Source organism: Arthrobacter sp. UKPF54-2, from assembly GCF_007858535.1.
GTDB lineage: Bacteria > Actinomycetota > Actinomycetes > Actinomycetales > Micrococcaceae > Arthrobacter.
The window spans coordinates 2,152,672-2,207,584 of sequence record NZ_CP040174.1; the positions used below are offsets into that span (position 1 = coordinate 2,152,672).

The 54,913-nt window shown below is 66.8% G+C and carries 55 protein-coding genes (1 of these 55 cut by a window edge); 32 read left to right on the plus strand and 23 right to left on the minus strand.

Annotation, left to right across the window (positions count from 1 at the left end):
- The 6 genes from E7Y32_RS09915 to E7Y32_RS09940 all read left to right on the plus strand — a co-directional run.
- A protein-coding gene (locus tag E7Y32_RS09915; RefSeq protein WP_146336966.1) for an ABC transporter ATP-binding protein crosses the window boundary here: on the plus strand, positions 1-673 show its 3' portion. It extends 425 nt beyond the left edge of the window; 673 of the gene's 1,098 nt are visible here — the last part of the coding sequence; its start codon lies off the left edge, out of view; it ends in the stop codon at positions 671-673.
- Positions 673-1,383: an ABC transporter permease gene (locus E7Y32_RS09920; protein WP_146336967.1), complete on the plus strand. Its 711-nt coding sequence runs from the start codon at positions 673-675 to the stop codon at positions 1,381-1,383. Before E7Y32_RS09915 ends, E7Y32_RS09920 begins: the two co-directional genes overlap by 1 nt.
- A complete protein-coding gene (locus tag E7Y32_RS09925; protein WP_146336968.1) occupies positions 1,380-2,126 on the plus strand; it encodes an ABC transporter permease in 747 nt (248 codons plus the stop codon). The genes E7Y32_RS09920 and E7Y32_RS09925 overlap by 4 nt, the downstream gene beginning before the upstream one ends.
- The gene (locus E7Y32_RS09930) at positions 2,123-3,085 is read left to right on the plus strand and encodes an ABC transporter substrate-binding protein (protein ID WP_146336969.1); all 963 of its coding nucleotides are present in this window, start codon (positions 2,123-2,125) and stop codon (positions 3,083-3,085) included. Before E7Y32_RS09925 ends, E7Y32_RS09930 begins: the two co-directional genes overlap by 4 nt.
- 165 nt (positions 3,086-3,250) lie before the next feature.
- The gene (locus tag E7Y32_RS09935) at positions 3,251-4,471 is read left to right on the plus strand and encodes a pyridoxal phosphate-dependent aminotransferase (RefSeq protein ID WP_146336970.1); all 1,221 of its coding nucleotides are present in this window, start codon (positions 3,251-3,253) and stop codon (positions 4,469-4,471) included.
- Between the two features lie 69 nt (positions 4,472-4,540).
- Positions 4,541-5,395, plus strand: coding sequence for a polyphosphate kinase 2 family protein (locus E7Y32_RS09940; RefSeq protein ID WP_146336971.1), 855 nt, complete (start codon positions 4,541-4,543; stop codon positions 5,393-5,395).
- A 12-nt stretch (positions 5,396-5,407) separates the two neighbouring features.
- Here E7Y32_RS09940 and E7Y32_RS09945 read toward each other — a convergent pair whose 3' ends face one another.
- Together E7Y32_RS09945 and xseA are read right to left on the minus strand one after the other, a co-directional pair.
- A complete protein-coding gene (locus tag E7Y32_RS09945) occupies positions 5,408-5,644 on the minus strand; it encodes an exodeoxyribonuclease VII small subunit (RefSeq protein ID WP_146336972.1) in 237 nt (78 codons plus the stop codon).
- An 85-nt stretch (positions 5,645-5,729) separates the two neighbouring features.
- Entirely contained in the window at positions 5,730-7,016 is a 1,287-nt protein-coding gene (gene xseA, locus E7Y32_RS09950; protein ID WP_146336973.1) for an exodeoxyribonuclease VII large subunit, read from the minus strand.
- Between the two features lie 207 nt (positions 7,017-7,223).
- Between xseA and E7Y32_RS09955 the strand changes: the two genes are divergently transcribed.
- Both E7Y32_RS09955 and E7Y32_RS09960 read left to right on the plus strand, forming a co-directional pair.
- Complete coding sequence (locus E7Y32_RS09955; RefSeq protein ID WP_146336974.1) at positions 7,224-8,087, plus strand: hypothetical protein; 864 nt, start codon at positions 7,224-7,226, stop codon at positions 8,085-8,087.
- 22 nt (positions 8,088-8,109) lie between these two features.
- Positions 8,110-9,201 carry a 4-hydroxy-3-methylbut-2-enyl diphosphate reductase gene (locus E7Y32_RS09960; protein ID WP_146336975.1) on the plus strand — a complete coding sequence of 364 codons (1,092 nt, stop codon included), beginning with the start codon at positions 8,110-8,112 and terminating at the stop codon, positions 9,199-9,201.
- Here the strand turns inward: E7Y32_RS09960 and E7Y32_RS09965 are convergent.
- Positions 9,198-10,487 carry a DNA recombination protein RmuC gene (locus E7Y32_RS09965; RefSeq protein ID WP_146336976.1) on the minus strand — a complete coding sequence of 430 codons (1,290 nt, stop codon included), beginning with the start codon at positions 10,485-10,487 and terminating at the stop codon, positions 9,198-9,200. The genes E7Y32_RS09960 and E7Y32_RS09965 overlap by 4 nt on opposite strands.
- Positions 10,488-10,620: 133 nt before the next feature.
- Between E7Y32_RS09965 and ychF the strand changes: the two genes are divergently transcribed.
- Positions 10,621-11,706 carry a redox-regulated ATPase YchF gene (gene ychF, locus E7Y32_RS09970; RefSeq protein ID WP_146336977.1) on the plus strand — a complete coding sequence of 362 codons (1,086 nt, stop codon included), beginning with the start codon at positions 10,621-10,623 and terminating at the stop codon, positions 11,704-11,706.
- A 114-nt stretch (positions 11,707-11,820) separates the two neighbouring features.
- Here ychF and E7Y32_RS09975 read toward each other — a convergent pair whose 3' ends face one another.
- The 4 genes from E7Y32_RS09975 to E7Y32_RS09990 form a co-directional block, all read right to left on the minus strand.
- Complete coding sequence (locus tag E7Y32_RS09975) at positions 11,821-12,264, minus strand: YdeI/OmpD-associated family protein (RefSeq protein ID WP_146336978.1); 444 nt, start codon at positions 12,262-12,264, stop codon at positions 11,821-11,823.
- Between the two features lie 291 nt (positions 12,265-12,555).
- Entirely contained in the window at positions 12,556-12,732 is a 177-nt protein-coding gene (locus E7Y32_RS09980; RefSeq protein WP_146336979.1) for a CsbD family protein, read from the minus strand.
- A 423-nt stretch (positions 12,733-13,155) separates the two neighbouring features.
- Positions 13,156-14,070, minus strand: coding sequence for a DMT family transporter (locus tag E7Y32_RS09985; RefSeq protein WP_146336980.1), 915 nt, complete (start codon positions 14,068-14,070; stop codon positions 13,156-13,158).
- Between the two features lie 125 nt (positions 14,071-14,195).
- Entirely contained in the window at positions 14,196-14,633 is a 438-nt protein-coding gene (locus tag E7Y32_RS09990; RefSeq protein ID WP_146336981.1) for a DUF1003 domain-containing protein, read from the minus strand.
- A 225-nt stretch (positions 14,634-14,858) separates the two neighbouring features.
- Here E7Y32_RS09990 and E7Y32_RS09995 point away from each other — a divergent pair, with 225 nt between their 5' ends.
- A complete protein-coding gene (locus E7Y32_RS09995) occupies positions 14,859-15,434 on the plus strand; it encodes a dihydrofolate reductase family protein (RefSeq protein ID WP_146336982.1) in 576 nt (191 codons plus the stop codon).
- Positions 15,431-16,084 carry an SDR family oxidoreductase gene (locus E7Y32_RS10000; protein WP_146336983.1) on the plus strand — a complete coding sequence of 218 codons (654 nt, stop codon included), beginning with the start codon at positions 15,431-15,433 and terminating at the stop codon, positions 16,082-16,084. Before E7Y32_RS09995 ends, E7Y32_RS10000 begins: the two co-directional genes overlap by 4 nt.
- An 80-nt stretch (positions 16,085-16,164) precedes the next feature.
- Here E7Y32_RS10000 and E7Y32_RS10005 read toward each other — a convergent pair whose 3' ends face one another.
- The 6 genes from E7Y32_RS10005 to E7Y32_RS10030 all read right to left on the minus strand — a co-directional run bounded on the left by E7Y32_RS10005 (position 16,165) and on the right by E7Y32_RS10030 (position 20,818).
- Positions 16,165-16,932 (minus strand): SCO1664 family protein, encoded by a 768-nt coding sequence (locus E7Y32_RS10005; protein WP_146336984.1) that lies wholly within the window; start codon positions 16,930-16,932, stop codon positions 16,165-16,167.
- Complete coding sequence (locus tag E7Y32_RS10010) at positions 16,932-17,486, minus strand: DUF3090 domain-containing protein (RefSeq protein WP_146336985.1); 555 nt, start codon at positions 17,484-17,486, stop codon at positions 16,932-16,934. Before E7Y32_RS10010 ends, E7Y32_RS10005 begins: the two co-directional genes overlap by 1 nt.
- A gap of 24 nt (positions 17,487-17,510) precedes the next feature.
- Positions 17,511-18,203, minus strand: coding sequence for a histidine phosphatase family protein (locus E7Y32_RS10015; protein ID WP_146336986.1), 693 nt, complete (start codon positions 18,201-18,203; stop codon positions 17,511-17,513).
- A 43-nt stretch (positions 18,204-18,246) separates the two neighbouring features.
- Complete coding sequence (locus tag E7Y32_RS10020) at positions 18,247-18,846, minus strand: TetR/AcrR family transcriptional regulator (RefSeq protein WP_146336987.1); 600 nt, start codon at positions 18,844-18,846, stop codon at positions 18,247-18,249.
- Between the two features lie 101 nt (positions 18,847-18,947).
- Complete coding sequence (locus tag E7Y32_RS10025) at positions 18,948-19,679, minus strand: ABC transporter ATP-binding protein (RefSeq protein ID WP_146336988.1); 732 nt, start codon at positions 19,677-19,679, stop codon at positions 18,948-18,950.
- Positions 19,676-20,818 carry an ABC transporter permease gene (locus E7Y32_RS10030; RefSeq protein WP_146336989.1) on the minus strand — a complete coding sequence of 381 codons (1,143 nt, stop codon included), beginning with the start codon at positions 20,816-20,818 and terminating at the stop codon, positions 19,676-19,678. The genes E7Y32_RS10025 and E7Y32_RS10030 overlap by 4 nt, the downstream gene beginning before the upstream one ends.
- Positions 20,819-21,283: 465 nt before the next feature.
- Between E7Y32_RS10030 and E7Y32_RS10035 the strand changes: the two genes are divergently transcribed.
- From E7Y32_RS10035 to E7Y32_RS10045, 3 genes are all read left to right on the plus strand, one after another.
- Complete coding sequence (locus tag E7Y32_RS10035) at positions 21,284-23,065, plus strand: ABC transporter family substrate-binding protein (RefSeq protein ID WP_146336990.1); 1,782 nt, start codon at positions 21,284-21,286, stop codon at positions 23,063-23,065.
- A 176-nt stretch (positions 23,066-23,241) separates the two neighbouring features.
- Positions 23,242-24,783 (plus strand): ABC transporter permease, encoded by a 1,542-nt coding sequence (locus tag E7Y32_RS10040; RefSeq protein WP_146336991.1) that lies wholly within the window; start codon positions 23,242-23,244, stop codon positions 24,781-24,783.
- Positions 24,780-25,901, plus strand: a complete 1,122-nt coding sequence (locus E7Y32_RS10045; protein WP_395940414.1) for an ABC transporter permease — start codon at positions 24,780-24,782, stop codon at positions 25,899-25,901. The genes E7Y32_RS10040 and E7Y32_RS10045 overlap by 4 nt, the downstream gene beginning before the upstream one ends.
- A 63-nt stretch (positions 25,902-25,964) precedes the next feature.
- Here the strand turns inward: E7Y32_RS10045 and E7Y32_RS10050 are convergent, their stop codons facing one another.
- Positions 25,965-26,594: a PH domain-containing protein gene (locus tag E7Y32_RS10050; RefSeq protein WP_146336992.1), complete on the minus strand. Its 630-nt coding sequence runs from the start codon at positions 26,592-26,594 to the stop codon at positions 25,965-25,967.
- A gap of 79 nt (positions 26,595-26,673) precedes the next feature.
- Here E7Y32_RS10050 and E7Y32_RS10055 point away from each other — a divergent pair, with 79 nt between their 5' ends.
- The 5 genes from E7Y32_RS10055 (at position 26,674) to E7Y32_RS10075 (ending at position 34,277) form a co-directional block, all read left to right on the plus strand.
- The gene (locus E7Y32_RS10055; RefSeq protein ID WP_146336993.1) at positions 26,674-28,497 is read left to right on the plus strand and encodes an ABC transporter ATP-binding protein; all 1,824 of its coding nucleotides are present in this window, start codon (positions 26,674-26,676) and stop codon (positions 28,495-28,497) included.
- Between the two features lie 279 nt (positions 28,498-28,776).
- Entirely contained in the window at positions 28,777-30,417 is a 1,641-nt protein-coding gene (locus tag E7Y32_RS10060) for an ABC transporter substrate-binding protein (protein ID WP_146336994.1), read from the plus strand.
- A 221-nt stretch (positions 30,418-30,638) separates the two neighbouring features.
- A complete protein-coding gene (locus E7Y32_RS10065) occupies positions 30,639-31,568 on the plus strand; it encodes an ABC transporter permease (protein WP_146336995.1) in 930 nt (309 codons plus the stop codon).
- Positions 31,558-32,550, plus strand: coding sequence for an ABC transporter permease (locus tag E7Y32_RS10070; protein WP_146336996.1), 993 nt, complete (start codon positions 31,558-31,560; stop codon positions 32,548-32,550). Before E7Y32_RS10065 ends, E7Y32_RS10070 begins: the two co-directional genes overlap by 11 nt.
- Positions 32,547-34,277 (plus strand): ABC transporter ATP-binding protein, encoded by a 1,731-nt coding sequence (locus E7Y32_RS10075; protein ID WP_146336997.1) that lies wholly within the window; start codon positions 32,547-32,549, stop codon positions 34,275-34,277. Before E7Y32_RS10070 ends, E7Y32_RS10075 begins: the two co-directional genes overlap by 4 nt.
- Before the next feature lie 124 nt (positions 34,278-34,401).
- Here the strand turns inward: E7Y32_RS10075 and E7Y32_RS10080 are convergent, their stop codons facing one another.
- A complete protein-coding gene (locus tag E7Y32_RS10080) occupies positions 34,402-35,289 on the minus strand; it encodes an SGNH/GDSL hydrolase family protein (protein WP_146336998.1) in 888 nt (295 codons plus the stop codon).
- A 271-nt stretch (positions 35,290-35,560) separates the two neighbouring features.
- On the opposite strand from E7Y32_RS10080, the gene typA reads away from it, so the two are divergent.
- The 3 genes from typA to E7Y32_RS10095 all read left to right on the plus strand — a co-directional run bounded on the left by typA (position 35,561) and on the right by E7Y32_RS10095 (position 38,983).
- Positions 35,561-37,489 carry a translational GTPase TypA gene (typA, locus tag E7Y32_RS10085; RefSeq protein WP_146336999.1) on the plus strand — a complete coding sequence of 643 codons (1,929 nt, stop codon included), beginning with the start codon at positions 35,561-35,563 and terminating at the stop codon, positions 37,487-37,489.
- Between the two features lie 34 nt (positions 37,490-37,523).
- The gene (locus E7Y32_RS10090) at positions 37,524-37,901 is read left to right on the plus strand and encodes a hypothetical protein (RefSeq protein WP_261382401.1); all 378 of its coding nucleotides are present in this window, start codon (positions 37,524-37,526) and stop codon (positions 37,899-37,901) included.
- A 272-nt stretch (positions 37,902-38,173) separates the two neighbouring features.
- Positions 38,174-38,983 (plus strand): type IV toxin-antitoxin system AbiEi family antitoxin domain-containing protein, encoded by an 810-nt coding sequence (locus E7Y32_RS10095; protein ID WP_146337000.1) that lies wholly within the window; start codon positions 38,174-38,176, stop codon positions 38,981-38,983.
- A gap of 353 nt (positions 38,984-39,336) precedes the next feature.
- Here the strand turns inward: E7Y32_RS10095 and E7Y32_RS10100 are convergent, their stop codons facing one another.
- The gene (locus E7Y32_RS10100; RefSeq protein ID WP_186466971.1) at positions 39,337-39,579 is read right to left on the minus strand and encodes a hypothetical protein; all 243 of its coding nucleotides are present in this window, start codon (positions 39,577-39,579) and stop codon (positions 39,337-39,339) included.
- 152 nt (positions 39,580-39,731) lie between these two features.
- Here E7Y32_RS10100 and fdxA point away from each other — a divergent pair, with 152 nt between their 5' ends.
- The 5 genes from fdxA to E7Y32_RS10125 all read left to right on the plus strand — a co-directional run bounded on the left by fdxA (position 39,732) and on the right by E7Y32_RS10125 (position 44,194).
- Complete coding sequence (gene fdxA, locus E7Y32_RS10105; RefSeq protein ID WP_056737938.1) at positions 39,732-40,058, plus strand: ferredoxin; 327 nt, start codon at positions 39,732-39,734, stop codon at positions 40,056-40,058.
- Positions 40,059-40,070: 12 nt separating this feature from the next.
- Positions 40,071-41,219, plus strand: coding sequence for a succinyldiaminopimelate transaminase (gene dapC, locus E7Y32_RS10110; RefSeq protein ID WP_146337001.1), 1,149 nt, complete (start codon positions 40,071-40,073; stop codon positions 41,217-41,219).
- A 231-nt stretch (positions 41,220-41,450) separates the two neighbouring features.
- Entirely contained in the window at positions 41,451-42,734 is a 1,284-nt protein-coding gene (locus E7Y32_RS10115) for a citrate synthase (RefSeq protein ID WP_146337002.1), read from the plus strand.
- Between the two features lie 148 nt (positions 42,735-42,882).
- The gene (locus tag E7Y32_RS10120) at positions 42,883-43,524 is read left to right on the plus strand and encodes a TetR/AcrR family transcriptional regulator (RefSeq protein WP_146337003.1); all 642 of its coding nucleotides are present in this window, start codon (positions 42,883-42,885) and stop codon (positions 43,522-43,524) included.
- 58 nt (positions 43,525-43,582) lie between these two features.
- Complete coding sequence (locus E7Y32_RS10125; protein ID WP_146337004.1) at positions 43,583-44,194, plus strand: hypothetical protein; 612 nt, start codon at positions 43,583-43,585, stop codon at positions 44,192-44,194.
- A 16-nt stretch (positions 44,195-44,210) separates the two neighbouring features.
- Here the strand turns inward: E7Y32_RS10125 and E7Y32_RS10130 are convergent, their stop codons facing one another.
- Together E7Y32_RS10130 and dapD are read right to left on the minus strand one after the other, a co-directional pair.
- Entirely contained in the window at positions 44,211-45,062 is an 852-nt protein-coding gene (locus tag E7Y32_RS10130) for a hypothetical protein (protein WP_395940415.1), read from the minus strand.
- Between the two features lie 66 nt (positions 45,063-45,128).
- Positions 45,129-46,139 (minus strand): 2,3,4,5-tetrahydropyridine-2,6-dicarboxylate N-succinyltransferase, encoded by a 1,011-nt coding sequence (gene dapD, locus E7Y32_RS10135; protein ID WP_146337005.1) that lies wholly within the window; start codon positions 46,137-46,139, stop codon positions 45,129-45,131.
- A gap of 85 nt (positions 46,140-46,224) precedes the next feature.
- Here dapD and dapE point away from each other — a divergent pair, with 85 nt between their 5' ends.
- The gene (dapE, locus tag E7Y32_RS10140) at positions 46,225-47,349 is read left to right on the plus strand and encodes a succinyl-diaminopimelate desuccinylase (protein ID WP_146337006.1); all 1,125 of its coding nucleotides are present in this window, start codon (positions 46,225-46,227) and stop codon (positions 47,347-47,349) included.
- Between the two features lie 203 nt (positions 47,350-47,552).
- Here dapE and E7Y32_RS10150 read toward each other — a convergent pair whose 3' ends face one another.
- The 4 genes from E7Y32_RS10150 to E7Y32_RS10165 form a co-directional block, all read right to left on the minus strand.
- Positions 47,553-48,389: an amino acid ABC transporter permease gene (locus E7Y32_RS10150; RefSeq protein WP_146337007.1), complete on the minus strand. Its 837-nt coding sequence runs from the start codon at positions 48,387-48,389 to the stop codon at positions 47,553-47,555.
- A complete protein-coding gene (locus tag E7Y32_RS10155; protein WP_146337008.1) occupies positions 48,386-49,036 on the minus strand; it encodes an amino acid ABC transporter permease in 651 nt (216 codons plus the stop codon). The genes E7Y32_RS10150 and E7Y32_RS10155 overlap by 4 nt, the downstream gene beginning before the upstream one ends.
- 100 nt (positions 49,037-49,136) lie before the next feature.
- Positions 49,137-50,018 (minus strand): glutamate ABC transporter substrate-binding protein, encoded by an 882-nt coding sequence (locus E7Y32_RS10160; protein WP_146337009.1) that lies wholly within the window; start codon positions 50,016-50,018, stop codon positions 49,137-49,139.
- 87 nt (positions 50,019-50,105) lie between these two features.
- Entirely contained in the window at positions 50,106-50,861 is a 756-nt protein-coding gene (locus tag E7Y32_RS10165) for an amino acid ABC transporter ATP-binding protein (protein WP_146337010.1), read from the minus strand.
- Between the two features lie 156 nt (positions 50,862-51,017).
- Between E7Y32_RS10165 and E7Y32_RS10170 the strand changes: the two genes are divergently transcribed.
- The 4 genes from E7Y32_RS10170 (at position 51,018) to E7Y32_RS10185 (ending at position 54,065) form a co-directional block, all read left to right on the plus strand.
- Positions 51,018-51,926, plus strand: coding sequence for a TIGR00730 family Rossman fold protein (locus E7Y32_RS10170; protein WP_261382402.1), 909 nt, complete (start codon positions 51,018-51,020; stop codon positions 51,924-51,926).
- Between the two features lie 48 nt (positions 51,927-51,974).
- A complete protein-coding gene (locus E7Y32_RS10175) occupies positions 51,975-52,373 on the plus strand; it encodes a DivIVA domain-containing protein (protein ID WP_146337011.1) in 399 nt (132 codons plus the stop codon).
- Between the two features lie 20 nt (positions 52,374-52,393).
- Positions 52,394-53,674 carry a hypothetical protein gene (locus tag E7Y32_RS10180; protein WP_186467106.1) on the plus strand — a complete coding sequence of 427 codons (1,281 nt, stop codon included), beginning with the start codon at positions 52,394-52,396 and terminating at the stop codon, positions 53,672-53,674.
- Between the two features lie 223 nt (positions 53,675-53,897).
- Positions 53,898-54,065, plus strand: coding sequence for a DUF3117 domain-containing protein (locus tag E7Y32_RS10185; protein WP_079550332.1), 168 nt, complete (start codon positions 53,898-53,900; stop codon positions 54,063-54,065).
- A gap of 79 nt (positions 54,066-54,144) precedes the next feature.
- On the opposite strand, the gene E7Y32_RS10190 is transcribed toward E7Y32_RS10185, so the two are convergent.
- A complete protein-coding gene (locus tag E7Y32_RS10190; RefSeq protein ID WP_146337013.1) occupies positions 54,145-54,777 on the minus strand; it encodes an O-methyltransferase in 633 nt (210 codons plus the stop codon).
- Positions 54,778-54,913: the final 136 nt, after the last annotated feature.

Consider the following 54,913-nt stretch of genomic DNA (forward strand, 5'->3'; position numbering starts at 1 on the left):
CGGCCAGCAGCAGCGCGTCGGGGTGGCCCGTGCGCTCGCCGCCGACCCTCCCGTGCTGCTGATGGATGAACCGTTCAGCGCGGTTGACCCCGTGGTGCGCGATGAACTGCAGAAAGAGCTGCTCCGGCTGCAGCGCGACCTGGCCAAGACCATTGTGTTCGTCACCCACGACATCGACGAAGCGACCGTGCTGGGGGACAAGGTGGCCGTCTTCGCGTCCGGCGGGAAGCTGGCGCAGTACGCCACCCCGGAAGAGATCCTGCGGGCCCCGGCCAACGACTTCGTCGCGTCCTTTGTGGGCCGCGACCGGGGGTTCCGGCACCTCGCGTTCAGCCCGTCCGACGGCGTCGCGGTCCACCCGGTCCACACCGTCCGCGCGGGCGAACTCGCCCGCGGCGGCGGCCCGGACACGGACGAATGGCAGCTTGTGGTCGACGACGAGCGCCGGCCGCTCGGCTGGAGCGCGCCCGGCGCCGGCCCGGCCACCGTCCCGGGAGGATCGCTCTTCCATAAGGGGGAGACGCTCCGCCGGGCACTCGATGCGGCCCTGTCCTCGCCGTCCGGACTCGGCGTCGCCGTGGACGCGGACGGCAGGGTGGCCGGGGTGATCACGGCCGCCGAAGTGCTCGCCCTGATCGAAGCGGACCGCCGGGTCCGGCAGGGCGCGCACTGATGGAATGGTTCCTGGCCAACAGCGGGCAGGTCTTCAGCCTCGCCGGCCAGCACCTCGTCCTGGCCGTCCTGCCGATGATCTTCGGCCTGCTGATTTCCATCCCGCTGGCCCAGCTGGCCCGGCAGAACCGCACCCTGCGCACCGTGGTCCTCACCGCCTCCTCGCTGCTTTACACCATTCCCTCGCTGGCGCTCTTCATCATCCTGCCGACCGTTCTGGGAACCAGGATCCTGGACCCGGTCAACGTCGTTGTGGCCCTGACCATCTACGCCGTCGCGCTCCTGGTCCGGGCCGCCCTGGACGCCTTTGACTCGGTGGACGAGGACCTGCAGCAGGCCGCCGTCGCGATGGGCTTCAAACCCCTGGCCCGGTTCCTGCAGATCGACCTGCCGTTGTCGCTGCCCGTGCTCTTCGCCGGCCTCCGCGTGGTCTCGGTCAGCAACATCTCCCTGGTCAGCGTCGCCGCCCTGCTCGGCATCGGGAACCTCGGCATGCTCTTCACATCCGGGCTGCAGCGCGACTTCGTGACCGAGGTGCTCGTGGGGATTGTCGCCATCCTCTTGCTGGCGCTGCTGATGGACGCCGTGCTGGTGCTGCTGGAACGGCTCCTGACGCCCTGGACCCGGGCCGGCGCGGGCTCGCCGGGTCAGCCCGGTGAGCCCGCCGCGGCCCGGCGTCTTTCCGAATCTGCCGCGGGGGCATCCGCATGAGCGACGTCTTCACCGACACCTTCGCCTGGCTTGCCGACCCGAAGCACTGGGCCGGCAGCAACGGCATCCCCGTGCGCCTGGCCGAGCACCTGCAGTACACCGGGCTGGTGATGCTGATCGCGTCCGCCATTGCGGTGCCGATCGGACTCTACGTGGGCCACACCGGCCGGGGACGGGTGGCCGTGGTGGCCCTCGCCGGTGCCCTCCGCGCGCTGCCGACCCTGGGACTGCTGACGCTCTTTGTCCTGCTGGCGGGGATCGGGCTGATGCCCCCGGTCTGGGCGCTCGTGATCCTGACCGTGCCGCCGCTGCTGGCCGGGACCTACGCGGGAATCTCCAGCGTGGACCGGAACGTGGTGGACGCCGCCCGGGCCATGGGGATGACCGAACTGCAGGTGCTGTTCCGCGCCGAGTTCCCCAACGCGCTGCCGGTCATGTTCGGCGGGTTCCGCACCGGAGTCCTGCAGGTGATCGCCACGGTGTCCGTGGTCGCCTACATCAACCTGGGCGGCCTGGGCCGCTACCTCTTTGACGGCCTCGTCCTCTCCGACTTCCCGCAGATGCTCGGCGGCTCGCTGCTCATCGCCGGGCTCGCGATCGCCGTCGACCTGGTGCTTGTCCTGTTCCAGCGGCTCTTCCTCACCCGCGGGGCCGCCCGCAAACCGAACCGCAGCCAGCAGGCCGCGGTACATCTCACAGACCCCGCGACCGCGGAGGCTGTTGTTCAAGGAGGTACGTCATGAAGGAAAACCGCCCACCTGCACTCCGCAGGCGCGCATTCGGCGGCCTGGCCGCCGGCGTCGGCCTGGCCCTGGCCCTGTCCGCGTGCGGAGGCTCGTCCAACCCGCTGTCCTCGGCACCTGCCAGCGGCGGTTCCTACGGCGGGGCCGGCGGCACCCTCGTGGTCGGCTCCGCCGACTTCACCGAGAGCCAGATCATCGCCGAGCTCTACGCCGGGGCGCTCAACGCCGCCGGCGTCACCGCCAGCACCAAGCCGAACATCGGCTCCCGTGAGGTCTACTTCAAGGCCGTGCAGGACGGCTCCGTGGACGTGATCCCCGACTACAGTGGCAACCTGCTGCTGCACGTCAACAAGGACGCCACCGAGATCTCCGCCGACGACATTGCCAAGGCGCTGCCGGGCAAGCTCCCCGACGGGCTGGCCGTGCTCGATGCGGCCAAGGCCGAGGACAAGGACGCCATGGTGGTCACCAAAGCCACCGCGGAGAAGTACAAACTGAAGTCCATCGAGGACCTGGCCAAGGTTTGCAGCGAGATCGTGGTTGGCGCACCGGCCACCTTCGCCGAACGCGCTTACGGGCTGCCGGGCCTGAAGAAGAACTACAACTGCGAGCCCAAGAAGCTCGAACCCTTCAGCGACGGCGGCGGCCCGGTCACCGTCAAGGCCCTGCTCTCGGACCAGGTCCAGGTGGCCGACATCTACACCACCACCCCAGCCATCGCGGACAACGACCTGGTGGTGCTGGAGGACCCGAAGAACAACTTCATCGCGCAGCAGGTCCTGCCGCTGTACAACAAGGCCAAGATGACGGACAAGGCCAAAGAGGCCCTCAACGCCGTCTCGAAGCTGCTCACCACAGAGGACCTGATCAACCTCAACCGTGCCGTGGGCGGCAGCCAGAAGCAGAACCCCAAGGACGCCGCGGCGGCGTGGCTCAAGGACAAGGGCCTGGTCAAGTAGACCGGAGCCTGTGACAGTCCGACGGCGGCTGCCGGCCCGGTTCCGCCGGCCGGCAGCCGCCGTCGTTGTGTCCCCGTCCCGCCGGACGGGCGGCCGTATGACGCGGGCTTCTGCTGTGAGACAAGTCTCAACGGAAGTACATCCGCCATATGGCATATTTGATGAATGGCAGAATTCAAGCAGTCCACCAAGCTTCACAATGTCCTCTACGACATCCGTGGACCGATTCTTCAGGCCGCCCAGCAGATGGAGGCCGAGGGCCACCGCATCCTCAAACTGAACATCGGAAACCCGGCCCCGTTCGGGTTCGAAGCGCCGGACGCGATCCTGGTGGACATGATCCGCCACCTGCCGCATGCCCAGGGCTACAGCGACTCCCGCGGCATCTTCTCCGCCCGCACCGCCGTCTCGCAGTACTACCAGACGCGCGGGATCCAGAACATCCACGTCGATGACATCTACCTCGGCAACGGTGTCAGCGAGCTCATCACGATGTCGCTGATGGCCCTGCTGGACGACGGCGACGAGGTCCTCATTCCCACCCCGGACTACCCGCTCTGGACCGCTTCCGTGGCCCTGGCCGGCGGCAAACCCGTGCACTACCTCTGCGACGAGGAATCCGGCTGGCAGCCGGACCTCGAGGACCTCGAAGCGAAGATCACGCCGCGCACCAAGGGCATCGTGGTGATCAACCCCAACAACCCCACCGGGGCCGTCTACCCGGAGGAAACGCTCAAGAAGATCGTGGCGCTGGCCGAAAAGCACGGCCTCGTCCTGTTCGCCGACGAGATCTACGAGAAGATCCTCTACGAGGACGCCGTGCACGTGAACATGGCCGGCCTCACCGGCGACGACGTGCTCTGCCTGACCTTCAGCGGGCTGTCCAAGGCGTACCGGGTCTGCGGCTACCGGGCCGGCTGGATGGCCATCTCCGGTCCCAAGAAGGAAGCCGCCGACTACCTCGAGGGCATCAACCTGCTCGCGAACATGCGGCTGTGCGCCAACGTGCCGGCACAGCACGCCATCCAGACGGCCCTGGGCGGCTACCAGAGCATCAACGACCTGATCCTGCCGGGCGGCCGGCTGTTGGAGCAGCGGAACAAGGCCTACGACATGCTGAACGCGATCCCTGGGGTCAGCACCCAGCAGGCCCGCGGCGCGATGTACCTGTTCCCGAAGCTGGACCCCGAGGTCTACCACATCCGCGACGACGAGAAGTTCGTCCTGGACCTCTTGCGCCAGCAGAAGATCCTGGTCTCCCACGGCCGCGCCTTCAACTGGGTCCGGCCGGACCACTTCCGGATGGTGACCCTGCCGAACGTCAAGGACCTGGAAGAAGCGATCAACCGCATGGCGGACTTCCTGAGCCGGTACCAGGGCAACTAGGATTCGGGACAGCAGCGCTGCAGGACGGCCGTCCGGCGGGCAGGCTGCCCGAACCGGAAAGAGGCTTTGATGGCAGATGTCGTGAACTTCGACGAACACCCGGCTGACACCCTGAAGGCAGGGAAGAAGTTCAAGCTCGGCGACGTCGATCCCGGCTCCACGCCGGGCTACTCCGGTGACAAGGCGGAGGGTGAGAAGTTGCTCAGCGAGCTCGACGGCAAGCTCACCAACCTCCAGGAGCAGCTTTTCGCGGAGTCCCGGATCGGCGGAAAGAAGCGCGTGCTGCTGGTCCTGCAGGCCATGGACACCGCCGGCAAGGGCGGGATTGTCAACCACGTGATGGGCCAGATGAACCCGCAGGGCGTGCAGTTGAAGTCGTTCAAGGCGCCCACGCCCGAGGAGCAGTCCTACGACTTCCTCTGGCGGATCGAAAAGGAAGTTCCCGCGGCCGGCATGGTGGGGGTCTTTGACCGCTCCCACTACGAGGACGTGCTGATCCACCGGGTGCACCGCTGGGCGGACGCCGAGGAACTGGAGCGACGCTACCGGGCGATCAATGAATTCGAAGCCCGGCAAACGGCCGCCGGAACGAAGATCGTCAAGGTCATGCTGCACATCAGCCGCGACGAGCAGCAGGAACGCCTGCTGGCCCGGCTCGAGGACCCCGCGAAACGGTGGAAGTACAGCGGGAACGACCTCAAGGAACGGGCCTTCTGGGACGACTACATGGACGCGTACCAGGCCGCGTTCGAGCAGACCAGCTCGGAGCTTGCGCCCTGGCATGTGGTTCCGGCGAACAAGAAGTGGTTCGCCCGGATCGCCGTCCAGCAGCTGCTCCTGGACGCGCTCGAAGGGCTGGGCCTTGAGTGGCCCGTCCCGGAACTCGACATCGAGATGGAGCAGGAGCTGGTGCGGCGCTCCTAGCCGGCGCTCCGCTCAGTTGTCCTGGGCGGCCTGGTCCCGGGCCGCCGCGAGCCGCTTGCGGGCACCCTCGAGCCACTGCTCGCAGCGCTTGGCGAGGGCTTCCCCGCGTTCCCAGAGGGCGAGGGATTCTTCAAGGCTGGCGCCGCCGGCCTCCAGCTTGCCCACCACACCCACAAGCTGCTCGCGGGCTTCTTCGTAGCTCAGCGCGTCAAGGTCGGCGTCCGGGGTTGCTGCGTTCTCTGTTGCCATGTGGTGCTCCTTTTCTGGTTCCCGCGCGGGCCCGTGCGGGGCCGGGACGGGGGACGTCGGGTTTGTCTGGATTGGGAGGGCCCGGTCAGTCTCCGGCGGGCTGCTGGCCGCCGGTGGACTGGGCCGTGAACCTGCCGCCGGCCACCCGGACGGCCAACGCCGTGCCCGCCGGTGCCTGGTCGGGGTGCCGTACCACCTCGTGGCGGGTTCCCGGGGTGGTGGTGCCGTCGTCGAGCTGGACGACGGCGTAGCCGCGGTCCAGCGTCTTTTGCGGCGAGAGGGCGCGGATCTGGGCCTTGAGGTGGACCAGCTGGTCGGCCGCCCGTACGACGGCGGTGTTGATCGCCGCGTGCGCCCGGCCCTTGAGCCGTTCGACGTCGTCATGCCGGGCGGTGACCATGCCTTCGGGGGCCGCCAGCACCGGCCGCGAGCGAAGCGACGCGAGGCGGTCCGTTTCCCGCTCCACCAGGCGGGTGACCCCGCGGCGCAGCTGGTCGCGGGCCTGCCGGACCCGGGCCAGTTCCTCCGTCACGTCGGGGACGATCCGCTTCGCGGCGTCGGTGGGCGTCGAGGCGCGCAGGTCCGCGACGTCGTCGAGGATAGGCCGGTCCGCTTCGTGGCCGATCGCGCTAACCACCGGCGTGGCCGCGTCCGCCACGGCCCGGATGAGTTCCTCGCTGCTGAAGGGGAGCAGGTCTTCCAGGGCGCCGCCGCCGCGGGCGATGACAATGACATCGACCTCGGGGAGGGCATCCAGTTCCCGCAGGGCACCGATGACCTGGGCCACGGCGGTATTGCCCTGTACGGCCACCTCGCGGATTTCGAATTCGACGGCGGGCCAGCGGAGCGCCGCGTTGCGGAGGACGTCTTTCTTGGCATCGGAGTCGCGGCCGGTAATCAGGCCGATCCGGTGGGGGAGCAGGGGCAGGCGCTTCTTGCGGGAGTCGGCGAAGAGTCCCTCCGCCGCGAGGGCCTGTCGCAGCCGTTCAACCCGGGCCAGCAGATCGCCGAGCCCCACCGGCCGGATGTCCTTGACGGACATGTTCAGCCGGCCCGTCTTCAGCCAGAACTCGGCTTTGATCAGGGCCACCACGCGGGAGCCGCGCTCCAGGGGCGTGGCCTGGCGGTCCAGGACATTGGTCCAGACCGACGCGGGGAGGGAAATCTCCGCATCAATGTCGCGGAGCGTGAGGTAGGCGTTGGTGCCGCGCCGGTTGAGCTCGATGACCTGGCCTTCAACCCAGGCCGAGGGCGCCCGGTCGATGTACCCCTTGAGCTTCTGCGAGAGCAGTTGCAGGGGCCACGGGTTGTCCGGGCTGGTGCCTGCCGCGGTGGCCGGCAGGGTGGTCGCCGCTGCGGTTTCCTCAGACATGCCGGTGACCGCCGGCGGCGTGTGCCTGGTGCAGTTGCTGGTCCGGGTGCTCGTGCATGTGGTGCGGGGTCCTTTGATGGAGGCGGGATCTGCGTCAACTCTATCCATAGCTGTACCAGCAGGGCCGGACGTTTTGGCCGCCGCTTTCCGGTTCGCCGAAACGCCCCCGTAGGATGGCACTACTCCCAACCCTTCCAGGAGATTTTCGTGCGCACTTTTGTCTCGGCCGTCGCCGTGCTGATCGGCCTAGCCATGGCCGCCGTCGCCGTCCCGGCCATGTGGGTGGACCGCAACATCGTCCAGGAGGACGGGTTCGTGGCGCTCACCGCACCGCTCGGCAAGGACCCGGCCTTCCAAAAGAGACTCGCCACCGCTGCCGTGAACAGCATCGGCTTCGGGGACCAGCAGCTTCCGGACGCCCTCGCCAATGTGGTGAAGCCGATTCTGGAGGACGCCGCGCAGTCGATGACGTCCATGCCCGGATACTCCGACGCCTGGGCCGAGACGCTGCGCCGGAGCCACCGGCTGAGCTTCGCCGATCCGCGCACCCTGCCGGCGGACGTCGACGGCGCCACTTCCCTGACCCTGGACGTCGCACCGCTGGTGGGGCTGGTGGTCAAGCGGGTCTCGGAGTCCTCGCCCATGCCGTTGAAAGCGCCGGAGACGGTGCGGATCGGCATCGGCCAGTCCAACCAGCGCCAGCTGATCGAAAGGGTTTCCGCCTACGCGCCGATGGGCTCAGCCGTGGCCGTGGGCTCGGCAATCGCGTTCGTTCTGGCGTTTGTCGCCGCCCGGCGGAAGTGGACGGTCCTGGCCGGAACCGGCCTGGGTGCCCTCGTCCTGGCCGCGGTGTGGAAGTTCGGCGCGGATGCTGTGGGCCAGGCGGTCCTGGGGACCCGCAGCGGCAACGATGTGGCCGAGACTTTCAAAAGCGAGTTCGTGGCCGCCTCCCTGGCGGGCTTCGGACCATGGATTGTGGTGGCACTCGTGGCGGGAGCGTTCCTGCTGGTCGCCGGGATCGTGCTCCGGGTTGTCTCCTCCCGCCGGCCGGCCCCAAACACCGGGCCATAACGAACACCGGTAGCATTGGGGCATGACCTCCACCGCTGTATCCATCCCGATGCCCTCCGTTCCGCGCCGTCGGCGAACGCCGGAGGAAGTACTGGCGGCAGCCCCCGTGACCGGGGCGAAGAAGGTGCTCCTGGCGGCGCCGCGCGGCTACTGCGCCGGCGTCGACCGCGCAGTGATAGCCGTGGAAAAGGCGCTGGAGCACTACGGCCCGCCCGTCTACGTCCGCAAGCAGATCGTCCACAACGTCCACGTGGTGAGCTCCCTCGAGGAAAAGGGCGCGATCTTCGTGGACGAGACCGATGAGGTTCCCGAAGGGGCCCTGGTGATCTTTTCGGCCCACGGCGTCTCGCCCGCGGTCGTGCAGTCCGCCGAGGACCGCGGCCTGCGGACCATCGATGCCACCTGCCCGCTGGTGACCAAGGTGCACAAAGAGGCCGTCCGCTTCGCAAAGGACGACTTCGACATCCTGCTGATCGGCCACGACGGCCACGAGGAAGTCGAAGGAACCGCCGGCGAGGCGCCCGAGCACATCCAGATCATCAACGGCCCTCACGAGGTGGACAAGGTGACGGTCCGCGACCCGGAAAAGGTCATCTGGCTCTCGCAGACCACCCTGAGCGTGGACGAAACCATGGAAACCGTGCGCCTGCTCAAGGAGCGGTTCCCCACCCTGCAGGATCCGCCCAGCGATGACATCTGCTACGCGACCACCAACCGCCAGGTGGCCATCAAGAAGATCTCCCCGCAGGCCGATCTCGTGATTGTCGTTGGTTCGGCCAACTCCTCGAACTCCGTGCGCCTCGTGGAAGTTGCCCTGGAATACGGGGCCAAGGCATCGTACCGGGTGGACTTCGCCAACGAGGTGGACGAATCCTGGTTTGAGGGCGTCGCCACCGTCGGCGTGACCTCGGGCGCCTCCGTGCCGGAGGTGCTGGTGAAGGATGTGCTCCGGCTGCTGGCCGACTACGGCTACGGCACCGTCGAGGAAGTCGTCACGGCCGAGGAAGACCTGCTGTTCTCGCTGCCGAAGGAGCTCCGGGCCACCCTGAAGCAGGCCGGGGATGTCACCCGCGCCCTGGGCGGCCGCGGAGCACGCCCCGCGGAAAAGCCCTAGGCGGCCGACTCTTCCGACTCGCCGTCACCGTCATCGGCGGACTGATCGACGCCGGGACGTTCGACGCCGGTGTTCCCGGCGGTGATGCCCTGCTGCAGTTCCGGGGCGGCCACTGCGCGCGGCGTGGCCTCGACCGCGACGGGCGTCGCGAGGCCCGCCACGTCCAGGGCGTTGAGCTTGCGCGCGGTGGGGAGCACCCGGGCCTCCAGGGTGCCGACCAGGGAGTTGTAGCGGTCCACCGAGGTCTTCAGCGACGAGCCCAGCTTGGAGACATTGTCGCCCAGGGTGCCCATCCGCTCGTAGAGCTGCTGGGCCAGTTCGAAGAGCTCCCGGGCGCTGTCCGTCAGCACATCCTGCCGCCAGGTGAACGCCACCGACTTGAGGACCGCGAGCAGCGTCCCGGGGGAGGCGAGCACAACGTTCTTGGACAGGGCGTAGTCCAGCAGGGCCGGATCGGCGGTCAGAGCGGCGGCGAGGATCGACTCGGCGGGCAGGAAGCACACCACCAGTTCGGGGGCGTTGCCGGGAATGTCCCAGTACTTCTTGTTGCTCAGCGCATCAACGTGGGCCTTCAGCGCCTTCGCGTGGGTGGCAAGCAGCGCCTGCTGGCCGTTCAGGGACACCGACCCGGGGGCGCGGCCGCCGGCGGGGGAGCCCAGCTCCTGCGCCTCCAGGTACGCGGTCAGCGGCACTTTGGCGTCCACGACGAGCTGCTTGTCGCCCGGGAGCTGCACCACGAGGTCGGGCCGGACCGTGGTGTCGGACCCGGAACTGTGCAGCTGCTCGTGGAAGTCGACGTGCCGCAGCATGCCCGCGGCTTCCACCACACGGCGCAGCTGGACTTCGCCCCACTGGCCGCGCGCGCTGTTGGACCGCAGCGCCGATTCGAGCGCGTGCGTTGACCGCAGCAGCTGCTCGTCCGAGAGCCTGGCCTCCTGCAGCTGCTGGGCCAGCTGGCCGTACTGTTCCAGCCGGTCCCGTTCCAGCAGCGAGACCTGTTGCTGGACCGCGGTGAGTTTTTCGGCCACGGGAGCCAGCGCGCGCAGCACGCTGCCATCCTGGGTCCGGGCGTCGCCCAGCTCCCGGTTCTGTGCCGCAAGCAGGCGCCGTTCGGCGTCGGCGGCGGCGAACTGGGCGCTGACCTCGGCCAGGCGCGCGGAAACGCCGTCGAAGTCCTCCTCGAGGGCCGAACTCCGGCGGCGGGAGACCACAAAGGTGAAGGCGGCGCCGGCCACGGCGCCGATCAGCAGCATCAGCAGGGCAAGAATGAGTGCAAAAGCGTCCATGTCTTCACTCTGGCACGCGGCTCTGACAGTTTTGCCGGTGGCGCACCGGACGGGCGCCCCGGAACGACGCCGACGGCGGACCGTGCCCCGCCGCCGCAGGGGCCAGGGGCGTTTACCGGTAGAATCAATACTCGTGGCTCTTACTATTGGCATCGTCGGACTGCCCAACGTCGGCAAATCAACTCTTTTCAACGCACTGACCCGCAACCAGGTGCTCGCGGCGAACTACCCGTTCGCCACGATCGAGCCGAACGTCGGCGTCGTGAACCTGCCCGACCCGCGGCTCGCCAAGCTGGCCGAGATCTTCGGCTCCCAGCGGCTGCTGCCAGCTCCGGTGTCCTTTGTGGACATCGCCGGGATCGTCAAAGGCGCATCGGAGGGCGAAGGCCTGGGCAACAAGTTCCTCGCCAACATCCGTGAAGCCCAGGCCATCGCGCAGGTCATCCGCGTGTTCGATGACCCCGACGTCATCCACGTCGACGGCAAGGTGGATCCCCGCTCGGACATGGAGATCATCAACACCGAGCTGATCCTGGCTGACCTGCAGACCATCGAGAACGCCATTCCCCGGATCGAAAAAGAAGTCAAGATCAAGAAGCGGGAAGCGGCGGAGCTGGCCGCCATCAAGGCCGCGCAGGTTGTGCTGGAGCGCGGCGACACCATCTTCTCCTCGGTCAAGAGCGACAAACTGGAGATGGAGCACCTCAAGGAGCTCGGCCTCCTGACCGCCAAACCCGTGATCTACGTCTTCAATGCGGACGAGGGAATCCTGGGCAGCCCGGAAAAGCAGGAAGAACTGCGCGCCATGGTGGCCCCGGCGGACGCGATCTTCCTTGACGCGAAGCTCGAGTCGGACCTTGTTGAACTGGACGAGGACGAGGCGCGCGAAATGCTGGAGATGAACGGCCAGGAGGAATCCGGCCTCGACCAGCTGGCCCGGGTAGGGTTCCACACGCTGGGGCTGCAGACCTACCTGACCGCCGGCCCCAAGGAAACCCGGGCCTGGACCATCCACCAGGGCGACACCGCACCCCAGGCCGCCGGCGTGATCCACTCCGACTTCCAGCGTGGCTTCATTAAAGCCGAGGTGGTCTCCTTCGACGACCTGATCGAGGCCGGATCCATGGCCGAGGCGAAGGCCCGCGGCAAGGTCCGGATCGAAGGCAAGGAATACGTTATGGCCGACGGCGACGTCGTTGAATTCAGATTTAATGTGTAGTTTTTGACCTCTAATGCCTCTTGCGATGGCCGCCAGGAACACGTGTTCTTAGCGGCCATGTGCTTTCTCAGACCGGTGGCCGCCGATGCTGCCTGCATTTATGCCGCATGGTCGCTATTTCTTGCCGGCCTTGAGGTCGGTCACCGTCTTTGCGATTCGGCGGCCCCGGGTCTCTGCGGTCTTCGCATCCGAGATCGGCTCTACGCAACGCCGTTGGCTGCTGTAGTTCAGGCTCTCGTAAAAAGCCTTCGCCTCCGGCTCCGTCTCCATGGCCGCGGCGAGATCTTCGGGAACGTCTACGACGCGCGGTTGGGTGTCCAGTTCGAGGTCGACCTCTACAGTGTCACCGGCAGATGCACCGGTCAGTTCACGGTTGGCCGCACTAATGCCAACCATGTTTTGGCCCTCCATCACCGCGATGCTGCTCCGGTAGCTCTTGCCGTTGATGGTGACGACCACTGGCGGCCGCCTGCCGGCACCGAGCGCGTGGACGATGCCCTCCGGGACCTCGATGCCCGCTTTGTTGCCGCCGCCCTGGATGGTCGTGGTGAATTTCATGCTCACAGTATGCCTGCAACCCCACTCTTCCGAGCAGGACTCTCAGCGGGGCCGGGCGCCCGGGCTTCCAGCGCTGCCGGCTCCGACGAGGTTTCCCGAGGCCGGTCCCGGTACTCCGGTCCGGCCGCAATGAATTCGGCTAGAGCTTTGGATGGGCGCGGTCAACGGGACCGGTCCCACCAAAGCGCCGGTAGGACGCGGCTTGCTGAGTTGCACCGAAGTTACTAGGGGCAACCCAAAGTGTGGGCGCCGGCATAATCCGGCGCCCACACCGTGGTCGGGCGGTGTTACTCAGTGCTTCTTGAAGGCGTCCTTGACTTTCTCGCCGGCCTGTTTGAGGTCGGCTTTGACCTGATGACGTTTGCCTTCGGCCTTTAGTCGGTCGTTGCCGGTGGCGTCTCCGGCGGTTTTTTGCCCCTTGCCGTGGAGTTTCTCGGCAGCGTTGTGGATCTTTTCTCCTAAACCCATGGCGATTCTCCTTATGTGGCCGCTTCTGCGGCGTGATGCCGCCGAAACCGGGAATTAATTGTAGCGGTGAGACGGTCACCCTGGGGCCCTGCGCGAGAACGGTGTGCAGATCAACGCCGAAAATGTCCACGAGCGGCCAGAGAACAATCGCGGCCAAGTCTTTGAGGATGTTGCCCCGGATGTTCCATGCCACAGGCTAGTTGTGGGTGGCGGCGGCGACGACTCCGATGGCTAGATAGGCGAAGCCAATCAGGCCAATTCCGCGACTGCCTCTTGGACGTGGGCCAAATCCGCGTATCGTCGCTCATCTCCCACCGCAGGTATGAACACTTTATAGGAGCGCGCCACTCATTCGGGGAGACCGGCATACTTCGCGGCGGTCGGGACGATAGAGCGGCGGGCGAGACGGGTACAGGGCCCGGGCTATTCGGCCGTAGTGCTGCTCGGCGCCTTTTTGACTGTGGCCAGCAGGAGGACTCCGGCGACGGCTGTTGCGCCGGCGAGAAGGAATGCGATGAATGCTTCTGCCGGGGCTGTGTCGGCCTCACCGAGGACGGTGATGCCTAGGGTGACGGCGACGAGCGGGTCGATTACTGTCAGACCTGCGACGACGAGTTCTGGTGTCCCTCGGGTGTGGGCGTTTTGGACCAAGAATGTCCCGAACAGGGCGGCGACGATTAGCCCTGCCAGACAGGTCAGGGATAGCCATTCGAAGTCGCCCTGGAAGAGTCGGGCAATGACGGTTTTGGCCAGCGCCGCGACGAACCCGAAGAGGATCCCGGCTCCGGCGGTAAACACGACGGCGCTCCAGCGGTGGCGCCAGAGACTGAAACCCGTGCCAAGCGCGGCGAGGATGGCGCCGAGCAGTATAAGAATTGTGATGAGGTGCCGGTCGGTTATTTCAACGTCGCGCGCGGAAACTGCAGCGACTGCAACGAACACCCCGACACCGGCAATGCACAGGGCCACCGATGTGAGCGCGCGGCGGCCTGGGGACCTTCGTGTCATTCTGGCAGTTGCCAGGGTCGTGACCACAAGGGCTACCGCGCCAATGGGCTGCACAACGATCAGGGGTGAGAATCTCAGACTTGCGAGCTGCAGCAGTATTGCTGCTCCCAGCATGGCTGTGCCGGCGAGCCAGACGGGTTTTCCCAGGAGGGCCTGCAGCCGGCCCCCGCCCATGCTCCCGGCGTTGCGCCCCGGTGCTGGCGCCTGCTCGCCTACGGCTTTGTGTTGGAAGAGGGTGCCGAGGGCCAGCAGGATCGCTCCGGCGACGGCGATCGGGATGCCAAGCCAGTGATAGGACGACAAGATCGGCACTGCGGCAGTCTGGATCATGATCCGACCCTACCGGTGGCTTGCGGCGCTGACTGCACCGCCTCAGCGCCGTGCAGGACAAGGGGCCTGGTGCATAGGAGGACCAGCGGCTGCCGGCCAGGCCTTATCCGGACAACGGGTGCAGGTCAGACGCCTGCAGGATCGATGACGTCGCGGCGTTCAATGGTCGCCAGTTCCTTCAGCTCCTGCAGAATCTCCAGCTGCTGGCTGTTGATTGCCATCAGCAACTCAATCTCTTCCTTCGCCTTTACATTGGTGTCGTAGTCGTGTTGGGCCATGGCGGCGGCGATGGCATCCTGCCTTTTTGCAGCGATTAGCAGGATGGCGCCTTGGAGTCCGGCCAGCATCGAGAGCAGGAGGTTTAGAAGGATGTAGGGGTAGGGATCCCAGGAATTGGTGGCCAGGGCCCAGGTGTTTATGGCGGCCCAGATAAGCATAAAAGCGATGAAGCCGCCCACGAACGGCCAGCTTCCCATTCCGTTTCGCATGATGTCGGCTGCGCGCTGGCCTCTAGTGAGGGTGGCTTTGTGCCCCTCGTGCCAGGTCTTTTGGTGGTCGGTCATGACTCAGGGTAGTCGGGGAGGCCTACCGGCTGGCGTCTGCTTGCCTGCAGGCGGGAAGCGTCGAGATGCTAAGCTTGCTTAGTTTCTCTTTCTGTCAAGCAGAGTGCGGTGAGGGCTAACTTGAAAAGTCCCCGCCGGTCGTTCTGGCTGGCGGGGCTTCATACACTTCGCCTCCATCACTGACTGGTCTGTACAACGAATACGGGTCCACGGGAGACTGGCGCCATGCGCAAATTGGCCTTCGGGATGAACGTGAGCTTGGACGGCTACATCGCCGCGCCCGGCGGGGACATCGGCTGGAGCGTACCGAGCGACGAGCTGTTCCAATGGTGGTCAGACCGGGTTGGGGCCACCGGGCTGGCGCTGTACGGGCGCAAACTCTGGGAGACAATGAGCTCCCACTGGCCGACTGCCGACCGGCAGCCGGGCGCCACACCGGCGCAGATCGAGTTCGCCCGGCGCTGGCGGGACATGCCAAAGGTGGTGTTCTCCTCGACGATCAGCACGGTCGACGGCAACACTCGCCTGGTCACCGGGGACGCGGTCACCGAGATCACCCGGCTCAAGGCTGACGACGGCGCCGCCATGGACATCGGCGGAGCCACCCTCGCCGCGTCGGCCATGCGGGCCGGGCTGATCGACGAGTACGTGATCGTCACCCATCCGGTGCTGGTGGGCGGCGGCACACCGTTCTTCACCGACCTGGACAACTGGATAAACCTGCGACTGGTGGAGACCCGCACATTTCCCGGCAGTGTGCTCCTGACCCGGTACGAGACCCGGCGCGGAGGGCCCGAATGACGACTCTGGAAGGTGCGGTTGTTCTGGTTGTCGGCGCCACGGGCGGTCTCGGTTCGCGCATTGCCGCCCAGTTGGAGAACCACGGCGCCACCGTTGCCCGGGCGTCAAAGTCTGCCGGGCATGACCTGCGCGCACCTTCGGTGATCCAGAAGCTGCTGGCGGACACGAAAGGGCAGTACGGACGTCTGGACGGGCTGGTGGTGGCGTCCGGGGTCGTCGCGTTCGGCGCCGCATCAGAGCTGGAACCCACCACGCTGGACGAACTCTTCGCCGTGAACACAACCAGCCCCATTCAACTCATCACCCAGAGCCAGCCCTACCTGGCCGCCTCGGCCCGGGAGGGCCGGGAGCCCTTCGTGGTGACCCTGAGCGGCGTCGTGGCCGAGGCGCCCGTCGCCGGCCTTGCTGCCTACTCGGCGTCGAAAGCCGCGCTCGCGGCCTTCGTCGTCGCAGCGGGGCGCGAGTACCGGCGCGCGGGCATCCGGCTCCTGGACGCCCGCCCGGGCCACACCGGCACCGCGCTCTCCGAGCACCCGATCGCCGGGGCAGCGCCGCGATTCGGCGCGGCGCTGGATCCAGACCTCGTTGCGGCGCGGATTATCGCTGCGATCGTCGATGGCGAGAAGGATCTGCCTAGCACCGCCTTTTAGGCCGGGCCCAGGTCCTGCGCTTGATCGCCAAGGGAGCGAAGGGACCCCGACGTGGGTTCACGGCGGGGAGGGGGCGTCGCTTAGAACAGCGGCCAGGGTACCGCCGGCATCCCCCCGCTCGGAGCCGGAAACTGCCCTGCCTGGCGCACCCGGGCGCAGCGCCCTGCGAGAGAATCGATTTCTTCGGCGCTGAGCAGGTCCGCCAGCTTTTGGCCCAGCCCGCCGTGCAGTCCCTCACTGACACGACCGATGCCCTCGCGTTCCTCGTCGGTCAGAGCATCGCCCAGCCATCCCCACAGCACCGTGCGCAGCTTGTGGTCACGGTGGAAGGTAAGCCCGTGGTCCACGCCGTGCCGGTGTCCGCCGGCCATAGCAAGGATGTGGTCGCCTTTGCGGTCGGCGTTGTTGACGATGATGTCGAAGACCGCCATGCGTCTGAGCGCCGGCGTGTCTTCGTGAATGAGGGCGACCACGCGGCCGTTCTCATCCCGTCCTTCGAGGACGTGTTTCCAGCCCGTCTCCGGAACCTGGCCCGCCGCGACCAGGTCCACGGCGCTTTGGGCCGGGTCTGGCTCCTGCCAGAGTTGCACCATGCCTTCGCCCAGGGGACCATCGCGCAGCCAGGTGCGCGGCACAACGTCCCAGCCGAGGGCCTGCGAAACGAGGTAGGCGGCCACCTCCCGGTGGGCCAGCGTGCCGTGGGGGAAATCCCACAGCGGCTTTTCGCCAGCTATCGGCTTGTAGACGACCACCACGTCGCCGATGCTGCCCACGAAGGTGGCGTTCGACGCAGTCGTGATGCGGCCGGTGAGCGTCAGCTCGGCGGTCACGAGGTCCGGCGCGGGCATCAGACCTCGTGAAAAGTGCAGGTGTGCCCGTCGGCGTCTATGGGGTAACCGCAGAGCGGGCACGCCGGACGCCCTGCTCCCACAATTTCCCGGGTGCGCTTGGCGAACGCGCGGGCGGTGCCCACCGGCATCCGCACCAGCAGCATTTCGGGCACGTCCGTGCCGTCCTCATCAAGCGGTTCGTCGTTGTCATCAACATCGACGTCGGTGATGGGGTAGGCCTCTATGACGACCTGGGCGGTGGTTGGGTCCCACCCCAGGCTCAGGGCGCCGGTGCGAAACTGCTCCTCAACGGCCTCGAGCTGGTCATTGTCAACGAGTTCAATGGGGGTACTCGTGGGAACGCTGAAGGGGTTGCCCTCGACGGTGCTGAGCTGGTTGAGAATTTCGTCGATCTTCTCCGCGAGCAGAGCCGACTGCTGCTTCTCCATGGCAATACTGACGATTTGCTTCCCCGCGCGCACCTGCAGGTAGAACGTGCGCGCCCCCGGAAGGCCAATGGTGCCGACGACGACCCGATCAGGCCAGGCAAACTCGTGAACACGTGTAGGCATGTCAGTATTTTAGGCATATGAGGGTCATGGCGCCTTCTGCCCTGCGCCGCCGCCCACCGGCGCATCGCCAGCGTCGATGCCGTTCGCCAGCCACGAGAGATCTCCCGCGTCGGTATTGGTCGCATAGACGCTCGGTCGGGTGGCGCCATAGCGCACGATCGATACCGAGGCGGGCCCCACGTTAATCCGCTGGAACAGGTCAAGGTGCATGCCCAGCGCGTCGGCGAGGACGGACTTGATGATGTCACCATGGCTCACCGCCACCCACACGGCCCCCGGCCCGTACTCGGCTTCGAAAGCTGCATCGTGGCGCCGGATTGCTGCCACCGAGCGGGCCTGCATCGCGGCCATCGATTCACCGCCGGGAAAGACGACGGCGGACGGCTGAGACTGCACAACAGACCACAAATCCTCGGCAGCGAGGTCACTGAGCATGCGGCCCTGCCACTGTCCGTAATCGCACTCGGTGAGATCGGGATCGACCGGGGCGGACGGCGTACCGGCCTGGCGATCAAGGATGAGCCGGGCCGTCTGCCGGCACCGCTCAAGGGGGCTCGACACCACCCCGGCCAAGGGGACGGCCGCGAGCCGGTCTCCGGTCAGAGCCGCCTGATCGAGACCTACCTGGTCCAGCCCGACGCCGGCTGCCCGGCCAGCCAGCATCCCGGAGGCATTGGCTGTGGTGCGGCCGTGCCGCACGAGAATTACTGTCGCCATTCACCCAGCCTAACCACCCGCTACCACGGAGTTCCCTTCGGACTCAATGTCCGGCGGCTGCGGCGGTTTGGCGTTCTGTCACGAAGGGACCCAGCAACGCCCTGAGGTGGGAGTGGACCTGTTCCAGCTGCTGGCCGGATTCGAGCATCCGGGTGCCGGCGTGGACGACGGAGTTGATCATCTCTGCGACCGACTCGGGGTCGGCAACGCCGAGTTCGGCGAGGGTCTCTATAAGGGGTTCCTGGAGCTGGCGGTGCATCCGGGTGGCTTGCTCGTCGAGTTCCGCACCCGGTGCCAGCGAGGCCAACGCCGCCCCGACGGCGTGCGCTCCTTCAGCGACGAGGTCCACGTTGGCCATCGCGTAGGCCAAAATGCGGTCCGCTTTGGTGGGGGCATCCGCCATGGCGCCGGTAACGCGTTCGGTCCAGCGCGGGAAAATGTCGCGGACCAGGGCCTGGAGCAGGTCCTGCCGGGAATCGAAGTACTGGTAGACGCTGGGTCTTGAGAGTCCTGCCCGCGAGGCGACGTCGGCCATGGTCGGCGCTTCCGAGGTTTCCTGCAGAAGTTCGTGGGCAGCGTCCAGCAGTGCGCGCTCCTGTGCGGCGCGGTGTTCCGCGACGGTGGCGGCGCTAATTCTAGGCATTGCGGGATCCTTTGACTCTGACTGGCCTACACATCAAGAGTACGGCGCGCGACGGCGGCCCGCTGAGCAGGCCGCCGTCGTCGTGCCCGGGGGATCGCCTGCTAGCGGGCCGGAGCCGGGGCGCCCAGACGGCCGTCCACCATTTCCACAACGCGGTCGCAGTAGCCGAGCACGTCGTGGTCGTGGGTGACCATGACGGTTGCGACACCGTGGTCGTGGCTTTGCCGGGCGAGGAGTTCCACGGCCTCCCGGCTGCGGGCCCGGTCCAGGGACGCGGTCGGTTCATCCACGAGAAGGAGTTTCGCCCCGGTGACGAGCGCCCGCGCGATGCCGATGCGCTGCCGTTCGCCGCCGGAGAGCTGGCCGGGACGGTTGGCGGCACGGTGGGCCATGCCGACGGATTCCAACAGGGCGACGGGATCGAAATTCTTCGGTCCGCCCGCAAGCCGGTTGACGAGCCGGAGTTGGTCCGCCGCGGTGAGGGCCGGGATGAGGTTGCCGGACTGGAAGACGAAGCCAATGTTCGCCAGCCGGAACGCAGCGCGTTTGCCCTGGCTCAGTTGGGAGAGGTCTTGGCCGTTGACGCTGACCGTGCCGGAATCCGGGGAGGCGAGAGCGCCGGCAACCGCGAGCAGTGAGGATTTGCCGGAACCTGACGGCCCGACAATGGCCAGGAATTCCCCGGGGGCGACATCGAGGCTGACGTCATCCAGGGCTGCCACCTTGGTGTCGCCGTCGCCGAGTTCCATCACCGCGTGGCGGATGGACAGGACGGTGGTTCGGGGTGGGCCGGCGAGGCTTGCGCCGGCCGCCGTGAACGTGGGGTTGGTCATCGCTGTCCTCCAAGGGCATTAAGCGGGTCGATGCGGGAAATACGGACCACAGCCACAGCGGCACCGATCAGGCCCAGACCAATGGTGAGAGCCGTGGCAATGGCGATCGGTGCGGCCTCAAGGTCGAATGGCATGGCGTCAGGCATGGCGGCGCCCAGCCCTAGGCCGGCGGCCACGCCCAGTGCGGTGAATCCCACCAGCAGGATGGCGGCCTGGGCCAGGCCGTCCCGCAGCAGGTAGCCGGTAGAGGCCCCGATGGCCCGCAACACCGAGATTTCGTGCTTGCGTTGGATCGTCCACACGGTGAAGAACGCGCCGACTACCAGGGCGCAGATTGCGTAAAGGAAGACCTGGATCATGCTCAGGGTCATGGTCTCGGCCTCATAGCCGGGAGATGCGTTGAATGCGGCGGACAGTGATTTGCTGGACGTTCCGGCCGAAGCATCGCCGGCGGCGAGGTCCAGCTTGGCGCCGGACTTCGCCTGGATTGCAAGGACACTCGCTGTATCAAACGTGAGCGCGGACAATTGTGCGGCGCTCGGGGCTCCGGAGGCGGCCTGGCCGGAGGCGATCAGCTGCCAGGTTTTCAAGGGCAGGTAGGCGACGTCGACGTGCCCGAAGGTGGCCTGCCCTTCGGTGAAGCCAACAACCTTAAGCTTCGTGCCGATCCGGTCCAGGGTCACAACCGTGCCGAGTTCGATGCCTTCAGCCTTTGCGGTCGAAGACACAACAATGCCGTCAGCTTCTGCGAGTGCGGTGCCTGCGGAGCGGGACGGTTCCAGGAAGGAACCGGGCTCGACTCCGAAAAGCGTGAGGTCGATCTGCTTGCCGGAATCGGTGGTGGCGTTGGCCATTCCGACGCCCATTTTCTCGGCGGCGGCCACGCCAGCTACACCGCGCCAGGTGTTGAGCTGCTGGTCATCAATGACGGAGCGGGAGAAGGCGTTGTCGGTCTTGGTGCCCTGGTCGAAGGCGACAGCGGTCACGGGCATCGATTTGAGGCCGGACACGCCGTCGTTGACGAGGCCCGAGGAAAGGCCGGAGAGCATCACCATCAGTACGGCGATGAGGGCAATGACACCGCCCATCAGGCTGAAGCGGCCACGCGCGAAGATCAATTCGCGGAGTGCAAGGAACATTGGAGTCCTAAGTTGGAGTGGGGGATCGACGGTTACTGACGCGATGTCAGCATCTTGCCGACAGTTTGTCAGGAAAACGTTGACGTTTCAAATCCCGGCCGGCGCAGCAGGCCGTGCAGATCTGAAGGCGCTGACTGAGCCCCGGCGGCGGTGCAGGCGGCCCGGTAATTTCCGGTTAACTCGAAAAGCCCCGATTCGCATGAATCAGGGCTTTTGCTGCAAATCGTCCTTATCCCGGAGTTCCGCATCCGTCAATGAATTTCGACAAAATTTACTTAACGAACCCGCCGATTGTTGCAGCTCGATAACGAACTATATCTGCGGTCAACTTTCCTGCCGTTCCGCCCCGTCGTGGGTTTACGCTTCATGCCATGTGAGACGCGCCACACTGCCGCTGGGGGAGTGTGGGCGTCTGTCTGGTGCCTACGGCGCCGGTCTCATCCACCACAGAAACAAGGAGGCGGAATGCGCTTCGGTCGTATTTCCAAAGCAGTGGGGGTCGCGGCGGCAGCTGCGCTCGCGCTGAGTGCCTGCGCCGGCAACAGCGGCGGGACAACCCCGCCGTCGTCTGCCGCGGCCGGCAAAACTGGCGGCTCGGCAACGGTCGTGGAGGTTAACGCGTTCAACACGTTCAACCCCAACACCGCTGACGGCAACACTGACATCAACTCGAAGATCAGCTACGCCACCCACTCGGGGTTCTACTACATCGACAACAAGCTGAACGTTGTACGCAACGAGAAGTTCGGCAAGATGGAAAAGACCTCGGACAACCCGCTGACGGTCAAGTACACCATCAACGAGGGTGTGAAATGGTCTGACGGCACTCCTGTCACCGCCGCCGACCTCCTGCTGCAGTGGGCCGCCTTCTCCGGGTACTACGACGATGCCGATGCGGAAGCAAAGACCGGAACGTCCTACTTCTCCTACGCCGGCGACCCGACCGGCATCGCGCTGACCGACTTCCCGGAAATGGGCGCCGACGGCCGCTCCATGACCATCAAGTACTCCAAACCGTTCGCTGACTGGGAAATCGCCCTGGGCGGCCCCGGCATCGACATCCCGGCACACGTACTCGCCAAGAAGGCCGGCCTGGCCGACACCAAGGCGTTCACCGACCTGCTCAAGGGTCTGCCGCGCGGCGACGCCAAGGCTCCGAAGCCGGAAAACGCACAGCTGAAGGCAATGGCCGAGATGTGGAACACCGGCTTCGACACCAAGACGCTGCCGGCGGACCCGAGCCTGTACCTGTCCAATGGTCCGTTCATCGTCAAGAGCGTCAACCAGGACCAGTCCCTCACCATGGTCCGGAACAAGGACTACAAGTGGGGTCCGGAAGCCAAGCTGGACGAGATCACGGTCCGCTACATCGGTGAGGCTCCCGCCCAGGTCCAGGCGCTGAAGAACGGCGAAGCGGACATCATCGCTCCGCAGGCTTCCGCCGACACGGTGGAGCAGCTGAAGGCACTGCAGAGCCAGGGCGTCACGGTGGAGGTCGGCAACCAGCTCTCCTACGACCACATCGACCTGAACTACAGCGGCCCGTTCGCCGACAAGAACGTCCGCGAGGCGTTCATGAAGGCCGTTCCGCGCAAGGACATCGTCGACAAGATCGTCAAGAAGCTTGACGACAAGGCAGCGCCGCTGGACTCGCAGCTGTTCGTCCCGGACCAGGCCCCCTACGCCGACTCGGTCAAGGGCAACGGTTCCTCCGCGTACAAGGATGTCGACATCGAGGGCGCCAAGAAGCTCCTCAACGGTGCCACCCCCGAAGTCCGCATCATGTACAACAAGGACAACCCCAACCGCGTTGACGCTTTCTCGCTGATCCGCGAATCCGCCACGAAGGCCGGCTTCAAGATTGTCGACGGCGGCCTCGGCAAGTCTGACTGGGGCAAGGCCCTGGGCAAGGGTGGCTACGACGCCACCATCTTCGGCTGGATCAACTCGGGCGTGGGCGTCTCCGGCGTTCCGCAGATCTTCAAGTCCGGCAACGATTCCAACTTCAACAAGTTCACCGATCCCGAGGCCGACAAGCTGATGGATGAACTGATTGTCACCACCGACAAGAGCAAGCAGGACGGCATCATCACGCGGATCGACAAGAAGATCTGGGATTCCGCCTACGGCCTGCCGCTGTTCCAGGCAGTCGGCGTGGACGCCTACAGCGACCGCGTCACCGGCGTCAAGTACATGCCGAACCAGACCGGTGTCTGGTGGAACTTCTGGGAGTGGGCACAGAAGTAGCCGACGACCGCAAGTAACACTTGCTAGCTAAAGGCGTCGGGACCACGGCTTTACGGTCCCGGCGCCTTTCTAGCGGCACCCCGATGGCTTGGCCGGCCCGAACCCCTGCGGCAGCCGGCCGAACTCTGCGACCGGTCCTGGCAATCCCTGGGCCCGAATACCGAGGTTGTACTCCCATGGTGACTTACATAGTCCGGCGGCTCATGACAGCCGCCCTCATTCTTCTCGGCGCCTCCTTTTTGGTGTATCTCCTGACAGCGGCGTCCGGAGACCCCCTCGAGGAATTCCGCACCAACAACTCCCCGCAAAAACAGGCGCTGATGGACGCGCGCACGGAGTTGCTGCAGCTGGACGTCCCGGCCCCCGTCCGCTACTTCCGCTGGCTCGGCGGCGCGGCCCAGTGCCTCATCCCGTTCGCCAACTCCTGTGACCTCGGCAAGAACATCGCCGGCCAGCCCGTCACCGACGCGCTCGGCCACGCGCTTGTCCAGACCCTGACGCTGGTCACCGGCGCCACGGTGCTTGCCATCCTGATCGGCATCACGCTGGGCATCATTACGGCCCTGCGCCAGTACAGCACGCTGGACTACGGCGTCACGTTCATGGCCTTCCTCTTCTTCTCGCTGCCGATCTTCTGGGTCGCCGTCCTGCTCAAGGAGTTCGGCGCCATCGGCTTCAACGACTTCCTGCGGAACCCTGACGTGCCGTTGCCCACGGCCCTGGGGATCGGTCTGGGACTGGGCTTCGTGGTCGCCGTCGCGGCCGGCGGTGCCGCAAGGCGGCGCCTGATCATGGGCGGCGCCGTCTTCGCCTTCGTCAGCGCCGTCCTCCTCTACTTCTCCGCGACCGAGTGGTTCAAGACGCCAGGGCTCGGCCCTGTGGTCATCGCCATTGCCGGCGTCGGCATCGCCTTCGCCGTCACCCTGCTCTCCGCCGGACTCAAGAACCGCAAGGCGCTGCAGTCGGCACTGATCGCCGTCGGCGTCGGCGTGATCCTGTATTTCATCCTCCAGCCGCTGCTGGACGAGGCAACGTTCCTGATGGTCGTGCTGCTGGCGGTCGCCTTCGTGCTGGTGGGCCTGGGGATCGGGTACGTGATGGGGGGCTACGACCGCGGCCAGTCTATGCGGGCCGCCGCCATCACCTCGTTCCTGGTCGGATTCCTGATCGTGCTGGACCGCTATATGCAGGCCTGGCCGAGCTACTTCAACAACAGCCGCGTGCGGGGCCGGCCGATCGCGACCATTGGCGCCAACACCCCGAACATCGAGGGCGACTTCTGGGTCCTCGGCCTGGATTCCTTCACCCACCTGATCCTGCCGACCATGGCACTGATTCTCATTTCACTCGCCAGCTACACCCGGTTCACCCGTGCCTCGATGCTGGAAATCATGAACATGGACTACATCCGGACGGCGCGTGCCAAGGGCGTCTCCGAACGCACCGTCGTGATGCGCCACGCCTTCCGCAACGCGCTGATCCCCATCGCCACTATCGTCGCCTTCGACATCGGCGGCCTGATCGGCGGTGCCGTCATCACGGAATCGGTCTTCTCCGTCCGGGGCATGGGTTTCCTCTTCCTGGACGGCATCACCCACATCGACCCCAACCCGGTCATGGGCGTCTTCCTCTGTGTGGCCATCACGGCCATGGGTTTCAATCTCATTGCGGACCTCGCGTACTCCGCACTTGATCCGCGCGTAAGGGTAAAAGCATGAGCCAGCCAAGTCAGCAGGACGAAATCATGGCCGAGGAGGCCGTATTGCAGCCCGCCCCCGCGGCCGGCGTCGAGCCCATCCTCGAAGCCAAGGGCCTGAGCCAGGGCCAGATTGTCCGGAAGCGTTTCCTCGGGCACACCGGGGCGATCATCGGCCTGGTGGTCTTTGCCCTGATCTTCCTGGTCGCCTTCACCTCGGTGGGGTACCTGGGCATTCCCGGCTGGTGGAAGTACAACCACGAGGCCGTCTCCCCGCTGGTCAACGACGGCGCACCGACGTCCTCGCTCTGGCCGCTGGCCTGGGGCGAACACCCCTTCGGCCAGGACCGGATCGGCCGCGACCTGTTCGCCATGACCATGCGCGGGGCCCAGCAGTCCATCACCGTAATGGTGGTGATCGGCCTGATCGCGGGCCTGATCGGTGTCCTGGTGGGCGCGGTCTCCGGCTACTTCCGCGGCTGGGCCGAGGCGATCCTGATGCGCCTGACCGACGTCATCATCATCATCCCGGCCCTGCTCCTCGCGGCCGTGATGGCGCAGATGGCCGGCCGGCGCGACTCCGGAAGCTGGTTCGCCTCCTTCGCCAGCACCAACGGCGTGCTGGCCCTGGGCATCTTCCTAGGCCTGATCAGCTGGGTCAGCCTGGCCCGCCTGATGCGCGGCGAGTTCCTCTCGCTGCGCGAACGTGAATTCGTCGACGCGGCCCGGATTTCCGGCGCAAGCAACGCACGCATCATTTTCAAGCACATCCTGCCCAACGCCGTCGGCGTGCTGATCGTCAACGTCACGCTGACCATGTCCGCGGCGATCCTCACCGAAACGGCGCTGAGCTACCTGGGCGTCGGCGTGAAGGCTCCCGACACCTCCCTGGGCCTGCTCATCTCGCAGAACCAGCAGGCCTTTGCCACCCGGCCCTGGCTGTTCTGGTTCCCGGGCCTGTTCATCGTCCTGATCTGCCTGAGCATCAACTTCATCGGCGACGGTCTGCGCGATGCCTTCGACCCGCGGCAGAAGAAATTCAACGCCAAAAAGGCCCGCGAGGTGGCGGCGCCGGCTGCGGGGACAACGCCCCCGGAAAAGACCGCAGTCACCGCGTTCGACGGACCCAAGGACAGCTAGGTGCGCTGCAGCGTTGTCCCCGCAGGGTCCCGGCCGGCCGGCGGCCCGCGACGGGGCGGCCGGCTACTGGACGGCGATAGTCCAGTAGCTGGCAGCGAGCAGGAGCACGGCCGCGCCGATGGCGGCCCAGCGGGGCGTCACGGCGGCCGCCGTGGCGCCGGCCTCGCCTGCGGCGAGGGTCCCGCTTTCCACCAGGTCCTGCCAGCGTGTGCGCACCAGGCGGGCGGCCTGGCCGGAGTCGGTGGTCTTCAGGTCCCCGGGCCGGACCGATTTTCCGGGGCCGTAGCTGGTGTCCGGAAGCCCGTGCAGGTCTTCGGGGCGGGCGTTGCGTCCGCCCCAGATACCGGGCGCCGGCGCGGCCCAGGCCGCGTAGCTGGCCCGTGCCGTCACGAGGGTCAGCGCATAGCGGGTGTCCACGTGCACGAGGGCGGCCCAGGGCACCACGACGGTCCGGAACGGATTCTCCAGGGTCACGCCGCCGTCGTGCACCACAACGGCCGGCATCCAGAAGAACTGCCAGCCCAGGAACGCCAGCAGCAGCAGCGGGGCGGTGCCGGGCAGCCCCTCGAGTCCGGCCGAGGCGACCGTGACCGCGAGGCCGAGGGCGGCCACGGCCCAGGACAGCCAGGCGAACCATTTGTTCGTCCGGCCCTTGAAGATTTCGACGTTACCGGCATTGGGCACAGTGCTCATGCCCCCCATAATTCAGTATTCCGGGTCACAGCACTAATTGCCGGTGCGACGGCGGCCCGGGTGGAAGGAACAACCCCTCATGACTGACTTCATCACCCTTGATCCGGCCCCGGCCCCCGTCCCGGGGAAGGGCGGCACCGTCCTGGAGGTCCGGGACCTCAGCGTCGACTTCGGCGTCGACAAGAAGTGGGTTCCCGCGGCGATCGGCCTGAACTACGAGGTGCGTGCCGGTGAGGTGCTTGCGATCGTGGGGGAGTCCGGCTCCGGCAAGAGCGCCAGTTCGATGGCGCTGCTTGGCCTGCTGCCGAGCAACAGCCGGGTCAGCGGCAGTGTCAAGCTCGCCGGCAAGGAGCTGCTGGGCGCCAACGAGGCGAACATCCGCGCGGTCCGCGGCAAGGACGTCGCCGTCATCTTCCAGGAGCCTATGACGGCGCTGAACCCGGTGTACACCGTGGGCGCGCAGATCGTCGAAACCATCCGGCTGCACAACGAGGTCTCGCCGGACCAGGCCCGCGAGCGTGCGCTGCGGATGCTCGAGCTGGTGGAGCTGCCGGATCCGGAGAAGGCCTTCAAGTCCTACCCGCACCAGCTCTCCGGCGGCCAGCGGCAGCGCGCCATGATCGCCCAGTCGCTCTCCTGCGACCCCAAGCTGCTGATCGCGGATGAGCCCACCACGGCGCTGGACGTCACCGTGCAGGCGGAAATCCTGGACCTCATGCGCAACCTCCGCAACAAGCTGGACAGCGCGATTGTGCTCATCACCCACGACATGGGCGTCGTGGCGGACCTCGCTGACCGGATCGCCGTGATGCGCCGGGGACTGATCGTGGAAACCGGCACCGCTGAGGAGATCTTCCACAACCCGCAGCACGAGTACACGCAGGCGCTGCTCGCCGCCGTCCCGCACCTCGGCCAGGGCGCGGACAACGACGGCGACGTCGACGTCACCGCCGCCCTCGCTGCCGCCACGCAGGCCGAGATCCAGGCCATTCCGCGCTCTGAGCTGCTCCGGCGCGAACGCGAAAACGCGGCGGCCCTGGCCGCCGCGGAGACGGTGAAGCCGCAGGGCGATCCGGTCCTGGAACTCACCGACGTGGCCATCGAATACCCCAAGCAGGGGCGTGTGCCCGCGTTCCGCGCCGTCGAGGGCGCCAACCTCGCGATCTACCCGGGCCAGGTTGTTGGCCTGGTGGGCGAGTCGGGCTCGGGGAAGACCACCATCGGCCGGGCCGCCGTGGGCCTGCTGCCGGTCGCCGCCGGCACCATGAAGGTGGTGGGGCATGACATCTCCGCCGCCAAGAAGAACGGCCGGCAGCTGCATGAGATGCGCCGGCACGTCGGCATGGTCTTCCAGGACCCCTCGTCCTCGCTGAATCCGCGCCTGCCGATCGGCGAAAGCATCGGCGAGCCGATGTTCCTCGCCGGTGTGGCCAAGGGTGCCGCGCTCCAGTCGCGGATCGAGGCCCTGCTGGACCAGGTGGAGCTGCCCCGCGACTACCGCAACCGCTACCCGCACGAGCTCTCCGGCGGGCAGAAGCAGCGGGTGGGCATCGCCCGGGCCCTGTCGCTCAAGCCGAAGCTGATGGTGGCGGACGAACCGACCTCGGCGCTGGACGTCTCGGTCCAGGCCAAGGTGCTCGAACTCTTCCAGAACCTGCAGAAGGAACTCGGTTTCGCCTGCCTGTTCGTCACCCATGACCTGGCCGTGGTGGACGTCCTTGCCGACCGGATCTGCGTGATGCAGCGGGGCCGGATTGTCGAACAGGGCAGCCGTGACCAGATCCTGCGCAACCCGCAGGAGCCCTACACCCAGCGGCTCCTGGCTGCCGTCCCGCTGCCGGATCCGGACAAGCAGCGGGAGCGGAGGGAGCTTCGGGCGCAGTTGCTTTCCGGAGCCAGCTAGGCCGGAATCCAGAGGAATTTCGGTTAGCGGCGCATAACCGGGAGGGGTCGGGGCGAATCCTACCAGCGAGTATTGTGTGACTTGAAACGCATGGCGTTTGACGCTAGCGGTCAAGGAGTTGTCGGATCACGGTTTGGCAACGGAGTTCCAACATCCGGACATTTTGCGGTTAGGCTACTTCCATATGTAGGCCACGTCACAGGGGATACCCCTGTGCCCGGACCTGCCGGGAAGCATAAGTCTTTCCCGAACGAACTCCCACAACTCTTAGGAGGCGGAATGCGTTTTTCGCGCACTTCCAAAGCACTGGGCATGATGGCAATCGCCGCCATGGCCCTGACCGGTTGCGGCGGCGGCGGGTCCAACACCGCCGGCGGCAGCACCGGTGGCGACGCCAGCAAGGTCATCATCGCCGACGGCTCCGAGCCCCAGCGTCCGCTGATGCCGGCCGACACCAACGAAGTTGGCGGCGGCAAGGTCATGCAGATGATGTTCGCCGGCTTGGTCAGCTATGACCCCAACGGCAAGCCCGTGAACGAACTGGCCGAGTCCATCGAGGGCAAGGATGGCCAGCACTTCACCATCAAGATCAAGAAGGACCAGAAGTTCACCAACGGCGAGGTCATTACGGCCAAGACGTTCGTCGATTCCTGGAACTTCGGCGCGGCTGCCAAGAACGCGCAGCTCAGCGGCAGCTTCTTCGAGTCCATCAAGGGCTACGACGAGGCCAGCAAGGAAGGCTCCACGGTCGAGACCATGTCCGGCCTGAAGGTCGTCGACGACCAGACCTTCACCGTTGAACTCTCGCAGCCGGAATCCGACTGGCCGCTGCGCCTCGGCTACACCGCCTTCGTTCCGGTTCCCTCCGGCGCGCTGAAGGACCCGAAGGGCTTCGGCGAGAAGCCGGTCGGCAACGGCCCGTACAAGATGGCCGACGGCGGCTGGCAGCACAACGTGCAGATCCAGCTCGTTCCGAACCCGGACTACAACGGCCCGCGCAAGGCCAAGAACGCCGGCGTGACGTTCAAGATCTTCCAGAACGACGACGCCGCGTACCAGGACCTGCTGTCCAACAACCTGGACATCCTGCAGACCATCCCCACGAGCGCCTTGAAGAACTTCAAGTCCGACCTGGGCGAGCGCACCATCAACAAGCCGTACGCCGGCATCCAGACCATCGCGATTCCGGAATACCTGCCGGAGTGGAGCGGTGAAGCCGGCAAGCTTCGCCGCCAGGCCCTCTCCATGGCCATCAACCGCGACGAAATCACCAAGGTCATCTTCAGCGGCGCACGCCAGCCCGCCAAGGACTTCACCGCCCCCGTCCTGGACGGCTACAGCGACTCGATCCCGGGTTCCGAGAACCTGAAGTTCGACGCCGCCAAGGCCAAGGATGCCTGGACCAAGGCTGACGGCATCCAGAAGTGGGACGCCGAGAAGACCTTCACCATCGCCTACAACGCCGACAAGGGCGGCCACAAGGCATGGGTCGAGGCTGTAGTGAACCAGCTTAAGAACACCCTCGGCATCAAGGTTGAGGGCAAGCCGTACGCCACCTTCAAGGAAGCCCGCAACGACGGCACCGCGAAGACGCTGACCGGTGCGATCCGCGCCGGCTGGCAGGCCGACTACCCGTCGCTGTACAACTTCCTCGGACCGATCTACAAGACCGGTGCAGGCTCCAACGACGCGAAGTACGCCAACCCGGCGTTCGACAAGGCCATCACCGACGGTCTCTCCGCTTCCTCCGTCAGCGACGGCAACAAGGCCATGAACAAGGCCCAGGAAATCCTCCTGACCGACCTTCCGGCCATCCCGCTGTGGTACCAGGTTGCCCAGGGCGGCTGGAGCGACAAGGTCACCAACGTTGACTACGGCTGGGACGGCGTTCCGCTGTACTACAACGTCACCGGCAAGTAACAACTGAACGACGGCGGGGGCTGCCAGGATTGGGGCCTCCGCCGTTGTTTTGCTTCCACACCGATTTCTCCCCGACGGCCCAAGCCTCGGGCGTACTTTCGCAGCCCTGCGACCCGTGACCATACCGGCGTCGGACTGCACCAATAGTGAAAAGGTTCTTCGATGAACAACTCCGCCGCATCCCTGGACCGGATGCCTGCTGATAAGGGTGTGCTTCGCTGATGGCGACATACATCCTCAAGCGCTTTCTCCAACTGATTCCCGTCTTCCTGGGCGCAACGCTGCTGGTCTACTTCCTGGTCTTCAGCCTCCCCGGCGACCCCATCGTCGCCCTCTTCGGCGACAAGCCGGTCAACGAGGCCGTCGCCGCGAAACTGCGGGCCCAGTACCACCTGGACCAGCCGTTCTGGATCCAATACCTGCTCTACCTGAAGAGCATCTTCACCTTTGACCTCGGCCAGGACTTCTCCGGACGGCCCATCGCCGCGGTGCTTGGCGAGGTCTTCCCCGTCACCGCGCGGCTCGCCGTGATGGCCCTGATCTTCGAGGCCGTCTTCGGCATCATCTTCGGCCTGATCGCCGGTCTCCGCAAGGGCAAGTTCTTCGACGCAACCGTCCTAGTGGCGTCCCTGGTTGTCATCGGCATCCCGATCTTCGTCCTGGGTTTCCTGCTGCAGTTCACCATCGGGGTGCAGCTGGGCTGGGCCAAACCGACCGTCAGCTCGGCGGCCACCGTGCAGGACCTCATCCTGCCGGCCATCGTGCTCGGTCTGGGCTCCTTCGCCTACGTGCTGCGCCTGACCCGCACCTCCGTCATCGAAAACATGAACGCGGACTACGTGCGCACCGCCACCGCGAAGGGCCTGTCCCGCTTCCGGGTGGTCCGGGTGCACATCCTGCGCAACTCCCTGATTCCCGTCATCACCTTCCTTGGCGCGGACCTGGGCAGCCTGATGGGCGGCGCGATCGTCACTGAAGGCATCTTCAACGTGCCCGGCGTCGGCAACCGGCTCTACCGGGCCGTGCTGTCCGGCGAAGGCCCGACGGTGGTCTCGATCGTCACCGTACTGGTGCTGATCTACTGCCTCTCCAACCTGCTCGTTGACCTGCTGTACGCCTGGCTTGACCCGAGGATCCGCTATGACTCCTGATTCCAATACCGCAAGGCCGGACGCTTCGGTGCCCGCCGAGCGCCACATCGAGCACTTCGTTGCCGACTTTGCCGAGACGCCGCTGCAGGCCACGGACAAGGTCAAGGAGGACCAGGCTCCGCTGAGCCTGTGGGCCGAGGCCTGGCGCAACCTGCGCAAGCAGCCGCTGTTCCTGATCTCCGCGTTCCTGATCCTCGTGGTCGTGGCCGTCTCGCTGTTCCCGGGGCTCTTCTCGCCGATCGACCCGTCCTCCGAGGCGTGCCAGCTGGCCAACTCGGACGGGGGCCCCTCGGCCGGGCACCCGCTGGGCTTCACCCAGCAGGGCTGTGACGTGTACGCCCGTGTCATCTTCGGCACCCGCTCCTCAGTCACCGTCGGCCTCTTTACCACCATCGGTGTGCTGGTGATCGGCGGCATCATGGGCGCCTTGGCCGGCTACTACGGCGGCTGGGTCGATGCCGTGCTGGCACGCATCAACGACATCTTCTTCGCCCTGCCGCTGATCCTCGGCGCCATCGTCGTGATGCAGCTGCCGATGTTCCGGGCCAACCGCACCGCCTGGACCCTGGTCCTGATCCTGATGACCTTCGGCTGGCCGCAGATCGCCCGGATCACCCGCGGCGCCGTGATTGAGGTCCGTAACGCGGACTTCGTAACCGCCGCACGCTCCCTCGGCGTCTCCAAGTTCGGCGCCCTGATGCGGCACGTTATGCCGAACTCGCTCGCCCCGATCATCGTGGTGGCCACGATCTCGCTCGGTACCTTCATCGTCGCGGAATCCACGCTGTCCTTCCTCGGCATCGGGCTCCCGCCCAGCGTGATGTCCTGGGGCAACGACATCCAGGCCGCGCAGGCGTCCCTGCGCTCCAACCCGATGCCGCTGCTCTACCCGGCCATCGCTCTCTCCATCACCGTTCTGAGCTTCATCATGCTGGGCGACGCCCTGCGTGATGCTCTCGATCCCAAAGCGCGCAAGCGATGAAAGGGGAAGCCGTGAACGCCCCTGTTGAAATCCGTGAAGAAGGTGCGGCCGCGCAGCGCCCGCTGCTCGAGATCCGGGACCTGGCGATCAGCTTCAAGACCAGCGGCGGCGAGGTCAACGCCGTCCGCAACGCCCACTTGACCGTGATGCCCGGCGAGACCGTGGCGATCGTGGGGGAGTCAGGCTCCGGCAAGTCGACGACGGCGCTGGCCGCCATCGGCCTGCTGCCGAGCAACGGCGCGGTCTCCGGCGGGCAGATCCTGTTCGACGGCGAGGACATTTCGCACGCCAGCGAAAAGCGCATGATCGAGCTCCGCGGAAACAGCATCGGCATGGTCCCGCAGGACCCGATGTCCAACCTGAACCCGGTCTGGAAGATCGGCCAGCAGGTCCGCGAAACGCTGAAGGCCAACGGTCTCCCGGACGGTCCGGACGACGTCGCGAAGGTGCTCTCCCAGGCGGGGCTGCCCGACGCGAGGCGCCGGGCGAAGCAGTACCCGCACGAGTTCTCCGGCGGCATGCGCCAGCGGGCCCTGATCGCGATCGGCCTGTCCTGCCAGCCACGGCTGCTCATCGCCGATGAGCCGACGTCGGCCCTGGACGTCACCGTGCAGCGCCAGATCCTGGACCACCTGGACAAGATGACCACCGAACTCGGCACGGCCGTGCTGCTGATCACCCACGACCTTGGCCTCGCCGCCGAACGTGCCGACAAGGTTGTGGTGATGTACCGCGGCCAGGTCGTGGAGTCCGGGCCATCGCTGGAACTGCTGCAGAACCCGCAGCACCCATACACCCAGCGGCTGGTCGCCTCGGCGCCGTCGCTGGCATCCCGCCGCATCCAGGCCGCAAAGGAGCTGGGCGTCGAGTCCGACGATCTGCTGGCACCGGCCGAGGACGTCGTGGTCGAAGCGTCCATGCCCGAGGACGTGCTCCGGATTGAGAACCTGAAGAAGGTCTTCAAGCTGCGCTCCGGCCTCGGCCGCTCCACCGACTTCACCGCGGTGGACGACGTCTCCTTCAGCGTCAAGCGCGGCACCACGACGGCGATCGTGGGGGAGTCGGGCTCCGGCAAGTCCACCGTGGCGCAGATGGTGCTGAACCTGCTCCAGCCCACCTCGGGCAGGATCGTGTTCGACGGCGTCGACACTTCCACGCTGAACAGCAAGGAAATCTTCGCCTTCCGCCGCCGCGTGCAGCCGATCTTCCAGGACCCCTACGGTTCCCTCGACCCGATGTACAACATCTTCCGGACCATCGAGGAGCCGCTGCGGACCCACAAGATCGGGGACAAGGCCAGCCGCGAGAAGAAGGTCCGCGAACTGTTGGACCAGGTGGCGCTGCCGCAGTCCACCATGCAGCGGTACCCGAACGAGCTCTCCGGCGGCCAGCGCCAGCGTGTCGCGATTGCGCGCGCCCTGGCCCTGGATCCGGAGGTCATCATCTGCGACGAGGCCGTCTCGGCGCTCGACGTGCTGGTCCAGGCCCAGGTGCTGAACCTGCTCGCCGACCTGCAGTCCCGGCTGGGCCTGACCTACCTGTTCATCACCCATGACCTCGCGGTGGTGCGGCAGATCGCGGACCACGTGTGCGTGATGGAGAAGGGCAAGCTCGTCGAGACCGGCTCCACGGACGACGTCTTCGACTCGCCGCAGCAGGACTACACCAAGGCCCTGCTCAACGCCATCCCGGGCGCCCGGCTGATGCTTCCGCCGGAAGTTGCCTGACCGGCAGGCCGGTTAGGGCAGCGGACCGCTAAACAAAGGCCCAGCAGAGGAGCCGGTGTCCACCCCGCGGGGTGGGCACCGGCTCCTTTGTTTGCAGTGTTGCTATGGCCTTGGCGTCTTTAGCTCAGGGCGACGCGGCGGTGTCCTCCGCCCGGATTCCCATCTCCTGCAGCCGCTGGCCCAGCAGCACACCGAGGGCATTGTTGCCCTCGTCGGTCATGTGCAGGCTGTCCGCCAGCAGCCGGGTGAGGTTGTACCGGCTCAGCCAGTCGCCCACGCTGACAAAAGGGATTTCGTGCTTGGCGGCGATGGTGCCGAGCAGGGCGTCGACCTGGGTGCGGCGGCCGCCGCCGTAGTTCGCACCGCGGGCGAGGGTGCCGATCATCAGGAGCTTGCTGCCGGGGTAGCGCTGCTGGAGGCTGGAGATCAGCCGCTCCGCGTTGGCGACGATCTGCGCGTCGGTGGCGCCGCGCGTGGCGTCGTTGCCTCCGCCCTGAATGACCACCAGGGGCGGGGAGCCGTAAGGCAGCTTCCAGTCGCCGCGCTGCAGGGCATCGATGTAGTTGCCGGTCTTGCCGTTCGCGGCGACGAAGCCGGTGCCGCCCAGGCCGCAGAAGAACACGCCGTAACCGGCCTTGCCCAGGCCCTGGCGGGTCCACGCGGTGGGCGGCTCCGACTGCGAGTCGCCGATCAGCACCGCGGTGTGCCGGATATCCTCCACGATCACCTCGTCGCGGCCGTTCGCGGGATTGCGGTACAACGAACCCTCCGGCAGGGACTCCGGGTCCGGGCCGGTGACGAACTGGGACTTCGCGCCCAGACCCGACGCGACGGGTTCGCCCGGGGCGCCGGCGGGGGCGCGGACGGCCTTGCCGCGGGAGTCCTGAACGGCATTGACGCCCGAGGCGGGAGTGGCGTTGGACTGGTTCGGGGCTTGGCCGCAGCCGCCCAAGAGGACGCCGGCGGCGATCATCGGTGCGACGAAGCGGTACCGGGCCGAGGCGTTGCGCATTCAATGTCTCCGGGCTGGCGTGCTGTTATCACAGCCATCATGGGGCATGCCCGGCCGAAAACCAAGTGACCTTGCTCACGTGGCGGGCGTGTTTCTCGCCAGCTGGCACCCCTGCGCCCTCCGCGGACTGCCCCGTTTTTAGGCCAACAAATGCCCTAGCGTCTAGAATGGATGAAGGTGCCCTGTGCCAAAGGGCCGTACCTGTCGTGCGTTCCGGTTGGAAATGTCGCGATACAACAGCTGACTTCACCACTGAATCGAGCAATAACGCATGTCTGAAACCACCACCAACACTGCGGTAGCCACTGCATCGCGCAGTGACCTGCGCAACGTCGCGATCGTGGCCCACGTTGACCACGGCAAGACCACCCTGGTCGACGCCATGCTCAAGCAGACCAACTCCTTTGCCGAGCACAACCACCTCGAAGACCGCGTTATGGACTCCGGTGACCTGGAACGCGAAAAGGGCATCACCATCCTGGCCAAGAACACCACCGTGGCCTACAACGGTCCGTCCTCCAAGGGCGAGACCATCACCATCAACGTGATCGACACCCCCGGCCACGCCGACTTCGGCGGCGAGGTCGAGCGCGGCCTGTCCATGGTCGACGGCGTCGTCCTCCTCGTTGACGCCTCCGAGGGCCCGCTGCCGCAGACCCGCTTCGTGTTGCGCAAGGCCCTGGCCGCGCACCTGCCGGTGATCCTGCTGGTCAACAAGACCGACCGCCCCGACGCGCGGATCGAGGAAGTTGTGCACGAGTCCATGGACCTGCTTCTGGGCCTGGCCTCCGACCTCGCGGACGAAGTTCCGGACCTGGACCTGGACAAAATCCTCAACGTCCCCGTGGTCTACGCCGCCGCCAAGGTCGGCCGCGCCTCCCTCGAGCAGCCCGCCGACGGCACCGCCCCGGAGAACGAGGACCTCGAGCCGCTCTTCCAGGCCATCATCGAGCACATCCCGGCGCCGACTTACAACCCGGAGGGTGTCCTGCAGGCGCACGTCACCAACCTGGACGCTTCGCCGTTCCTGGGCCGCCTCGCGCTGCTGCGTATCTACAACGGCACCCTGCGCAAGGGCCAGACCGTGGCCTGGGCCCGCGCCAACGGCGAGCTCAAGAACGTCAAGATCACCGAACTCCTCGCCACCAAGGCACTGGACCGTGTCCCGGCCGAGTCCGCCGGCCCGGGCGAGATTGTCGCCGTCGCCGGCATCGAGGAAATCACCATTGGTGAGACCCTGACCGACGCCGAGAACCCGCAGCCGCTGCCGCTGATCACCGTGGACGATCCCGCGATCTCCATGACCATCGGTATCAACACCTCGCCGCTGGCCGGCAAGGTCAAGGGCGCCAAGGTCACGGCCCGCCAGGTGAAGGACCGCCTGGACAAGGAACTGATCGGTAACGTCTCCATCAAGGTGCTCCCCACCGAGCGTCCGGATGCCTGGGAAGTCCAGGGCCGCGGCGAGCTTGCGCTGGCCATCCTGGTGGAGCAGATGCGCCGCGAAGGCTTCGAGCTGACCGTCGGCAAGCCGCAGGTTGTCACCAAGACCATCGACGGCAAGATCCACGAGCCGATGGAGCACATGACCATCGACGTGCCCGAAGAGTACCTCGGCGCCGTCACCCAGCTCATGGCCGCCCGCAAGGGCCGCATGACCAACATGGCCAACCACGGCACCGGCTGGTGCCGGATGGAATTCATCGTTCCGGCCCGCGGCCTGATCGGTTTCCGCACCAAGTTCCTCACGGACACCCGCGGCGCCGGCATCGCCGCTTCGATCTCCGAAGGCTACGAGCCGTGGGCCGGCCCGATCGAGTACCGCACCAACGGTTCGATGATCGCCGACCGCGCCGGTGTGGTGACGCCGTTCGCCATGATCAACCTGCAGGAGCGTGGCTCGTTCTTCGTCAAGCCCACTTCCGAGGTCTACGAGGGCATGATCGTCGGCGAGAACTCCCGCGCCGACGACATGGACGTCAACATCACGAAGGAAAAGAAGCTCACCAACATGCGTGCCGCTTCCTCGGACACCTTCGAGAACCTGACGCCCCCGCGCGACCTGACCCTCGAAGAGTCCCTCGAATTCGCCCGCGAGGACGAATGCGTCGAGGTGACCCCGGACGCCATCCGCATCCGCAAGGTCATCCTGGACACCAACGAGCGGGCCAAGGCCAACCGCGCCCGCGCCAAGGTCTAGTCTCAGCGTTTCACGCTGAGGCAAGGGATCCCTTGTGAAGAGAAGAGCTGCCGGTACGGCAGGCGGTATTGCCGCCGCCGTGCCGGCAGCTCTTTTTGCTGCTCTCGCGGGCACCATGCTGCACCGCCAGCACGTGGTGGTTGGCGGCGTGGAGCTGCCCTGGGGTGCTGTGGCCGCACTGGTGCTCCTGGGCGCCGTCGAGTTGTGGCTCGGAGCCGCCTTCCGTTCCCCGCTGCCGGCGGCCGCGTGCGGCGTGGTGTGCTACGCGCTGGCGGGCTGGTGGTCCACGCTGGAGAACGGCCGGCGGCTGATCATCGGCGACCTCGCCGGGAACGTCTGGGTGTACGGGATCGCGGGCGTCACCCTCGTGGTGCTGGCCTGGAGCCGGCGCTTCGGGAGGCGGAGGCGTTAGCGCACTTCGAGGGACATGCCCATCCTTGGTTCATCCGGATGGACATGCCCGTCCTTCGCTGCCGCCCTGGCTGGACATGCCCATCCTTGGTTCCAGGGACTGGACATATGTGCACTATGTGCATTGCTCGGGCCGTGCAAGGGGCATGTCCGTCGTTCTCACCACCCGGGGGAGGGGCATGTCCCCGAGTGCCGTTTGGGCGGCTACATGGTTGTGCACATAGCGGAATCCGGGGCTGTCCTGGTCGGCCCGGGATCGAAACCATGGTGCGCATGGTCAAAATCAATGAGGTCATGTCCAAGTACGACGGGGTTGCCCGCGCAAAGCATCTCTCGGCCGCGGGGATTTCCGGCTTTCAGCTTCGGACCGCCCTGGCAGACGGCGCCGTCGCGCGCGTGTCCCGCGGCGTGTACGCACTTCCGGGTGCAGACCAGCTCCTGGTCGCCATCCGCTCCCTGCCCGCCGAGCCCGCGTGCGTCAGCGCGGCCCATTTCGGCGGCCTTTGGGTCCTCGAAGAGCCCCAACAGCCGCACGTCGCACTGACCCATAGCCGACGCTATTCGGGCTTTGTCTGCCACCGGTCGGCGCACCCGCCAACCCTGCTGGACACCGTGGTTCAGAGCCTCCGCTGCCTGCCGGAGTTGGAGGGTCTCGTGATTGCCGAATCCGCCGTCGCCCTCAAGGGTCTTCCCCTCACGTCCCTAAGACTGCGGCTGGCCGGCCGGAGTGACTCCCGGGAGCGCAGGATTGTCGCGGCCATCGTTCCGCAGTCGCAATCGATCATCGAGTGCCTCGCGCGGTTCCACCTTCGGCGCGCAGGCTTCCACGTTGAGTCCCAGGTCAACATCCCGGGAATGGGCCACCTGGACCTCAAGGTCGACGGCAGGCTCGGAATAGAGACTGACGGTGCCGGCTTTCACATGGACCGGGCGAGTTTTGAGGAGGACCGACGACGGTGGAACGTCACCACCAGATTGGGGATTCCCACCTTGGTCGTCACCTATCCGCTGCTCAAATACCGCCCGGAAGAATTCATTGCCATGGTCCGCCAGGCGTTGACCCGGCTTTCCGCGGCCGCGTGAGTCATGGCGCCTCGGAATCGGTACCTTCTGTGCAGCGGGCAATGGGCATGTCCGTCGGCGCGCCAGGGAATGGGCATGTCCACCGTGCAGGCCAGAGGAGGGGCGTGTCCGGCTTGGGCGCTCTGGGGGATTGGGCATGTCCACCGTGCAGGTCAGAGGAGGGGCATGTCCGGCCTGGGCGCTCTGGGGGATTGGGCATGTCCACCGTGCAGGTCAGCGGATGGACATAACTACATTATGTCCATCCCGGGCGCCAGGGGATGGGCATGCCCGTTCCCGGGGCCAGGCGCTGGCGCCAGGAGATGGGCATGCCCGATGCCGGTGCCAGGCGATGGGCATGTCCGTCGGGAGGGCTAGGAAAAGTTCCGCGGGCCCCGCCGCGGCGGGGCTGGCGGGACCTCTTTGGCGGCTACCACCAGCGCGAGGGGGACTACGACGTCGGCCCGCCGGGTGCGGACGGTGCACTCGCTGCCGGTGCGCGCCACCAGCTCTCCCAGCGCGTCGGTCAGCCCGCCCTCAATCCGGTAGCGCACCACCACGCGCGTCCCCAGCCGGGCCTGGGAGAGGAACTGCGGCGGCGGGATGGCTGAACTCACCCTTCCATCGTAGGGCGCGCGGGGTGTGTGACGCCCGGCTAGGTTCGCGGGATCAGGCTGGGAGATAATAGGCTCAGAAGTCAGCAGCCCGGCGCTCAGGCCGGGAGCAAGATCCGGCGGGACGCCGGAACCAACGTGGAGAGGCCAGGGACGTGACGTACGTAATCGCGCAGCCGTGTGTAGATGTCAAAGACAAGGCATGCATCGAAGAATGCCCGGTCGATTGCATCTACGAGGGTGAGCGTTCCCTGTACATCCACCCGGACGAGTGCGTGGACTGCGGCGCCTGCGAGCCGGTCTGCCCGGTCGAGGCCATCTATTACGAGGATGACACCCCGGAGGAGTGGGCCGATTACTACAAAGCCAACGTCGAGTTCTTCGACGTCCTCGGCTCGCCGGGCGGCGCCGCCAAGATCGGCAACACCCACACCGACCACCCCATGATCGCCGCGCTGCCGCCGCAGAACCAAGACAACTAGGACGGCCCTCCGGTGACTTCCGCGGTGCGCAGTTTCGGCCTCAGCCTGCCCGACTACCCGTGGGAGGCGATGGCGCCGTACCTCGCGCGCGCCGCGGCGCACCCCGGGGGAGCGGCCAACCTCTCGATCGGCACCCCGGTCGACGACACCCCTGACCTTATTCAGGAGGCGCTCCGGGCGGCGGCCAACGCCCCCGGCTACCCGACGGTGCACGGCACGCCGGCGCTCCGGGAAGCGATCGCGGCCTGGTTTGACCGCCGCCGCGGCGTCCCCGGACTCGACCCGCAGAACGTGATGCCCACCGTCGGGTCCAAGGAACTTGTGGCCTGGCTGCCGTTCCTGCTCGGCCTCAAGCCGGGCGACGTCGTCGTCCGGCCCACCGTCGCGTACCCCACCTACGACATCGGGGCCACCTTCGCCGGCGCCGAGCATGTGGCCGCTGACGACCTGGACGAACTCGATGCCGACACCCGGTCCCGGGTCCGGCTCGTCTGGGTTAACTCTCCGGCCAATCCCACCGGCGCCGTCCGCGACGCGGCGTCCCTGCACCGGCTCGTCGGCCAGGCCCGGGACATCGGCGCCGTCGTCGCCTCGGACGAGTGCTACGCCGAACTCGGCTGGGGCGAATGGGACGTCCAGCGCGGCGGGCAGCCGGTCCCCAGCATCCTGGACCCCCGGGTTGCCGGCGGCTCCCACGAGGGCCTGCTGGCCGTCTACTCCCTGAGCAAGCAGTCCAACCTGGCCGGCTACCGCGCGTCCTTCGTGGCAGGAGACGGCGCGATCATGACCAACCTGGTCAACAGCCGCAAGCACGCGGGCATGATTGTGCCCTACCCGGTCCAGGAGGCCATGCGGGTGGCCCTCGGCGATGACGGGCATGTGGCGGCACAGAAGGACCTGTACCGCGGGCGCCGCGAGCGGATCGTCCCGGCGCTGGAGCGTTTTGGGCTCACCATCCACGAATCCCGGGCCGGCCTCTACCTGTGGGCCACCGCGGGGGAGGCCACCTGGGACACCGTCGGCAGGCTCGCCGACCGCGGCATTGTGGTGGGACCCGGGGTCTTCTACGGTGACGCCGGCCACGGCTTCATCCGGGTGGCGCTGACCGCCACGGACGAGCGGATCGACGCCGCCGTCGAACGGCTGGCTACGGGACCGTAACAATGCTGTGATGCGGGCCACAAGATGCGCGATTTGGACGCTTTGAAGAAGCTCCGGATTAGTGCCACCCGCGAACTGGCGGTAGTTTTTAACTGACTATCAATGGTGGCTTTCCACAAGAAGGCAGCGCAGCCGTTGGAATCCGTGTCCAGATACAGGTTCCGTGGGCCGCTTCACCAGATGTTGGATCAAGCTTTCAACAGGGGCCCTGACGCCTCATGAGGAGAATCCATGACTGAGACCACCAGCGCAACCCTGCGTCATGCGGGCGGCGAGCTCGAGCTCCCCCGCATCAAGGTTGTTGAAGGGAACGAAGGCTACGACGTTTCCAAGCTGCTGAAGCAGACCGGCGCCGTCGCCTTCGACCCCGGTTTCATGAACACCGCGGCCACCACCTCGGCCATCACGTACATCGACGGCGACGCCGGCATCCTGCGCTACCGGGGCTACCCGATCGAGCAGCTCGCCCAGCACTCCAGCTTCCTGGAAGTCTCCTACCTGCTGATCTACGGCAACCTGCCGACCCCGGCCGAGCTGGAGGCTTTTGACCAGCGGATCCGCCACCACACCCTGCTGCACGAGGAGCTCAAGGGCTTCTTCAGCGGCTTCCCGCGCGATGCCCACCCGATGCCGGTGCTGTCCTCCGCCGTGTCCGCGCTGTCCACGTTCTACCAGGATTCGCTGGACCCGTTCAACGCCGAGCAGGTTGAGGTCTCCACCTACCGGCTGCTGGCCAAGATGCCGGTCATCGCCGCCTACGCGCTGAAGAAGTCCGTCGGCCAGCCGATGCTGTACCCGGACAACTCCCACAACCTCGTGGAGAACTTCCTGCGCCTGAGCTTCGGCCTCCCCGCCGAGCAGTACGAGGTGGACCCGGTGGTCGCCAAGGCCCTGGACCTGCTGCTGATCCTGCACGCGGACCACGAGCAGAACTGCTCCACCTCCACCGTGCGGCTGGTCGGCTCCTCCAACGCCAACCTCTTCGCCTCCGTCTCCGCGGGCATCAACGCCCTCTTCGGACCCGCCCACGGCGGCGCCAACGAGGCCGTCCTCAAGATGCTGCGCCAGATCCAGGCCGACGGCATCAAGCCCGAGGACTACATGGAGAAGGTTAAGAACAAGGAAGACGGCGTCCGCCTGATGGGCTTCGGGCACCGGGTCTACAAGAACTACGACCCGCGCGCCAAGATCGTCAAGGCCACGGCCCACGAGATCCTCAGCAAGCTCGGCGGCAACGACGAACTGCTGGAGATCGCGCTCCGCCTCGAAGAGAAGGCCCTGCAGGACGACTACTTCATCGAGCGCAAGCTCTACCCGAACGTGGACTTCTACACCGGCCTGATCTACAAGGCCATGGGCTTCCCGGAGAAGATGTTCACCGTGCTGTTCGCGATCGGCCGCCTGCCGGGCTGGATCGCCCAGTGGCGTGAAATGATCAGCGACCCGAACACCAAGATCGGCCGCCCGCGGCAGCTCTACACGGGTGAACCGGAACGGAACTACCCCGCCGTCTAAGGCACAGGCAAACCACGACGCCGGCCGCCCACCTCGAGCACGAGGAGCGCGGCCGGCGTCGTTCGTTGTGCCGCATGTGGTGCTGGAGTTGCGCGTGTGAACGGCGTGGGAAATCCGCCAGCGGGCACGTCCGTGCTAAAAAGGGCTAATGCCCAAATTTGTCGACGCTGCTTTGCGGCGCCAGGAAGTTGTTGAAGCCGTCTTCAGAATTGTCGCGGCAGACGGGCTCGAGCGGGCCTCCCTCCGCGAGGTCGCCGACGAAGCGGATCTGGCCGTGGGCTCCGTGCGGCACTACTTTGCCAGCAGCGATGAACTCCTGGCCCACTCCTTCGGCGTTGTGGTGGACCGTATTGCCGGCCGGCTGGACACCGCGGAGGCGCGGCTGGCGGGAACCGCCCCCGGCACCAAGGAGCACCGCAGCGGCGTGTTAACCCTGCTGGGGGAACTGCTGCCGCTGGACGAGGAACGTGCCGTCGACGCCTGCGTCTGGATGGCCTTCAAAAACGCGGCCCGCACCAGGCCGTTCCTGGCCCCGGAGGCGGACCGCAGCCACCGTACGGTGGCCGCCGTCGTCGGCCGGTTGATGATGGACCTGGCGGCGGCCCGGGACGGCGACGCGGACGGGCCGGACCGGCAACAGCTCGTCACCGAGGCCGAGCGGCTGCTGGCCACTCTGGACGGGCTCACCATGCACGCCCTGCTGCAGCCGGAGTGGATGACGGCACAAATGTGCCACGATGTACTCGAAGCCCATCTGGCCAGCCTGGGCGGCCGCGGCACCAGCCATTAACGTGCGCAGCCTTCAGGAATAGACTGGAAAAGTACGTCTTGCCAAGGGAGGCAATCGGATGCACCACACAGGCGGGCCCGGCTGGCGGATCACCATGGACACCTCCGGACCGCTGCTCATAGCACTGTACGTCCGAGACGCGGCCGGCCTCGAAGCCGTCGGCCATCCCGCACTCTGCCACGCGGCCCCGAAGATCCGTGCCTCGGACCATTCGCACCTGATCGACGAGGTGGGCGGCATCAGCGCCCTGAAGACCGAGTGGGAGGCCTGGTGGGCGCAGCTGCTGAAGGCCCATCCGGAGATGGAACCTGAGCTGGGCCCGCCCGGGTTCCGCGCCTTCGGGAACTCGCCGGCGCTGCGCCGGGTGCTGCAGGCGCACTTCGGGGCGGCCCTCAGCTGGGCCCGCGAACGCCGGGGGGAGTACCTGGCCCTGGAGGCCGAGCGCGACGCCAGCGGGGCCACCGGAGTGCTCGCCGACCTGGTGGAAGACCGGTTGCTGGAAGTCGGCCGGGCCGCACAGGATTTTGAGCTGACCATCATCGAGCTTCCGCTGGCCGAGCCGCGGGCCTGGTACTTGGAGCCGGACAAAATCATCATGAGCTCGGCGCTGCTCTCCGAGCCGGAGCTGTTCCGCAGCTACGTCCAGCCGGTGGTAGAACTGCTGGCCTGAAGCCGGCAGCGTCCGCCTACGGTGGGGGTTCCCCGGCGACCGTGATGGCCACCTGCCCCGCCGGAGCGTCCGCGGCCTGCCATCCGTTGTGGGACGCCCGGTCCCAGCTCCGCCCGTCCACCCTGACCTCGGTGATCGAGAGTGCCTTGGCGTTGGCCACCGCCCACTGCGCGACCGCCCACCCCCGGGTGTCCTGCGCCTGCACCGTGACCGTCCGCCCGGCCGCAGTCGCCGGGATGGCTCCGAAAGACGCTGCCAGGTGCTGCTGGAGCAGCCCGGCGTCCCCGGCCTCGTCCGGGCTGCGCAGCGAGCAGTCGAGGCCCTGCGACGTGTGGCCGGTCAGGGCGGAGGCGAAGGCCCGGGCCATTCCCTCGTGCTGGGCGTAGGCGCCGGGATAAGCCGAGCGCTGGACTTTCTGGGCCGCCTCGGTGATGGGGATGACCTCGTACCCCGGGACCTTCACCAGCGCATCGTAGAAGGCGTTGGTGGCGTGGTACGGGTCCATCACCTCCTCCTCCGTGCCCCAGCCCTGGGAGGGCCGCTGCTGGAACAGCCCCCGCGAGTCCGGGCCGGCCTGGTCGCCATGGCCGATGTTGCGCAGCTTCGACTCCTGCATGGAGGTGGCCAGCGCGATGCTGGCAGCGCGGGCGGGCAACCCGCGCTGGACCGCGGTGGCACCGATAAGGGCGGCGTTGGCTGCCTGGTCGGTGGCGAGATCGTCGCCGCCGGAACCTTCCGCGGTGCAGCGCTCGGTAATCAGGGTCTCGGAGCGCCGCAGGAATTCCACTGCCGTATAGACGGCGCCTGCCACCATGGCCAAGGCCAGCAACAGCACGATCCGACGGCGCCAGCCACCTCTACGTGCCACGTAAAAACTCCCTCGGGCCCTTTCCGGGCCGGTCCAGTCTGCCGCCGGTCTCTGACCGGCGGGTGCCTAGTTGGCGTGCAGAGCCTCGTTGAGCTCGACGGTCTGCCCCTTGCGCGGCAGGACTTCGACCTCGCCGCTGGAGGAGTTGCGGCGGAAGAGCAGGTTCGGGACGCCGGAGAGTTCCACGGCCTTGACGATCCGGCTGGTGTCCTCGCCGTCGGCGTCCTTCTGCCCGACCACACGCACCCGGGTGCCGGCCGTGACGTAGAGGCCGGCCTCGACGACGCAGTCGTCGCCGATGCTGATGCCCACCCCGGAGTTGGCGCCGAGCAGCACACGTTCGCCCAGGGAGATCTTTTCCTTGCCGCCGCCGGAGAGGGTCCCCATGATGGAGGCGCCGCCGCCGACGTCGGAACCGTCACCGGCCACCACACCGGCGGAGATCCGGCCCTCGACCATGGAGGTACCCAGGGTGCCGGCGTTGAAGTTCACGAAGCCCTCGTGCATCACGGTGGTGCCTTCGGCGAGGTGCGCACCGAGGCGGACCCGATCGGCGTCGGCGATCCGGACGCCGGAGGGGATGACGTAGTCGACCATCCGCGGGAACTTGTCCACGCCGTAGACGGTCACGGCACCGCGGCGGCGCAGCCGCGCGCGGGTCAGTTCGAAGTCCTCGACGGCGGCAGGGCCGAAGTTGGTCCACACGACGTTGGGCAGCTTGCCGAAAATGCCGTCCAGGTTGATGCTGTTCGGGCGCACGAGGCGGTGCGAGAGCAGGTGCAGGCGCAGGTAGGCATCCGCGGTGTCGGCCGGGGCCTCTTCGAGGTGGGCCTGGACGAAGACGACTTTCTGCTCGGTGCCGCGGTCCGCGTCGTCGCCGGCCGCGGCGATCTCCAGCAGGGACTGGTCAGCGTTGGCCACGTCCCGCAGGCTCTCCGCCGCGGTCCCGAGCGCCGGCGCCGGGAACCAGACGTCCAGCACGGTGGCCTCACCGTTGCGGGTGGCGATGGTCGCGATGCCGTAGCCGTAGGCGGAGCGGGAGTCGTCGGGCACGGCGGCAGAAACGGTTTCAGTCATGGCCCCAAGTCTATAGACGGCCCCCGCGCTCCCCGAAACCGGTGACGGCCCGGGGCGGGGGCGGGAGGGCATATACAGTGGAACGGTGACTGAGCATACTGCCCCCGCCCGCCTGGACCTGCGCCAGGACGTTGCCCTGCTGACCGCGGACATCATCGACATCTTCAGCGTCTCGGGGGAGGAGGGCCGGCTCGCCGACGCCGTCGAGCACGCGCTCCGTGCCATCCCGCAGCTGGAGCTGGTCCGCGACGGCGACGCGATGATCGCCCGCACCAGCCTGGGCCGTACCGAGCGGGTCATCCTCGCCGGGCACCTGGACACCGTCCCGCTGCCGAGCACCGAGGGCGCACTGGGCACCGTCCCGTCCTACTGGCCCTCCGGGGCTCCGGGGGAGGGCATCCTGTACGGGCGCGGGGCCACCGACATGAAGAGCGGCGTCGCGGTGCAGCTCGCCCTCGCGGCCGGCCTGTTCGACGGCGGTGCGGAGCCGGACAAGGACGTGACGTTCGTCTTCTATGACCACGAGGAAGTCGAGGGCGTCAAGAGCGGGCTCGGCCGGCTGGTCCGCAACCACGGGGCGCTGCTGGAGGGCGACTTCGCGATTCTGCTCGAACCCACAGACGGCACGGTGGAGGGCGGCTGCAACGGCACGATCCGGTTCGAGGCGACCACCCTCGGCGAGGCCGCCCACTCGGCGCGGGCCTGGATGGGCAGCAACGCCATCCACGCCGCGGCCCCGATCCTGGACCGGCTGGCCGCCTACGAACCGCGGACCGTCACCGTCGACGGCCTCGACTACCGCGAGAGCCTGAATGCGGTGAAGATCCACGGCGGCACCGCCGGAAACGTCATCCCGGACCGCTGCGTGGTGGAGATCAATTACCGGTTCGCCCCGGACAAGTCCATGGCGCAGGCGGAGGAACACGTCCGCGAACTGCTGGCCGGCTTCGACCTTGTCCGCACCGACGGCGCCGCCGGGGCCCGCCCCGGCCTGAACCACCCCGCCGCAGCCTCCTTCGTGGCCGCCGTCGGGGCCGAGCCGAAGCCCAAGTACGGCTGGACCGACGTCGCCCGTTTCAGCGAACTCGGCGTCCCCGCCGTGAATTTCGGCCCGGGCGATGCACTGCTGGCCCACAAGGACGATGAACACGTCGACGCCGAGGCGATCCGGGTGTGCCTGCGGGCCCTGCGGAGCTGGCTGGGCGTGTAGCCGTCCGCCAAGGCCCCAAGGCCCCAAGGCCCCAAGGCCCCAAGGCCCCAAGGCCCCAAGGCCCCAAGGCCCCAAGGCCCCAAGGCCCCAAGGCCCCAAGGCCCCAGGGCCCCAGGGCCCCCGGGGACGCGTTAAACGGTGAAGGTCCGGAACCCCGGCGGGGTTCCGGACCTTTATCCGTTGGGGCGCTCTGCCCGTGCGGCCTACTTGGCCGGGGCGGTGCCCGCCACCGGCACGTGGGCCATGCCGCCGGCGGCCTTCTTGGAGCCGCGCTTCTCGATCCAGATCGCGATGCGGGACACCGCCAGGTTGATCGCGATGTAGATCGCCGCGGCCACGAAGAATACCGGGAACAGGAACTGGGGACCCAGGAAGTCGGCCATGACCTGGACGGCGCGGAGCAGCTCGCCGTAGGCCACGATGTAGCCGAGCGAGGTGTCCTTGAGGAGCACCACCAGCTGAGCCACGAGCGAGGGCAGCATCCGGCGGATGGCCTGCGGCAGCTCGATGGTCAGCCGCGACTGGAAGCTCGTCAGGCCGATGGCGAGGCCGGCCTCACGCTGTCCCTTGGGCAGCGACTGGATGCCGGCGCGGATGATCTCGGCGAAGATGGCCGAGTTGTACAGGACCAGGCCTGCCACCACGGCGATGAAGGAGCTAGTCGCGAAGACGAGCAGCACAAACAGCATCATCAAGACCACCGGCATGCCGCGCAGGAACTCCAGCACAATCCGGGTGGGGATGCGGATCCAGGCGAGGTCGGAGATCCGCATTAGGCACAGCAGCAGGCCCAGCGGGAAGGCGATGACAGCCGAGACCGCGGCGGCGCTGAGGGTGGCGCCGATGCCGTTGGCGATCAGCGTCCAGACGTCGGCCTGGCCGAAGATGGCCCAGCGGCGGCCCTCGAAAATGCCCTGCTGGGCGAGGGTCATGACGGCCAGCACCACGAGGGCGCCGATCACGATCACGCCGATGATCGAGCCGATGAGGGAAACGCGGCGGGCCTTGGGACCCGGGACGTCGTAGAGAACGGAGCTCATCGTGCGATCGCCACCTTTCGTTCAACCACGTTGGCGAGGTAGCCAAGCGGGACGGTAATCAGCAGGTAGAAGAACGCGACGCCGACCAGGACCCACATCACGGCGTCGCCGTGGTCGTTGGCCAGCTGCTTGCCGTAGCCGAAGAGTTCCAGCACGTAGAACGCGCCGGCGACAGAGGAGTTCTTCACCAGGGCGATCAGGATGTTGATCAGCGGCGGGATCACTGTGCGCACGGCCTGCGGAAGGATAATCAGGGAAAGCACCTGGCTGAACTTCATGCCGATGCTGCGGGCGGCCTCGGCCTGGCCGACCGGGACGCTGTTGACGCCGGAGCGTACGGCCTCGGCGATGAAGGCCGAGGTGTAGGCGCTCAGTGCGATAATGGCGGCGACTTCGAACTGCTGGAACGTAACGCCCAGGCGGGGCAGCACCACGGCGGCGAAGAAGAAGGCGATGGTCAACGGGGTGTTCCGGACCACCTCCACGTAGGCCATGCTGAAGCCGCGCAGCGCCGCGATGGGGGAGACCCGGGCGGCGGCGAGCAGGGTGCCGAAAATGAGGGCGAAGATTCCCGAGACCACTGCCAGGAAGAGGGTTCTGAGAAAGCCGTCCCAGTACTGGGGCAGGCTTTCAATGATGACGTCCATAAGTTCCTTCAGCTGCGTTGAGGGGATTCAAGCGTTAGCAGGGGTGTGGCGGCCGCCGGGGCGCGCAAGTCGCTTCGCTCCGGCGACCGCCACAGCCGGCTTAGTAGCGGTTGATGGCGGGGAGCTTCGGGGCCGTCTTGATGACGGCGCCGGCGGTAGCTTCCCAGGCCTTCTTGTAGGAACCGTCCTTGTCGAAGGCTTCGAGCTGGTCGTTGATCCAGCTGCGGAAGACCTTGTCGTCCTTCTTCAGGCCGATGCCATAAGGCTCCTTGGTGAAGGTCTCGTCGGAGGCGAGCTTGAAGGCATCCGGCTCCTTGTTGACAAACCCGGCGAGGATGACGTTGTCGGTGGTGATAGCTTCGACCTGCTTGTTGCGCAGCGGCTCAAGGCAGGCGGAGTACGTCGCGGCCGGGACCAGGACTGCTCCGTACTTCTCCACGATGGTGGAGGCGGGGGTGGAGCCGGTCACGGAGCAGACGTTCTTGCCCTTGACGTCTTCGGGCTTGGTGATGGAGTTGTTGTCCTTGTTCACCATCAGGGCCTGGCCTGCCTCGTAGTACGGGCCGGCGAAGTCGACTTCGGTCTTGCGCTTGTCGTTGATCGTGTAGGTGGCGACGATGATGTCGACCTTGCCCTGCTTGATGAACTGCTCGCGGTTGGCGGAAACCGTCTCAACCCACTCGATTTTGTCAGCGGAGATGCCGAGCTTGGCGGCGATCAGCTTGCCGATCTCGACGTCGAAGCCCACCGGCTTGCCGTCGAGGCCCTTCTGGCCGAACAGCGGCTGGTCAAACTTGGTGCCGATGGTGATTTTGCCGGCGGACGAAAGCTTTGCCATGGTGCTGTCGGCGGCGAAGCTCGGCTTCTCGGCTACGGGCGGATTGGTAGTGGAGGAGCTGCCGCCGCAGGCGCTCAGGCTCAGGGCCAGAGCTGCGGATGCGGCAACCAGAAGGGATTTCCTTCGGGTCAAAAATGCCATCATGACATTCCTTTCATTGGACGGCCGCCTCACGGCGGCCCGGGTGCGAACTCTGCGGATGTTTGGTGGTGGTCTGGCGAAGCGGAACGGTCAGTGCGTCAGCAGTTTGGACAGGAAGTCCTTGGCGCGGCTGCTCTTCGGGTTGGTGAAGAACTCCTCGGGCGTCGCGTCCTCGACGATCTGGCCGTCGGCCATAAAGACCACGCGGTCCGCGGCCTTGCGGGCGAAGCCCATTTCGTGGGTCACCACGATCATGGTCATGCCCTCCTTGGCCAGCTGGATCATGACGTCGAGGACCTCGTTGATCATTTCCGGATCCAGCGCGGAGGTGGGCTCGTCGAACAGCATCACCTTCGGCTTCATGGCCAGGGCACGGGCGATCGCCACGCGCTGCTGCTGCCCGCCGGAGAGCTGTGCCGGCAGCTTCGGCGCCTGGTGCCCGACGCCGACGCGCTCCAGCAGTGCCATGGCATCCTTGTCAGCCTCGGCCTTGGGCACACCCTTGACCTTGATCGGTCCGAGGGTGACATTTTCCAGGATCGTTTTGTGCGCGAAGAGGTTGAAGGACTGGAACACCATGCCGACGTCGGCGCGCAGCTTGGCCAGTTCCTTGCCTTCGGCGGGCAGCTCGTTGCCATCGATGGTGATGACGCCGTCGTCGATGGTTTCCAGACGGTTGATGGCGCGGCAGAGCGTTGACTTGCCGGAACCCGAGGGCCCGATGACAACAACAACCTCGCCCTTGCGGACGTTCAGGTTGATGTCCTTGAGGACGTGCAACTGGCCGTAATGCTTGTTGACGGCATTCAGGGAGACGAGGGCATCGCCGGGCACTTGAGTAGTCATAAGAAGAATCTAGCGAACATTAGCCGGATATGACCGCAATCACTCCTAGTTGGTGCACATCGTGACCCAAGAGATACCCGCAGGTCAGGGTCCCGCCACACCCTCCGGCGGGCAAGGACGCGCCGGACCGCCGGGCCCGGCGATCCGCGCTAGCCTATGGGCATGAGTACCGAGCCGCAGCCCACCCCAGACCAGACGCCAGGGAACGCCGGTTCCGGCCGCCGGGAGGTCCCGCCGGCCAACGGCATCCGGCACAAGGGGCCCCTGGAGCTGCGCCGCAAGGCGGCGAAGGTCACAATGTCGGACCAGACGCTGCTGGACACGAAAGGCCCGGGCCAGTTCGTCCACACCGACCCGTGGCGGGTGCTGAGGATCCAGAGCGAATTCGTGGAAGGTTTCGGCGCCCTCGCCGACCTGGGGCTGGCGGTCAGCGTCTTCGGTTCCGCCCGGACCGTGCCAGGCAGCCTGAACTACGAACTGGCCGTCGACGTCGGCCGGAAGCTGGCCGACGCCGGCCTGGCCGTTATCACCGGCGGCGGTCCCGGGTCCATGGAAGCGGCCAACAAGGGCGCCGTCCAGGGCAATGGGGTCTCCGTGGGGCTCGGGATCGAGCTGCCTTTCGAGCAGGGCATGAACCAGTGGGTGGACCTGGGTATCAACTTCCGCTACTTTTTCGCCCGCAAGACCATGTTCGTGAAGTACGCGCAGGGGTTCATTGTGCTGCCCGGGGGCCTCGGCACCCTGGACGAGCTCTTCGAGGCCATGGTCCTCGTGCAGACCCGGAAGGTGACGTCCTTCCCGATCGTGCTGATCGGCACCGCCTTCTGGAGCCCGATGCTGGAGTGGCTGCAGACCACCCTGGTGGCCGAGGGCATGATGGCGGAGGAGGACCTCGACCTCGTGCAGGTGGTCGACGACCCGGCGCTCGCGGTGGAACTCATCGTCGAGGGCGCCGCCCGGCACCGCAACCCGAACGGGAACAACCCCGGCACGGGGACCAACGGAATGGGGAACGGCGGAATGGCAAACGGCGGCGCGGGGAACGGCAACAGCCCGGGGGCCTGAACCGCGGGCCTGAACAGCCTGCGAGGCCGCGTCTGGCACGATGGAGCTGTGAGTTTCTTCCTGGTCTTCGTGGCGGTCGTGCTGGCCGCCGTCGCCATCCTCGTCGGCACCGACCTGGCGCCGCGGGTCTTCCGGCGCCGGGCCAGCGAGCAGCCCTTCGAGGACGGCTTCGACGAACCCGTGGCCTCGCTGCCGGCCGTGCTGCTGCCCGCCGACGCGGAACCCGCCGACGTCGACCGGATCCGGTTCGCCGTCGGGGTGCGCGGCTACCGGATGGACCAGGTGGACCAGGTCCTCGACGAGCTGCGGGACCAGATTGCCCGGAAGGACCGCGAAATTGCCGGCCTCCGCAGGGAGCTGGAACGCAGGGCGCCGGAACGCGCGGAACCGGAACGCGCCGGGCAGGAACGGCAGCCGGACCGTCCGCAGCAGGATCAGGCCCCGTGAACGCAACCGCGCAGGCCGGGCTGAACACCGCCGTGTGGAGCAGGATCGCGGCCGCCGGCGCGCGCACCGCTGGCTGGCCCTGGTGGCTGCAGATCGGCGCGCTCTACCTCGCCGCCCGCCTGGTCAGCGCCTGCATCTTTATGGCGGCCGCCCTGCAGCAAGGCGTGAACCCGTGGTTCCCGCCGAAGCCGGACTACTGGAACTTCATCAACATCTGGGACGCGCGCTGGTACGGGGAAGCGCTGCGCAACGGCTATCCGGCCGTGCTGCCCACCGATGCGGCCGGCAACGTGCAGGAAAACGCCTGGGCGTTCTACCCGCTGTTCCCGCTGCTCGGCAGGACACTCGCCGGGGTGACCGGGATGGCCCCGGCCGCCGCGCTGGGCCTGATCGCCATGCTCGCCGGGCTGGCGGCGGCCCTGGTCATCTACCGGCTGTTCCGGCTCAGGGCCACGCACCGCACGGCGCTGTGGGGCTCGGTGTTCGTGGCCACCTTCCCCGTGGCGCCGGTCCTGCAGGTGCCGTACGCCGAGTCACTGAACCTCCTGCTGCTGGCCGCGGCGCTGCTGCTGGTGGTGCGCCGGCGCTACCTGTGGGCCATGCCGGTGGCGGTGCTGATGTGCCTCTCGCGTCCCACGGGCGTGCCCTTCGCCGCCATGGCCGGCCTGCTGTTCCTGTACCGGGTGTACCCGCACCTTGAGGCACGTCTTCCCCGCCTGCCGCGGACCGCAGGGGAAGTCGGAAGTGGCGTTGGCGCCGGAGCAGTCCAGGGCACCCGCAGGCACAGCGCCGGCGAGCTGTGGTCGCTGGCCGGGCTCACCGCGGTCAGCGGCCTGGGCGCGCTGCTGTGGCCCGCCATCGCCTGGGCCGCCACCGGGGACCCGCAGGCCTACACCAAAACCGAGACCGTGTGGCGGGGCCACGACCTGGTGCCGTTCAAGCCCTGGTTCGACACCGGCGTCCAGCTCTTCGGCCCCGTCCTGGGACTGCTGGCACCGTTCGTATTTGTGGCCGCCTTCGCGCTGCTGATGATGTCCCGTCCCGTGGCGGCGCTGGGAGCGGAACTGCGGCTGTGGTGCGTTTGCTACATGGGCTACCTGCTGGTCTTCCTGCACCCGCAGACCAGCACCTTCCGGATGCTGCTCCCGCTGTTCCCGCTGGCCCTGGCCGCCGCCGGGGTGTCCCGCTCCCGCGCCTACCGCGGGACCGTGGTCATCATGTTCCTGCTGCTGCAAATGGTGTGGATCGTATGGCTGTGGGCGTGGGCCCAGCTGCCGGGCGGCGGCGACTATCCGCCGTGACGCCGGACACCTTTATGGACCGGAGCGGCGGCTTTACCCGGCGGCCGGGAATGTCCATCGATTAGCTACAAGCGCGTAATTACGGGATAATGGCCCTAAGCAAGGAAAACTGAGTGTTGAGCTACGGCGGCCGCCACCACGGCCGCCAGGCGGCTTGTTTGACCAAGCGGACGCAGCCCGGCCGGGCTGGCAAGTCACGGGACTACTAAGGGGGATATTCCTCATGGCGGCTATGAAACCACGCACCGGCGACGGCCCTATGGAAGTGACCAAAGAGGGCCGCAGCCTGATCATGCGTGTTCCGCTCGAAGGCGGGGGGCGGCTTGTGGTCGAACTCAACGCTGCCGAAGCGACCAACCTCAAGGAATGCCTGGTCGGCGTTACCGAATAGCTTCGACGTTGCAGGACGAAGGGGCCCGCTGCCGGTTGGCAGCGGGCCCCTTCTGCGTTTGCACCGCAGGGGTGGAGGGCTACTTCTTGACCGCGACCAGCAGGCCGTCGCCGGTGGGCAGCATGGCCGAGGCGAGCCGGTCGTCGTCGCGGATGGACTTACCAATCTGGCGCAGCACCACGGTGGTAGCCTCCCGGGAGGCGGGGTTGGAGACCCGGTCCTTGTCCAGCGCGTCGTTGACGATCAGCAGGCCGCCGGACTTGAGCAGCCGGATGGCCTGCTCCACGTAGCCGGGGTAGTTGGGTTTGTCCGCGTCAATGAACACCAGGTCATAGGCGCCGTCGGTCAGGCGCGGCAGCACGTCCCCGGCCCGGCCGGAGATGGTGCGGGTCCGGTTCGCCGGGCTGCCGGCCTCCTGGAAGGACTCCCGCGCGGCACGAAGGTGTTCGACGTCGACGTCGATGGTGGTCAGGACGGCCTGCGGGCCAAGGCCGCGCAGGATGCACACGCCGGAGACACCCGCGCCGGTGCCGATTTCCACTGCGGTCTGCGCCTTGGAAGCGGCCGCGAGCACCGTCAGGACGGCCCCCACCCCGGGTCCGATCGGCGTGACGCCGAGTTCGAAAGACCGTTCGCGCGCGTGCAACAGAACCTCGTCCTCGGCAGGCAGATCTTCTGCGTAGGACCAGCTCGTGGACTTATCGGCGCTCATGGGTATCGCTTTCCGGGCAGGAGGGGAGTGTTTTATACAGCGTACTGTGTCCGTCCCCGCGTCCTTGTCAGGCGTTCCGCCGTTGGCGGAAGAAACCTCCGGGTCAGGAAATTCCCAGTTTATTTTGAAATGATGG

What these genes read in the sequence shown, in the direction of transcription:
- E7Y32_RS09920 (WP_146336967.1), top strand. Translation starts at nt 673, where the DNA reads ATGGAATGGTTCCTGGCCAACAGCGGGCAGGTCTTCAGCCTCGCCGGC.
- E7Y32_RS09925 (WP_146336968.1), top strand. Translation starts at nt 1,380, where the DNA reads ATGAGCGACGTCTTCACCGACACCTTCGCCTGGCTTGCCGACCCGAAG.
- E7Y32_RS09930 (WP_146336969.1), top strand. Translation starts at nt 2,123, where the DNA reads ATGAAGGAAAACCGCCCACCTGCACTCCGCAGGCGCGCATTCGGCGGC.
- E7Y32_RS09935 (WP_146336970.1), top strand. Translation starts at nt 3,251, where the DNA reads ATGGCAGAATTCAAGCAGTCCACCAAGCTTCACAATGTCCTCTACGAC.
- E7Y32_RS09940 (WP_146336971.1), top strand. Translation starts at nt 4,541, where the DNA reads ATGGCAGATGTCGTGAACTTCGACGAACACCCGGCTGACACCCTGAAG.
- E7Y32_RS09945 (WP_146336972.1), bottom strand. Translation starts at nt 5,644, where the DNA reads ATGGCAACAGAGAACGCAGCAACCCCGGACGCCGACCTTGACGCGCTG.
- xseA (WP_146336973.1), bottom strand. Translation starts at nt 7,016, where the DNA reads ATGTCTGAGGAAACCGCAGCGGCGACCACCCTGCCGGCCACCGCGGCA.
- E7Y32_RS09960 (WP_146336975.1), top strand. Translation starts at nt 8,110, where the DNA reads ATGACCTCCACCGCTGTATCCATCCCGATGCCCTCCGTTCCGCGCCGT.
- E7Y32_RS09965 (WP_146336976.1), bottom strand. Translation starts at nt 10,487, where the DNA reads ATGGACGCTTTTGCACTCATTCTTGCCCTGCTGATGCTGCTGATCGGC.
- E7Y32_RS09975 (WP_146336978.1), bottom strand. Translation starts at nt 12,264, where the DNA reads ATGAAATTCACCACGACCATCCAGGGCGGCGGCAACAAAGCGGGCATC.
- E7Y32_RS09980 (WP_146336979.1), bottom strand. Translation starts at nt 12,732, where the DNA reads ATGGGTTTAGGAGAAAAGATCCACAACGCTGCCGAGAAACTCCACGGC.
- E7Y32_RS09985 (WP_146336980.1), bottom strand. Translation starts at nt 14,070, where the DNA reads ATGATCCAGACTGCCGCAGTGCCGATCTTGTCGTCCTATCACTGGCTT.
- E7Y32_RS09990 (WP_146336981.1), bottom strand. Translation starts at nt 14,633, where the DNA reads ATGACCGACCACCAAAAGACCTGGCACGAGGGGCACAAAGCCACCCTC.
- E7Y32_RS09995 (WP_146336982.1), top strand. Translation starts at nt 14,859, where the DNA reads ATGCGCAAATTGGCCTTCGGGATGAACGTGAGCTTGGACGGCTACATC.
- E7Y32_RS10000 (WP_146336983.1), top strand. Translation starts at nt 15,431, where the DNA reads ATGACGACTCTGGAAGGTGCGGTTGTTCTGGTTGTCGGCGCCACGGGC.
- E7Y32_RS10005 (WP_146336984.1), bottom strand. Translation starts at nt 16,932, where the DNA reads ATGCCCGCGCCGGACCTCGTGACCGCCGAGCTGACGCTCACCGGCCGC.
- E7Y32_RS10010 (WP_146336985.1), bottom strand. Translation starts at nt 17,486, where the DNA reads ATGCCTACACGTGTTCACGAGTTTGCCTGGCCTGATCGGGTCGTCGTC.
- E7Y32_RS10015 (WP_146336986.1), bottom strand. Translation starts at nt 18,203, where the DNA reads ATGGCGACAGTAATTCTCGTGCGGCACGGCCGCACCACAGCCAATGCC.
- E7Y32_RS10020 (WP_146336987.1), bottom strand. Translation starts at nt 18,846, where the DNA reads ATGCCTAGAATTAGCGCCGCCACCGTCGCGGAACACCGCGCCGCACAG.
- E7Y32_RS10025 (WP_146336988.1), bottom strand. Translation starts at nt 19,679, where the DNA reads ATGACCAACCCCACGTTCACGGCGGCCGGCGCAAGCCTCGCCGGCCCA.
- E7Y32_RS10030 (WP_146336989.1), bottom strand. Translation starts at nt 20,818, where the DNA reads ATGTTCCTTGCACTCCGCGAATTGATCTTCGCGCGTGGCCGCTTCAGC.
- E7Y32_RS10035 (WP_146336990.1), top strand. Translation starts at nt 21,284, where the DNA reads ATGCGCTTCGGTCGTATTTCCAAAGCAGTGGGGGTCGCGGCGGCAGCT.
- E7Y32_RS10040 (WP_146336991.1), top strand. Translation starts at nt 23,242, where the DNA reads ATGGTGACTTACATAGTCCGGCGGCTCATGACAGCCGCCCTCATTCTT.
- E7Y32_RS10045 (WP_395940414.1), top strand. Translation starts at nt 24,780, where the DNA reads ATGAGCCAGCCAAGTCAGCAGGACGAAATCATGGCCGAGGAGGCCGTA.
- E7Y32_RS10050 (WP_146336992.1), bottom strand. Translation starts at nt 26,594, where the DNA reads ATGAGCACTGTGCCCAATGCCGGTAACGTCGAAATCTTCAAGGGCCGG.
- E7Y32_RS10055 (WP_146336993.1), top strand. Translation starts at nt 26,674, where the DNA reads ATGACTGACTTCATCACCCTTGATCCGGCCCCGGCCCCCGTCCCGGGG.
- E7Y32_RS10060 (WP_146336994.1), top strand. Translation starts at nt 28,777, where the DNA reads ATGCGTTTTTCGCGCACTTCCAAAGCACTGGGCATGATGGCAATCGCC.
- E7Y32_RS10065 (WP_146336995.1), top strand. Translation starts at nt 30,639, where the DNA reads ATGGCGACATACATCCTCAAGCGCTTTCTCCAACTGATTCCCGTCTTC.
- E7Y32_RS10070 (WP_146336996.1), top strand. Translation starts at nt 31,558, where the DNA reads ATGACTCCTGATTCCAATACCGCAAGGCCGGACGCTTCGGTGCCCGCC.
- E7Y32_RS10075 (WP_146336997.1), top strand. Translation starts at nt 32,547, where the DNA reads ATGAAAGGGGAAGCCGTGAACGCCCCTGTTGAAATCCGTGAAGAAGGT.
- E7Y32_RS10080 (WP_146336998.1), bottom strand. Translation starts at nt 35,289, where the DNA reads ATGCGCAACGCCTCGGCCCGGTACCGCTTCGTCGCACCGATGATCGCC.
- typA (WP_146336999.1), top strand. Translation starts at nt 35,561, where the DNA reads ATGTCTGAAACCACCACCAACACTGCGGTAGCCACTGCATCGCGCAGT.
- E7Y32_RS10095 (WP_146337000.1), top strand. Translation starts at nt 38,174, where the DNA reads ATGGTCAAAATCAATGAGGTCATGTCCAAGTACGACGGGGTTGCCCGC.
- E7Y32_RS10115 (WP_146337002.1), top strand. Translation starts at nt 41,451, where the DNA reads ATGACTGAGACCACCAGCGCAACCCTGCGTCATGCGGGCGGCGAGCTC.
- E7Y32_RS10120 (WP_146337003.1), top strand. Translation starts at nt 42,883, where the DNA reads ATGCCCAAATTTGTCGACGCTGCTTTGCGGCGCCAGGAAGTTGTTGAA.
- E7Y32_RS10125 (WP_146337004.1), top strand. Translation starts at nt 43,583, where the DNA reads ATGCACCACACAGGCGGGCCCGGCTGGCGGATCACCATGGACACCTCC.
- dapD (WP_146337005.1), bottom strand. Translation starts at nt 46,139, where the DNA reads ATGACTGAAACCGTTTCTGCCGCCGTGCCCGACGACTCCCGCTCCGCC.
- E7Y32_RS10150 (WP_146337007.1), bottom strand. Translation starts at nt 48,389, where the DNA reads ATGAGCTCCGTTCTCTACGACGTCCCGGGTCCCAAGGCCCGCCGCGTT.
- E7Y32_RS10155 (WP_146337008.1), bottom strand. Translation starts at nt 49,036, where the DNA reads ATGGACGTCATCATTGAAAGCCTGCCCCAGTACTGGGACGGCTTTCTC.
- E7Y32_RS10160 (WP_146337009.1), bottom strand. Translation starts at nt 50,018, where the DNA reads ATGATGGCATTTTTGACCCGAAGGAAATCCCTTCTGGTTGCCGCATCC.
- E7Y32_RS10165 (WP_146337010.1), bottom strand. Translation starts at nt 50,861, where the DNA reads ATGACTACTCAAGTGCCCGGCGATGCCCTCGTCTCCCTGAATGCCGTC.
- E7Y32_RS10170 (WP_261382402.1), top strand. Translation starts at nt 51,018, where the DNA reads ATGGGCATGAGTACCGAGCCGCAGCCCACCCCAGACCAGACGCCAGGG.
- E7Y32_RS10185 (WP_079550332.1), top strand. Translation starts at nt 53,898, where the DNA reads ATGGCGGCTATGAAACCACGCACCGGCGACGGCCCTATGGAAGTGACC.
- E7Y32_RS10190 (WP_146337013.1), bottom strand. Translation starts at nt 54,777, where the DNA reads ATGAGCGCCGATAAGTCCACGAGCTGGTCCTACGCAGAAGATCTGCCT.